This window comes from uncultured Devosia sp., from assembly GCF_964244875.1.
Lineage (GTDB): Bacteria > Pseudomonadota > Alphaproteobacteria > Rhizobiales > Devosiaceae > Devosia.
Window position 1 is genome coordinate 56,393 of the sequence record NZ_CAXTKA010000003.1, and the last position, 57,427, is coordinate 113,819.

A 57,427-nucleotide genomic window follows, 5' to 3' on the forward strand; every position below is an offset into this window, starting at 1 on the left:
GGAATACACCACGGCCGGAAGCGCGCCGGTATTGTCGATGACCCAACGGGCGATATCGGCGGCGGTCTGTGCGCCGCTGGCGACATCGAGCGGCACAATCCTGAGGGCCGGCAAGCCGGCCGCGATGGCAACGTCGACCTGCCCCCGCGTCGCTGTCGAGCACGAACCGGCCAGGATCACGGATCGGCCGGCCGGAGCGGACAAGCGCGCGGGCAAGGGTTCCGTCCCGATCCGGCCCTGGCGCCGGAAGTTGTCGGGCAGGCCCATGCCGATGCCGGAGCCACCGGTGATCAAGGCAGCATCGGCGAGCGCCGCGCCCAGAACCCGCAAGTCCTCGTCGCGTACGGCATCGGCGATCAGCAGCCGGTATCCGGCGGTTTGCGCCGCGTTGATGGCCGCACGGACCGCCTCGGCGCCCTGGCTGACCACGCGCAGCGGCAGCAGCCCGACCTTGCCCTTGCACTGTCGCTGCAGCACGCGCACCAGATTGGCATCGCGCATCGGGGTCAGCGGATGGTCCTTCATCGGGGAGTCCGACAACAGGGCCTCCCCAACGAACAGATGCCCCTGATAGATCGATCGCCCGGCTGCGGGAAAGGCCGGACAGGCAATGGCGATGGGCGCATCCAGCGCCTCGAGCAGCGCCTCGGCGACCGGGCCGATATTGCCTTCATCGGTGGAATCGAAGGTCGAGCAATATTTGAACACGATCTGCTCGGCGCCACCGCTGCGCAGCGCCGCGGCGGTCGCGGTGGACATGGCCACGGCCTCGACAGCCGGTATGGTCCGCGATTTCAGCGCCACCACCACCGCCTCGGCACCGGCGAAGTCCGTGCCGGCGGGCGGCACGCCGATATATTGCACGGTCCGCATGCCGTTGCGGGCGAGCATCAGCGACAAATCGGTTGCGCCGGTCAGGTCGTCGGCAATGGCTCCAAGCAGCATCGGGCATTTCCTCGTGTTCAGGCGGTGGCGCCGGCCAGGATTTCATAGCCGGTATCGACGATTTCCTGCGTGTCCGGCCGTTCCCGCTGCGACAGCAGCCGCTCGATGGCGGTCTTGCCGACCAAAAAGCGGTTGGAGCGCATGGTGGACAATGGCATGGGCAAAGCCTGTCCGATATCAAGTCCATTGAAGCCGAACAGGGCCAGATCGGCCTTGGGTTGAATACCGGCGCCCAGGCAATGAAACACGCCGCCGGTCGCCATGTCGTCATTGGAAAAGACGACCACGTCCAGGTCCCGCCGACTGGACAGGAGCGCCGCCAGCAGATCGCGGCCGGCCAGCGTGGAACTCGGCCCTTCGACGCGGCGGGTTTCGAGCAGGTCGAGGCCTGCCTCGCGCAACGCCGCAACGAGGCCATCATGGCGGAGCCGAGCGCGGCGGTCCGACACCCAATCGTGGCCGACATAGCCGAAGCGGCGGTAACCGCGCTCCAGCAGATAGCGCCCAGTATCGAAGCCGGCCTGCCGGTGGGACAAGCCGACCGCCACATCGATCGGTTGGTTGTCGATTTCCATGATCTCGGCGATGCGGACGCCGCTGCTCTCGAGCATGGCGCGCGCCGCTTCGGTATGGTCGAAGCCGGCAATCACCAGTGCCTCCGGCCGCCAGGCCAGGAGGGAAGCGACCAGGTCCTGCTCGACATCGAGATCGTAATCGGTGACGCCGATAACGGCCTGGAAACCGGTTCCCTCCAGGGCCGAACGGATGCCGCCGAGGACTTCGGGAAAGACGACGTTGGTCAGTGACGGCACGATGACGCCGACGAGCTTGGAGCCGGACGAAGCGAGGCCGCCGGCCAGGCGGTTGGGCACATAGCCGAGTTGGCGCACCGCCGCCATGACCCGCTGGCGCGTTGCATCGGCGGCCGGGCCATGGTTGCGCACGATGCGCGATACCGTGATTTCGCTGACCTTGGCCAATTGAGCCACGTCGGTCAGCGTCACCCCCTGCCGGCGTCCCGCGTATCGCTTGCTGCCCATCGCTGAAGCGTCTGCCCCGCTGATCTGGTTGACTCGGCAGTCGGGAATGGTCATCATCGCCCGACTATGACAGCGCTAACATAAGCGGCAAATTGTGCGGGCGCAATCGCTCGTCGAGGACAAACAATGGCAGGCAGCACCAGCAAAATCGCCGTGATCGGGCTTGGATCGATGGGCCTGGGCATGGCCAGATCGCTGCTGCGTGCCGGCCACGAGGTCAGCGGCTACGATGTTACGGCGGTCGCGATCGCGGCACTTGCCGAGGCGGGCGGCCGTGCCGGCACGAGCCCCGCCGATGCCGCCGCCGACGCGCAGATTGTCGCCGTGGTCGTGGTCAATGCAGCGCAGACCGAAGCAGTGTTGTTTGCCGCGGACGGCATCGTGCCGGCGATGGCGCCCGGCGGGGTAGTCATTTCCTGCGCCACCATGGCGCCAGCCGCAGCCAAGGCGCTCGGAGCGCGTTGCGCCGAGCAGGGCGTGCTCTACCTCGATGCGCCCATGAGCGGCGGCGCAGTGCGGGCGGGCTCGGGCGAGCTGACCTTCATGGCCTCGGGCACAGACGAAGCCTTCGCCGCAGCCCGGCCCGCGCTCGATGCCATGGCGGGCAAGGTCTACGAACTTGGCGACGAAGCCGGCATCGGCGCGTCGTTCAAGATCGTCAACCAGCTCCTGGCCGGCGTCCACATCGCGGCGGCCTGCGAGGCCATAACTTTTGCCAGCAAACTGGGGCTGGACATTGCCAAGGTTTATGAGGTGATCACCGCCTCGGCGGGCAATTCCTGGATGTTCGAGAACCGGGTGCCTCATATCCTGGATGGCGATTATGCGCCCAAAAGCGCGGTCAATATCTTCACCAAGGATCTCGGCATCGTCAGCGACATCGGCCGGGCCGAAACCTTTCCCCTGCCCATAGCCGCCTCTGCCTTGCAGATGTTCCTGATGACGGCGGCGGCGGGTATGGGGCGCGACGACGATTCATCGCCGGCCCGGCTGATCGCCCAGATCACCGGCATTGACCTGCCGCCGGCAAAGACGGCGTGAAACGCAAGCACGACCATTTTCGGAGATTCCATGAGCAAGCGCATTGTATTCACCGGCGGCAGCGGCAAGGCCGGCCGGCATGTCGTGCCCTATCTGCTGGATCGCGGCCACGAGGTGCTCAATCTGGACCTGGTGCCGCTCAACCATCCGGGCGTCAACACGGTGGTGACCGACCTGACCGACAGCGGCCAGGCTTTCAACGCGCTGTCGATGCACTTCGATTTCGACGGCTTCACCAGTGGCACCGGCCCTGCCCCGGTCGATGCCGTGGTGCATTTCGCGGCGGTGCCCCGCGTGCTGCTGCGACCGGACAACACGACCTTCACCGCCAATGTCAACTCGACCTACAATGTCATCGAGGCAGCGGTGAAGCTGGGAATCAAGAAGGTCATCATTGCCTCGAGCGAAACCACTTACGGCGTGTGCTTTGCCGAGGGCGACAAGGACTTCCACAGCTTTCCGCTGGAGGAGGATTATGACAGCGACCCGATGGACAGCTATGGGCTGAGCAAGGTGGTCAACGAAAAGACCGCCCGCGCCTTTGCCATGCGCAGCGGTATCGACATCTATGCACTGCGCATCGGCAATGTAATCGAGCCGCACGAATACACCATGTTCCCCGGGTTCCTGGCCGATCCGGCCTCGCGCAAGCGCAATGCCTGGAGCTATATCGATGCGCGCGATCTCGGCCAGATCGTCGATCTGTGTATCGGCAAGGACGGGTTGGGCTACCAGGTGTTCAACGCCGTCAACGACGAAATCACAGCCAATGCCCCGACGACCGAGTTCCTGGCGCAATGGGCGCCACACTCGCCAATCACGCGCGCCATGGGCGCTTCCGAGGCGCCGATCTCCAACCGGAAGATCCGCGAGGTGCTGGGCTTCAAGGAACAGCACAATTGGCGGCAATATGTCTGACCCCGCGCGGCGCCGTTAAACCGCCGAAGCGCTTTTACCGCCGCAGGTCATCGCCTTTGCGGCGCGATACCGGCTCGTGGCCGCACACAAAGCGGCGCGAGGCAATCCAGGCCAGGTCGCGACCGCAGCGAATGGTGCGCAGGTCATCGCCGGCGAGCCGTATACCGATACCGATATCGCCGGGCAGCAGGCTGGCCGCGCCATAAAGGCCAGGAACTGTCGCCAGCGCGGCCGATAGATCAAGGGCCAGCTGCGCCAGCTTTTCGGCCGGTGCGGGCGCGACCATCACCAGCGTGCCGAACGCGGTATAGCGCGCGAAACGGCCGCGTCCAAGATGGGCGATGTCGAACCGATCGATCAGCGCCGGTTCACCACCATCGAAACGCAAGGTCAGGGTGGAGGCCAGTTGACGAAAACCGGCGCCGGTCTGGCCGGGATCGTGGACGGTGAACGCATCGGACACGAGCATCGTGGCATCGGGCGCGCAATCGATGTCGATAGTCTGCTCCAGCGCCGCGCCGGGAAAGAGGATGCGCGGCTCGGGCAGGTATTCGAGGAACGCGCCGGGCTCCAGGGTGATATCCACGGCCTCGCGCGCGATCATGCCGGGATGGGCGCGGTGGATGGGCGAGGCGCCTTGGGTCGTCACATGGGCGGCAGCGCCCTGCCCCAGATGCAGCCGCTGCAGCAACCGGTCCTCCCCATGCACGGCGCTGCTGCTGGTCTGCACGATCACCGTCAGCATATGGGCCGGAACGGCATCGAGCAGGAACGTGCGGGTCAAAACGAACGGCCAGGCGAACAGCCGCCGATCCAGCACGGTGCGATCGCCCCGGCGGGCAAAGCTCATGTCGAGGGCGGCGGGCCGAAGTGGCAGTGGCGCGTTCACCCCCGGAACAACACTTCGCGCTCGATGATATCGACCACCGCGTCGATGCCTTCGCCGCGCCGGCAATTGGTCATCAGGACGGGCCGGTTGTCACGCACGGCGAGCGCCTCGCGGTGCATGCGCTCGAGATCGACCCCGACATAGGGCGCAAGGTCGGTCTTGTTGATGACCAGCACGTCCGAGCGGATGACGCCCGGGCCGCGCTTGCGGGGAATATCGTCGCCGCCGCCGACATCGATGACGAACATCCAGAAGTCGGTCAGATCGCGCGAAAAGGTGGACGCCAGATTGTCACCGCCGCTTTCGAGCAGGATCAGCTCGACGCCGGGAAAACGCCGCTCGAGTTCGTCGGCGGCTTCGATGTTGAGCGTGGGATCTTCGCGGATCACCGTATGGGGACAAGCACCGGCTTCCACCGCCGAGACACGGGCGGGATCGATCAGGCCGGAGCGGCGGATGCGTTCGGCATCCTCGGCGGTCACCAGATCGTTGGTGATCACGGCGATATCGATGCCGCGCGCCATAAGCGCCGGGATCAACCGTTCGACGAGCGCCGTCTTGCCAGACCCGACCGGGCCGCCGATGCCAACGCGGGCCGCGGCAATTCGGGTAGAAGCGCCGTTTGCAAGCATCTGGTTCATCGCAGCATGTACCGCCGCGCCAGAGGGACCTTGGTCGCGGGCGGACACATCAGCAGCTCCCCATCGGCGCGCACCTCGAAGGTTTGCGGATCGACGTCCACATGGGGCATCGCCGCATTGCGCACCATGTCGGTCTTGCGCAGGCCGCGCACGTTCCTGATCTGCACCATCTGCTTGCCCAGGCCCAGCCGCTGGCCGACCCCGGCGTCGATGGCGAGCTTGGACACGAAATTGACGCCCAGATGCTTGGGCGCATCGCCCAGTGCGCCCCACATGCGCTTCTGGATCATCGGCTCGGCAAGCCCCAGGCTGCCATTGCCGTCGCCCATGGCGGCCCAGACGATAAAACCGGCCTTGATCACCATATAGGGCTTGATGCCGAACGAGGCGCGCGGCCACAGCACCAGGTCGGCCAGCTTGCCCACCTCGACTGAGCCGACATGGGCATCGATCCCTACCGCGATGGCGGGATTGAGGGTGAGCTTGGCGATATAGCGCTTGATGCGCTCGTTATCGGCCATGGCCGTGCTTTCGTCCGGCAGGCGGCCGATGCGTTCTTTCATCACGCTCGCCAGTTGCCAGCAATTGGCGACGTTTTCGGCCAGCCGCCCCATGCCCTGGGTGTCGGTGCCAAAGATCGAGATGGCGCCCATATCGTGCAGGAAATCCTCCGCGGCCATGGACTGGGCGCGGACACGGGCCTCGCCGAACGCGACGTCCTCGGGCGTATTGTAGTTGAGCTGATGGGCGATCATGGTCATCGGCACACCCTCCTCCATCCCGTAGCTGGTGTAGGGATTGGTGGGGTTGGTCGAGGATGGAATGACGTTGTCGTAGGAGACGACCTTGAGCAGGTCCGGCGCGTGGCCGCCCCCTGCCCCCTCGACATGGTACATGTGGATGGTGCGGCCCTCGCAGGCATTCATGGTGTCTTCGCAAAAGCCGAACTCGTTGATCGAATCGGTGTGCAGGTGCACCGCGAAATCGTTGCGGTCGGCGGCGACCAGGCTCTGGTCGATGACAGAAGGCGCGGCACCGAAATCTTCGTGGATCTTGACGGCCATGCCGCCGGCAGCGACTGACTCCTCGACAGCTTCGGCATTGGAGGCGCCGCGCCCGAACAGGGCGAAATTGAGCGGGGAGAATTCGCAGGCCTGCAGGAACCGGCCAAAGGTCGTGGTGCTGCCGCTGCCGACATCAAACAGCGGGCCGGGGCCGTTGCCGATCATGGTGGTGGTGCCGCCGGCGAGCGCATGGTCGGATTGCTCGGGCGAGCCCAGATGGGCATGGGACTCCACCGCGCCGGCGGTGACGATGAAATTGGCGCCCGAGACCGGCGAGGTGGTCTGGCCGACGATCATGTCGGGATGCACATCGGGCATGATGTCAGGATTGCCGGCCTTGCCGATGCCGACGATACGGCCGTCGCGGATGCCGATATCGGCCTTGATGATGCCGGCGACGGCATCGATGATGGTGGCGTTCTTGATGACGATATCGAGGATTTTGTCGGACGACTTCAGGTGACCATTGATGCCTTCGCCATCGCGCAGGTTCTTGCCGGCGCCGATCAGCAATTCATGGCCGTAGGTGGTGAAATCGTGCTCGATCTCGGCAAAGAGTTCGGTATCGCCCAGGCGAATGACGTCACCCTTGGTGGGCCCGTAAAGATCGGCATAGGCGCGGCGGCTGATCGTGGCCATGGTACTCCTACGCTCCGAGATAGGAACGGGCGCGGGCGCGTTCGAGGGCTTGTTCGCGCATGCCGGGCGCGTCGAGCGAGCCCATGACCAGGCCCGCGGCGCCGCGGATAACCCGGTGGCCGTCGATGGGCACAAGCCGCACGGACTTGACCACGCCGGGCTCGAAGCGAATGCCGGTGCCGGACGGCCGGTCGATTTTCATGCCATAGGCAGCCGAGCGATCGAAGCGCAAGGCGCGGTTGGTTTCAAAGAAATGGGTGTGGCTGCGCACCTGGATGTCGCGGTCGCCGGTATTGATCACGTCAAGCGTCACCACCGGCAAGTCGGCGAACATCTCGATATCATCCGGCGGCGAGATGATTTCGCCGGGCACCACGGCATCGAGCAAGGGCTCTAGGCCACGCTGGATCGGCTCGAACAGCGCCATGACCTTGGTGCCTTCGGCAAAGAGGCATTCGATGTAGAGCATGGTGATCATCTCGGCGACGCCGGGCTCGACATCGTCGGTGCTCAACAGCCGGCTCGCCATGTCGCGGATCTGCGCATAAGGCATGTCGCGGCGGGCAGCGACCAGCACCTCGTCGGTCAGGAAGGCAACGGCTTCGGGATGGCTGAGGCGGATGCCCAGGCGGCGATTGCGCCGTGCCAGTTCGGCCGCGGTAAAGATCACCAGGCGATCCATTTCGGTCGGCGACAGATTCATCATAGCGGGCGCCTCGCGGTCAGGTGGAAAACATGCGGACGTGGCGCGAAGGACCGCGCGACACGGCGATATCGATGAGCGGCGTGAAGCTGGACGGCTGGGCGTGCGCCGTTGGCGTTTCGGCGAGCAGCGTTTCCAGCACGCGGCGCGCCGTGGCCAGGCTTTGCTGGGCCTGGATGTGCCCGATCGTGCCGAGGCGAACAGCGGCGCTGACCAGGCCCGTGACGAGCGTCCAGCCCGACAGCAATTGCGCCGCATCGAGCCCGATGCCTGCATCGCGATAGACGATGGCCTGCACGATCGGCAAATGGCCGAGCCGCGCGTCGGCCGTCAGCATGGCGCGATAGGCAGTGGACAGGGAGCCGCCGAGGCGGACGGACACGCCAAGCAAGGCGCGGCCGGCACGATGCGAGCCATCGCGCATCTGCGCGGACGGGGTCGCAGCCTCGGCGGTGCGATCGGCAGCAGCGATCGCATCCAGGTCTGCAGCAACGAAAGCGCGTCGCAGCAGGATACGGTCCATGGTGTTCCAGCGAAACGCCACATGCTCGAACACCAGATCGTCGAGATCGGCCGACTCGCTCAACAGGCCATCGGCCGCCAGGCCTTCCACGCCCCAGGAGAACGCGAAGCCGCCGGCCGGATAGGCGCTATCGCCATATTGCAACAAGGCCAGGGCGGCGGCAGTGTCAAACATCCTCGAGCTCCACCACGTCGCCCTCATCGAGCAGCGGCAGGATGCGGGCGCGATAGGTATGCAGCGGGCCATCGAGCAGGATGGCGAGGCAATCGGCTTCGAAGCGAACGCGCCAATGCAGATTGCCGGCATTCCAGCCGAGCTTGAGGGCCGCCGCCTGGTCGCGCGGTCGCAGGCGCCAGACCGCCTGCTCGCCGAAGCGCGCGATGATGGCGCGTTGCGGATCGATATAGAGCAGCGCGCCATCGGTCAGCGTCTCGTCGCGGTCGATGCTGACGGCGCAGTCGGTGCCCCGGTCGGTGAGCAGGCGAAAGCGCTTGCGACCGGCGTCTGCGGGCGGCACGAACAACAGCTCGACACCGCCCACATGATCGAGCGCGTGTAGCATGTCCCGGTGCGTTGGGTCCCCCTCGGTGCCGATGATGCCGTGCAGCCTGAGCAAACCGCTTCTCCTAGTGCGTGTTGAAAACCTGCTGGTAGGGCACCATCGCCGCGCGCAGGGCGTCGATTTCCGCCGGCGTCGGCTTGCTTGGATCGGCTGCGAGCGGCAGCGCACCAAACTTCATCAGGCACGCCATCAACAGCAGGCGCGCCTTGGTCGAGGTCAGGTTCATGCCCGAAATCGTCCAGGGCTCGGGGTCCGAAAAGCCTTCGGGATAGCCGCGTCCGGTACGGGCCACGGGAATGCCGGAAAGGCTGGCCACCCGCAGCATCTGGCCGCGCAGTTCGGAGGTGATATTGCCGTAGGGCACGAGGCCTTCGATGACGAAACCGCCAAGGCGGCCGCTCGAGAGCTTGTGCTTGATCTGAAAATCCAGATCGGCTTCCGGCGCCGGATCGTCGCCGAAGGCATCGGCGAAGTAGCCACCCTCCTTGATGATCGATACCGATGGGATGGCATCGGGGAGGAGCTTGCCTTGGGCATCCTTGATCTGGATTTCGGCCACTTCCAGCCCGTTCGGCCCCAGCCGGGAGGTGGCGACCGCAGACGGCAGCTTGTTGATGTTCACCTCGGATGTAGCCGTGTGTTTGTAGGCCGGCACGTACATCATGTAGGGCGCGCCCATATGGGTGACCTGGCCCAGAATGCCGCCATGTCCGCCGGTGGCGACGTAGCCCCCGGGGCGCGCATCGACCTTGGCGACTTCGCGGGCGGCAAAGAATTGCTGCTCCTGGATCACCACGGTGCCGGCGCGATTGCCGCCATGCCCGTCCTTCCAGATGCCCGATTCGATATAGGTGACAGAGTCCACGATATTGGCCGGGCCATCATTGCTGATCTGGCCCTGTGGCCGCTGCGCGGCATTGCAGGCGATCGGCAGGTTGGTGTCGATCAGGAGGTTGAACCAATAGGCAGTTTCCTCGATCTGCGGCGAGCCTTGCGTCCAGATGGCGCCATCATATTTGCCGGACGACATGATGGACTGCACGTCGTTGGTGATCTTGGCGAGTGTCGGCCGTGGCGGAGACTTGGCGAGGTGCCAAGGCTTGTAGCCGAAGAAATCAAAGCCCATGCTTTCGGTGGCGGTGTCTCCGTCGCCTTCGTCGGCGCGCAGGGCATTGGGCAGGCCCTTGGTAAAACCGCCCGGCGGGGCGACACGGTAGAAATCCACGTCCGCCCTGCCCCCGATCAGGTTGACCTTGCCGTTGGCGTCGATCGACAACCGGTCGATTTCCTCGAAGCTGCGCGAGCCATCGGGAAAGAACCCCTGGCGCGAAAGCGGGCTGCCGGGATAGGTCGCTTCCTCCTCCCAAGGCTGGCCATCCTGCTGCAAGGCCATGTAGGGCAGCGGATAGAGCCCGTCGTCGGGGGTCAGTTCGATCTCATAGACAGGTTTGTCGGCGTCGCTTTTACGGTCGGGCGAAAAACTGCCGTCGGCACCGAGATAGCCATCGGGCGGACCATACAACTCGGCGGTATCGGCTTCCAGCGGATGGGCGGAAAATTGCTCGACATAGACCTTGACCGGCGCGGCTAGCTTTTGCGCTCGCAACGCGTCGAAGGCCGCGGCGTTGCCATTGCCGGCAGTGAGCGGCGGCAGGCCCTTGCGCAGGCGCGCCTTGTTGGAGGTGACCAGCGGCGGCGTATTCTGGATGGTGGCGGTGGGACCCGCCATGTGGGCGATGCGAATTTTGCTCATAGTGCTTCTCAAGCCGCCTGGAAGTTCTTTTTGTCCATCATCATGTGGACGCCCTTGGACCCGTTGACCGTCTGGGTGATGTGCAAATCCCCCGCCAGGCTGCACAGCATATAGGCGTCCTCGCTGGACAGGCCGGTCTTGTCGCCGAGCAGCACGATCATGTCGCGCAGGGCAGTGATGGCGCATTGGTCCAGGTCCGGGTCCATGCCCATGGTGATATGATGGGTGGGCGTTTCGGCGCGTGGATAGGTGAAAGTGAGATCGTCGCGGACGATGAATTCGAACTTGCCACGCAAGGCCGTCTCGATGGCGGTGACGTTGACCTCGCCATCGCCCTGGCACCCATGGCCATCGCCGCAGGAGAACAGGCCGCCCTCCTCGAACACCGGCAGGTAGAGGGTCGAGCCGGCGATCAGCTCCTTGTTATCGAGATTGCCGCCGGTCGCCTGCGGCGCGACTGAGGTCATGCGGCCCCAGCCCCTGGGCGGCGCCAGGCCCATCACGCCGAAGAACGGCGCCAGTTCCAGCTCGAGCCCCCACGGCATGATGGCCTTGTTGCGCTCGATATCGAGGGGGATATTGACCAGCCGCGATTGGCCATAATCATAAGGCAGCGTGCCCAGCAGCGGGATGATGAGGTTGAAGCCCCAATCCTGCAGCAAGGACACCTCGTGGATGCGCACTTCGAGCACATTGCCGGGCTTGGCGCCCTCGACATAAACCGGTCCGGTCAAAATATGCGGGCCGAACGGGGTCAGCCCGTTCAGAATGCCGTCGAGTTCAGGCGGGATGAAAAACCTGGCCGGATCGGGCAGCACGTCCTTGTTGCCGGTCACAGTATCGATCGTGACGATATCGCCGCTCTTGACGCGCAGAGCAGGTGTTTCCGTCGCGTCGAAATAGCCCCAGTGGCAGGTCTCGACGCTGGGTTTGAGATGATGTTCGGCCAATATGATACCCCCTGTTCGTCACCGCGGCGACATGCCGGGCTGGTGCCGGCTATCCCCACGACTATCGCCGTGCTCCACCATATAGTCAATATTTCAATTATTGATTTATCTAGTAAATTGTCGCAAGCCAGCTCGCTGACCCCAGATGCGGACGACCCTGGCCAGCGTCAGGCCGGTTCGAGCACTCCCGGATCGAAGGCCAGCAACCCGTTCGTCGTCCCGACCTTGATGCAGCGGGCCATATGGGCCCGGGCATCGGTGATGGGCACCGGCATGGCGGCGGTGCAGGCCGGCACGGCATAAGGGCAACGTGGGGCAAAGCTGCAACCATCGGGCAAGGCGCGCAGGTCGGGCGGCGTTCCGGCTATGGCTTCGAGCGGGGCCCCGCGCTGCTGGTCCTTGATGGTGGAGGCCAGCATGGCCTTGGTATAGGGATGCTGGGGATTAACCAGCACGTCGCGCGCCTCGCCATATTCGATAATACGGCCGGCATACATGACCGCCACCTTGTCGGCGATCTGGGCGGCAACGCCCAGGTCGTGGGTGACGAAGATCATCGACATGCCCATGTCGCGCTGCAGCTTGCGCAACAGCACCAGCACCTGGATTTGCACCGAGGCGTCGAGCGCGGTGGTCGGCTCGTCGGCCAGCAGCAGGCTGGGGCGGCAGGACAGCGCCACGGCGATCATGGCGCGCTGGCGCAGCCCCCCCGACAGCTCGTGCGGATAGGCCTTGAGGCGGCGCTCCGGCGAAGGCACGCGCACCAGCTCGAGCAATTCCAGCGCCCGCTTCCAGGCGGCATCGCGGTCAAGCTTTTCGTGGCGCATCACGGTTTCGGCGATCTGGTCGCCAATGGTGTAGAGCGGGTCGAGCGCCGTCATCGGCTCCTGGAAGATCATCGAGATGGTCGAGCCGCGCAACTGGCCCATGGTCTTGTCGCTGACTTTGGTGATGTCGTGCTCGCCCACCAGCATGGTGCCGTCGATGACGCTGCGCTTCTTGGGATGCAGGCGCAGCAACGAGCGCATCATCACCGATTTGCCAGAACCGGACTCGCCGATGACGCAGAGCACTTCACCCTTGGCGAGATCGAACGACACGCCGTTTACCGCCTTGACCGTGGCCTCGCGGCTGACGAAGCGTACCTTGAGATCATCGACATGCACGAAGGGATCGGCGGGCTTGGGGTGACGCTGGATCAATGCCAGGTCGGGCGATTTCATCTCGTTCATGGCGAAACTCCAAGATGAGCCCAGCTCATCGCGTTTGCCGGCTTGGGTGCTTTGGTGTGGCCTGAGCCGGCGTGGACCATGTGGCAGGCCGCCAGATGCCGGTCGGGCGTTGCCTTGAGCACATCGCCCAAGGCCGGCGCCTTGGACATGCACACCTCCTCGACATACGGGCAGCGGGTGTGAAAGCGGCATCCGGAGGGCGGATTGACCGGATTGGGCGGGTCGCCCGCCAAGGGCGCGGCCTCGACCCGATCGGCCGGGTCCATGCTCAGGCGGCATTCCAGCAGCGCCTGGGTATAGGGGTGCTTGGGCGCGTCGTAAATCTTGCCGACCGGCCCGATCTCGACCACCTGACCCAGATACATCACCAGCACTCGATCCGAGATGTAGCGGACCACATGCAGGTCATGGGAAATGAAGATATAGGTGAGGTTGAACTGTTCCTTCAGATCGCCGAGCAGGTTGAGCACCTGCGCTTCGACCGATTTGTCGAGCGCAGAAACGGCTTCGTCAAGGATCAACAGCCGCGGGTCCAGCGCCAGGGCGCGGGCGATGTTGACGCGCTGCTTCTGTCCACCCGACAGCTCGTGCGGATAGCGCTGGCCGAACCGGTCCGACTTGAGACCCACCTTGTCCAGCAGCGCTCGGGCCTGCTCCTTGGCCTGCTTGGCCGAGGCGCCCTGCACCTTGGGGCCATAGGCGACAGACTGCTCGATCGGCAGTCGCGGATTGAGCGAGGAATAGCTGTCCTGAAACACCATCTGCAGCGACCGGCGCAGGCCGTCGAGAGCCACGCCGAGCTTTTCGCCCACCGGATCGCCATCGAGGATCAGGTGCCCCGCATCCTTGTCCATCAGGTACATCAACAGGCGCGCCAGGGTCGACTTGCCGCAGCCGCTTTCCCCGACAATGCCGAGGGTTTCACCCTTGAGCACGTAGAACGAGATGTCGTCCACGGCCTTGACCTCGGCCACCTGGCGATTGAGCAGGCCGGCCCGGATCGGGAAATACTTCTTGATATTTTCCACGATCAGCATGGGCTGGGCCGGACCACCGCGGTCGCGGCTGTCGGGAGCGTCGTCGATCGCGTCGATCAGATCGGTCATTGTGAAATCCTTTCGATCAAGCCTTGACGTCCATGGCCTGGCGCAAGCCATCGCTCACCAGGTTGAAGGCAATGGAAGTGATGAGAATGGCGACGCCGGGCACGGCCGTGACCAGCGGCTCGACATAGATCGATTGCCGCAGCGTCGACAGCATCAGGCCCCAATCGGCGGTTGGCGGCGAGACGCCGAGGCCGAGGAAGGACAGCCCGGAGGCCAGGATGATCGACACCGAAACCAGTGTCGAGGCATAGACCAGCACCGGCGACAGCACGTTGATCAGCACATGGGTGAAGATGATCGACGGGGTGGACGCGCCACTGGCCCTGGCAGCGTCGACGAAATCCATGGTCCGCACCTGGCTGGTGGCCGTTTCGGCGACGCGGCACAGCGGCGGGATCAAGACGACCGTCAGAGTCAGCATCTGGTTGGTGATGCCCCCACCCAGGCTGCCGGAAATGGCGACGGCCAGCAGCACCGATGGAAAGGCGAAGAACACGTCCATGGTGCGCATGATGACCATGTTGACCTTGCCGCCATAATAGCCTGCAACGACGCCGAACAGGCCGCCGATCACGGTGGCGAGAAAGACGGGCATGATGCCCATCAGCAGCGATACGCGCCCGCCATAGAGCATGCGGCTGAGCAGGTCGCGGCCCTGCTCGTCGGTGCCCAGGAAATACTTCTCGTGAAATATCGGCCGCAGGCGGTTGGCCATGCTGGACTTGTCGGGGTCCATCGGCGCCAGCCATGGCGCGAATATCGCCGACAGCACGATCAGGATGATCAGCGCCATGCAGAACAGGGTGACATAGTCGTAGCGCAAGCGGTTCCAGACGCTCCCCCAATAGCTGCGAACGCGGTCGGCAGCGACAGGCGGGGCGGTGGGAACCGAAACGAGATGGGCCGGAATATCGGACATGAACTGCTCCCTCAGGCGCGTTTGATGCGAGGATCGATCAGCGACTGGGCCAGATCGACGACGAGGTTGATGAGCACGAACACCGTCGCGAGCACGAGAATGGTGCCCTGCAGCAGCGGGATATCGCGGGTGAGGATGGCTTTGTTGAGCAGGAACCCCGTGCCGGGCCAGGTGAACACCGTTTCCACCAGCACCGAGCCGCCGATCAGATAGCCGAGCTGCAGGCCCAGCATGGCGACGGCCTGGGGCATGATATTGCGCACGGCATGGAACATGACGGCGGTTTCGCTCAGGCCCTTGGCGCGCAGGGTCTGCACGAAATCCTGGTTGAGGATTTCCGCCAGCGAGGCGCGCGTGGTCCGCGTCATGATGCCCAGGGGCGGCAGCGCCAGGGCGATGATCGGCATGATCGCGAACTTGAAGTCGTTCCAGTCGAAATAGTTGAAAGTTTTCGAGCCGCTGGCGCCCATGCCGGTGGCAGGCAGCCAGAACATGTTGACCGCAAAGACGATGACCAGCACCACGCCCAGCCAGAAGGTGGGCACGCTGATGCCGAACACGGCGACGGCGGTGATCGCCTTGTCGATGATGCTGCCCGAGCGGTAGGCGGCGATGACACCCAGAATCATCGACAGCACGAAGGCCAGCACCACCGAGATCAGGGCGATGGTGATGGTATTGCCGAACGCGCGGAACACCTCGGCGGCCACCGGCGCATTGTTGGCGATGGACATGCCCAGATCGCCGGTCAGCACCTTGCCGATCCAGATGACATATTGAATGGGCAAGGGCTGGTCGAGCCCGTAGGCGGCACGCAGGCGATCGGCGTCGGCTTGCGATGCGGTTGGCGACAACAGGTTCTGGATCGGATCACCCGGCGCGATCTGGACCAGGGCGAAGCAGATGACCGTGACGCCGAACAGGATCGGCAGGGTCAGGACGAGGCGCCGGAGCGCATAGAGCCACATCTGATGTCTCCAATATTATTGCTGCAACAATTTCCTAAAGTAGCCGCGGGCACCGGGGCGCCCGCCGCAGGCGTGCCGACCGGTTATGGTGCAACCACGATCGGGGTCAGATCCTGGAACCAGCTTTGAGCCTGGACAAAGCCGGAAAGCTTGGGCGAGAGCGCGCGCGGGTTGAGATCGTGCACGATGTAGAGTTCGGACGCGTCGGCCACGACGGCTTCGTTCATCTTGGTCAGCAGGGCATTGCGCTTGTCGGCATCAAACTCGGCGATGGCCTGGGCGCCCAGGGCATCGACTTCATCGTTTTTATAGACGCCCCAGTTGCAGCAATTGGGCGAAGCACTGGTGCTCATCCACTTCTTGAGCACGCCCTGCACGGCATCGATGGGAGCCATGGAAAAGTTGATGGCGTTGTATTCGGTGCCGTCCGCGCCGGCCAGGAACACGCCGATCAGTGCATTCCAGTCCATCGGGATCAGTTCGACCTGAAATCCGGCGGCGTCGAGCTGCTCCTTGACCAATTCGTTCATCGGCAGCGGCTGCATCTGGCCCGACCCGGAGGTGGAAATGCCCACCTTGATGACGCAGGGCATGCAGCCCGCCTCGGTCAGCAACGCCGTGGCCTTTTCCGGATCGTAGTCATACTTGACCGGATTGCCGTACCAGGGCTGCGACGGGATCAGCGTCTGGTCGGCCGCCGTGGCGACACCTTGCAGCATGTCGACCATGTCCTGCCGGTTCACCGCGTAGTTGGCGGCCTGGCGGACGCGCACGTCATTGAACGGGGGTACGTCCATGCGGAACATGTAGTCCCAATTGTGCGGATAGGGGACAGTGATGATGTTCATCCCGGCGCCCTTGAGGCGCGGAATGGTGTCGGGCGATGGCGCCTCGACGAAATCCACCTGGCCCGAGAGCAGCGCCGCGGCACGGGTCGACGCTTCCGGCATGGGCAGCAGCACCAGGCGGTCGTGCTTGGGAATACGATCCGCGTTCCAGTAATTGGGGTTTTTCACCAGTTCGAGTCGCTCATGCGGCACGACGCTGTCGAACATATAGGGACCGGTGCCGGAGGGATGGGCACCGTATTTGACGTAGTCGTTGCCGGCCGCCTCCACGGCACAGTTCGAGATCATGTAATACATCGCCATTTCGTAGGGAAACAGCGAGCTAGGCGCCTTGGTACTGATCGCGATGGTATAGTCGTCCACTTTTTCGACGCCGGCGATCTGGGCCGTATAGGTCCCCATTTGGCCGACATGACGCGGATTGAACTGCGGCGATGCGGTATCCATGACGCGGGCGAAATTCCACACCGCGGAGTCCGCATTCCAGTCGCAGCCGTCGTGGAACTTGACGCCTTCGCGCAGGTGATAGATCCAGCGCGTGTTGTTGGCCGGGTCGATCTCCCAGCTGGTGGCGAGGCCCGGCAAGATATCGGCCGCCTTGTCGGAACTCGACAGGTCCCACAGGGCCAGGGCGTCGTAAAGGGTGTAGCCGGCGAACCGATAGCCCTCGTAACCCTGATCTGGTGCGCCGGTGAAGTCGGGGATGTCGGCGGCGGTCATGGCGACGCGAAGGACGCTTTCCTGCGCCTGGGCAGTCCCGACAAGGCCAGCGCCGGCAAGCACAGCGAAAGCCGCGACTTTCAACACGCCACGCATTCTCGATGAATTCATAGTGCTTTCTCCTGCAAGCGGATGCGCCGGGGCGAGGCGCTGCAGCGATGATGTTGCAAAGGCCGTGCCAGCTTGTGGAGCGTTCTGATAACGCCACACGCCGAGCCAGCTAAAATGTTCCATCTAAAAGGATTTTTGCGCTGCATTGGAGCTATGCAGAAGCATCGGAAGGCAAAAACATGCTTTTGTTGCAAAGCGATAGGGTGGAACAAGCCACCAAATCGCGCAAAAACTGTGCAACTTGTCTAATAATCTACCATTTGACATTATCGTTTTCAAATATCGAATAATGGATTATAGGGTGATGGTTCCTCCAGAAGGCTTGCCATGACACAGCCAAATTCCACCCCCGACAGCGCCGACATCGAGCAGCGCTTCCGCAATGCCGGCGTCGTGCCGCCGGCCGATCGCGCGGCCGGCACTTATGCCAATGCGCAAAGATTGCTGACGAGCCTGCATTGGCTGCGCCAGCCGCGCACGGTGGCGGCCGAGCCCTCCAACACTTTCAGCCTTGCGACCAAGGATTGACCGATGAGCATGTCCCGCCCCCTCAATGAACTGTCCATCGCCGAAGCCGGCAAGGCCCTGCGCAGCGGCACGGTGACCGCGCGCGCCCTGACCGAAGACGCCTTGACGCGCATCGCCGCAGTCGATCCGGACGTGCATGCCTTCGTGTTGATCACGGCGGATCGCGCGCTGGCCGATGCCGACAAGGCCGATGCAGCCTTCGCCAGCGGCACCGATCTTGGCCCGATGCAGGGCATTCCCTATGCGCTCAAGGATATCTACGGCACTGCCGGCATTCGGACCACGGCGCATTCCAACCTCTTGCGCGACAATGTGCCCAAGACCGACTCCACTGTCGCGGCAAAGCTGGCGGCGGGTGGCGGCGTGCTGCTGGGCAAGGTCGGCACTTTCGAGTTCGCCATCGGCGGGCCCAGCTTTGATCTGCCCTTTCCACCCGCGCGTAATCCCTGGAACCTCGATCATTTCACCGGCGGTTCGTCATCCGGATCAGCCGCCGCCGTCGCAGCCGGGATGATGCGAATGGCCATGGGGTCCGATACCGGCGGCTCGATCCGGGGCCCGGCGGCCTTTTGCGGCACGGTCGGGCTCAAGCCCACCTATGGCCGGGTGTCGCGCTATGGCGTTCTGCCCCTCGCCTATTCGCTCGATCATTGCGGTCCTCTGTCCTGGAGCGTCGAGGATACGGCGCTGACCATGCAGGTGATATCGGGCTATGACCCGCTCGATCCCGCTTCGGCCAATGTCCCAGTGCCCGATTTCAGCGCTGCCATGGGCCAGGACCTGACAGGGCTCAAGATCGGCTACACGCGCAAGTTCTACCTTGAAAATCCCTTTCTGACCGCGGACGCGACCAAGGCGCTCGATGCCACGGCGCAGCAACTGGCCGCGCTTGGCGCCAGCGTGGACGAAGTCGACATGCCCGCCTTCGAGCAGTTCGATGCCTGTTGCCGGGTAATCATGTTCTCGGAGGCCTATGCCATTCATGAGGCCGACATCAAGAACCGGCCGCATGCCTACGGCCGCTATGCCTACCAGCACCTGATTTCGGGTGCGGTTCTATCGGCGGCCGACTACGTGCAGGCGCAGCGCTTGCGGCGCGAATTGACTGCCGCGGTCAATCAGGACCTGCTGGCCACCTTTGACGCCCTGCTAGCGCCCAATGCCTTGGGGACAGCGGCGCCCTTCTCCGACTTCGGCCCCGATGCGGGCCGCTGGGGCGGCATGATGACCGGGCCGTTCAACGTCACTGGCAATCCCGCGCTCGCGCTTCCCATCGGCTTTGGAGCCGATGGACTGCCGCTCAGTGCGCAAATCGTTGGCCGGCCGTTCGACGAGCCAACCGTGCTGCGGATCGGCGCGGCCTATGAGGCCGTTGCGGGCATCACCCAGCAGCGCCCCCAGCGTCCACTCCAGGCCAAGGCTGCGTGATCATGCTGTACAATTTGCCTGACGACGATCTGCACTATGCCTCGCTGCTCGATGTTGCGAGCCTGATTAAGGCCGGCGACCTGTCGCCCGTGACCGTCACCCAAATGATGCTCGAGCGCATCGCGGCGATCGATCCAGCGCTCAATTCCTACCTGTCGGTGACCGGCGAAAGCGCGCTCGCCGAGGCCGAAACCGCCAAGGCCGAGATCGCGTCCGGCCGCTATCGCGGCCCGCTGCATGGCGTGCCGATCGCCATCAAGGACCTGTTCCACACCAAGGGCGTAGCCTCGACCTTCGGCTCGCTGGCCTACAAGGATTTTGTCTCTGACAAGGACGCCACCATCGGGCATCGGCTAAAGATGGCCGGCGCGATCATCCTGGGTCGCCTGCATCTGCATGAGGGTGCATTCGGCGAACACCACCCGGCCCTGGGCCGCTGCATCAACCCCTGGAACAAGGATTATTGGCCCGGCGGCTCGTCATCCGGCTCGGGTGCGGCAACGGCGGCGGGCCTCTGCTTTGGCAGCCTGGGCACCGATACCGGGGGCTCGATCCGCTTCCCATCGGCGGCCAATGGCGTGACCGGGCTCAAGCCGACCTGGGGCCGCGCCAGCCGCTATGGCGTGTTTCCGCTCGCCGACTCGCTGGACACCATCGGGCCGATGACCCGCAACGCCGCCGACGCGGCGGCCATGTTCAGCGCCTTTGCCGGCGCCGACCCCATGGACCCGACCAGCCTGGCGGCGCCAGTGCCCGATTATCTCGCAGCGCTCGACGGGGTCCTCGGTGCTCGCGACATGCGGATCGGCGTGGACACGGCCTATCTCGAGACCGGCGTCGACGACGAAACCATCGCGGCCATTCGCGGCGTGGTGGAGATGTTCAAGGCGCTGGGCGCCACGATCGTCGAAGTCAAAGTGCCCGCGCGGGTGGACGCCACCTTCGCGCAGATGGTCATCACCGATACCGAAAGCGTTTACTTTCACAAAAAGGTCTACGAGGCCGACAAATCCCTGTTCGGGCCGCAGCTGGCGGCCGCCATGGAACGCGGGCTGCATTATGACTCGATGACCCTGGCCAAGGCCTACATCACCCGCGATCGCTTCAAGGGCGAGATCGCGCGGATGTTCGAGGGCATGGATGCGCTGATCTCGCCGGTCTATCCGATGGTGGGCGCGCTCTACGACAAGATGGACGAGCATCTGGCCGACCTGCAGAGTTTTTTGGGCTTCACCTCGCCGTTCAACGTCGCGGGCAGCCCGAGCGTCACCATGCCTTGCGGCATGGCTGCAGTCGGCATGCCGATCGGCGTGCAACTGATCGGTCCGCATCTGAGCGAGGCCGGCCTGCTCAAGGCGGCTCATGCCTATCAACAGGCGACCGACTGGCACCTGCGCCGCCCCCCGATTTCCTGATTTCACCGAACGGAGTAATCGCTCATGGCACTCGACGACATCCATTACCAATCCCTGACCACGGTCGCCAAGCACATCCAGAACCGCGATATTTCTCCGGTCGAAGTGACCGAAGCGATCCTGTCGCGGATCGAAACCTATGATCAGGGGCTCAATTCCTACACCACCATTACTTCGGACCTGGCGATCGCCCAGGCCAGGAAGGCCGAGGCCGAAATCGGCAAGGGCATCTATCGCGGGCCGATGCACGGCATCCCGATCGCGGTCAAGGATCTGTGCTTTACCCAGGGCATCACCACGACCGGGGGCATGACCATCTATGCCGATTTCAAGCCGGACCACGACGCCACCGTCGTCACCAAGCTGGCCGATGCCGGCTCGGTGCTGCTGGGCAAGCTGCACATGACCGAAGGCGCAACGCTGGAGCACCATCCCGACATGCCCGAGCCGGTCAATCCATGGAAATCGGACCTTTGGACCGGGGTGTCCTCGTCAGGCTCGGGCGTGTCGGCGGCGGCCGGCCTGGCCTATGCCACGATCGGGTCCGACACCGGCGGCTCGATCCGCTTTCCCGCGGCCTGCAATGGGCTGACCGGGGTCAAGCCGACCTGGGGCCTGATCAGCCGCTTCGGCATTTTCGACCTGGCGGCCACCTATGACCATCTGGGGCCGATGGCCCGCTCGGCAGCAGACGCGGCGGTCATGCTGCAGACGCTGGCCGGCTGGGACGCCAAGGACACGACGACGCTGACGGCGCCGATCCCGAACTACTACGACGAACTCGACGGCATCTATGGCGCTCGCGGCATCAAGATCGGGCTGGATTGGGACTTCGTCGGCACCGACGCCGACCCGGTGACCATTGGCTTTCTCGAGGACGCCGTTGCGGCCCTGGTCGAGATCGGCGCGACCACCCGGCCGGTCAAATTTCCGTCGATCACGGCGCTGCTCGAGCACAACATGGCCATGACCATGGCGGAAACCGCGGCGCATCATGATAAGACCTATCCCTCGCGCAAGGACATGTATGGTCCGGGGCTGGCCGCCATGATCGACAGCGGCCGCGACGCGACGGCCATCGACATCGGCAAGGGCATCATCGAGCGCTACAAGTTCCGCGGCGCAATGGCGGCGATGTTTACCGATATCGACATCTTCGTCATGCCGGTCTTTCGCCTGGGCACGCCGACCTGGAGCGAAGTGCGCGCCTCCGTGGCGGAAAGTTTCGACACCATCGGCAAGTTCACCTCGCCCATCAACGCCACGGGCAATCCGACCGTTACCCTGCCCTGCGGCTATACCGAAGACGGCCGCCCGGTCGCGTTCCAGCTGGTCGGCAAGCACGGCTCAGAGGCCATGCTGCTCAAGGTCGCCCATGCCTATCAGCAAGCCACCGACTGGCACACGCGCCGCCCGCCGGGGTTATGAACTTGAGCAATTGGGCAATCAAGGGTGTGCTACTCGCGTCCGGCACCACCGCGTCGGACGCAGCGCACTTGAGTCGCCGTGCTCCGTAGTCCACCCACCCACAACGTCATTCCCGCGCAAGCGGGAACCCAGTCCTTGACATGCAAAGCGCCAAACCTCGCATTCCCGTTAGCGCGGGAATGCGGTTGCAACCCGTTAAAATCGTCCGGAAACCCGGCGGCCAACGTGTCCTTACTGGATCAATTCGCGCAGCAGGTTGCGCAGTTCGGCGGCGCCATCGGACTCCAGCAGTTCAACGATACGCTGCTCCTGGGCGCTGGACACGCCGCGCAGGCGTTTGTAGAGCGTCTTGCCGGCCGGCGCCGTGAGGATGAGCACGCGGCGGCGATCATGCGGATCGGGCGCGCGATACACCAGGTTATCAGCGACCATCTTGTCGATGATCTTGGTCAGCGTCGGCGGCTCGATCATCGACTGGCCGGCGATCTCGCCCATGGCGCAGGGTTCGCTGGCATCCAGCACTTCAAGAATGCGAAACTGCTCGATCGGCACCCCGCCCGGCCGCAAGCGCTCTTCCAGCTCGTTTTCGAGCTGACGGTTCACGCTCGCGATCATATAGGCCAGCTGGTCCTTCATGCGCATCGTTGCCATGGCACCCTCCTCCTTCGTATCTCGTTCATTGCAGTTTCCACTAAACGGTTCGCTACCAAATCCGACATCCAAACCAACGTCCTGCCGGCTGTTACCGTTCAGGCGTCGTGTTTACTCCCCGGCGGAATCGGCAAGACGATCCGGTGCACTGGATAGCACCACGATTAGAGACTGACAATATTTCATTTTCAATTAATTTGGTGACGCTCGGCAGCGCTTAGTGCGTCAGCGCCGCCACGACCTGGAGCGTTACCCCCTCCGCCCGGCCCATATAGACCATGGGCCATTTGCCGACAGGTTTGTCACCCAGCATATGACGGGCCTTCGGCCGCGGCATGGGCCGGTGCAGATGATGCGCCAGGGCGCGGCTGTTGCGGGTCTGCAGGTCTCGCGCCAGCCCGGCCAAGACATGCAGCCCCTCATAATACCCGACGCTGCCGGCCGAAACCGGCGGCGCGAGCGCGCCAAACGCGTCGTGATACCGTTCCAGAAAATGATCGTTCGATCGGGAGTGATGATCCGCAAAATAGCTGGCGGCAGTGAAAAGGTTGTTCGATGACTCGGCGCCGATCCCGCAAATCACTGTCTCATCGACGATCAGACCGAAACGCAGCATTTTCGCGTCGAGCCCCGCAGCGGCAAACGCGCGGTTGAATTCGACCGAACTCAGCCCGATCAGCGCCTGGATAACGACCTGCGCGCCGCTTTGGGCAATCTGCTTGAGCAATTCGGCATAACTGGCCATTTTCGTCGGCACGATGGCGTGTCCGACCAGATGCGCCCCCTGCTCCCGCATCAGTCGTTGCGTGGTCGTCAGCGCCATGCGCGGCCAGATATAATCGTTGCCGACAAAGAAGAACCGCTCGGCTTTCTTCTCGCTGCGCAGCCATTGCAGCGCCGGCGCCATCAATTCGTGGTCGGTACTACCAATGGCCACGGTGGATGGACCACAGGCAATCCCCTCATATTGCGGCGTGTAGATATAAGGCACCTTGCCGGCCACGCGGCGGCTGACCGCATCGCGCACATTGCTGGCGTGTCCCCCAACGATCGCATCGACCCCGTCGACTTCGATCAAGGTATCAACCGCATCGATCGCCTCGCGGATGGAAAAGCCGCAGTCACCGACGACAAGTTCGATTTCCTCGCCCAGTATGCCACCGGCGGCATTGATCTCGGCGGCGCCCACCAGGGCCGCAGCATCCATGGAGGGGCCCCACATGCCGCCGACACCGCTTCTGGGATGCAGCAATCCAACTCTCATCGTCCGCCCTTTCGACAGGAGCCCCGCAGTCGCGGGATCCGATGACCCTGCCGCTCGGCAGATCGCGTGTTCCCGAAACACTTGCCCAGGCAATAGTTCGTCACAACGCCGACACACTGCAACGCCGATTCCCCCGTGTCAAACGTTTGATGCAATTTTCACCGATCATCAAAACAGCCCATATTTTGGGCAATCACCATGAAACAATACACTTGCTATTTCGATATTTTGATATTTGATTATCTGTATTGGTTACAATCAGGAGATTATCATGGACGCGAGGGCGCCTGCCGGATTGGGGACTGCAGATGACCTGGCTTACCTCAGCTTGATGGCGGTATCGGATTTGATCCGGTCCGGCGCAGTCAGCCCTGTCGAGGTGACCGAAACCATGCTGGCGCGGATCGAGGCGTTCGATGGCGCGCTGCAAAGTTATACCACCGCGCTGCCCGAACAGGCTCGCGCCGCCGCAAAACTGGCCGAGCAGGAACTGCAGGCCGGCATCTGGCGCGGGCCGCTGCATGGGGTGCCGATCGCGGTCAAGGATCTCTGTGACACCACATTCGCGCCGACCAGCGCCGGCATGTTCATCCACAACGACTACATGGCCAAAACCAACGCGACGGTGATCGACCGACTGCAAGCCGCCGGCGCAGTGATCTTGGGCAAGCTGTCCATGACCGAAGGCGCGATGTCCGGCCACCATCCCGAAATGAAAACTCCGGTCAACCCGTGGCTGCCCGAGGTATGGACCGGCGCCTCGTCGTCGGGCTCGGGCGTCGCGACCGCCGCCGGCCTCTGCTATGGCGCGCTCGGTTCGGACACCGGAGGGTCCATCCGCCTGCCCTGCACCGCCAATGGGCTCGTGGGGTCCAAGGCGACCTGGGGCCGGGTCAGCCGTGCCGGCGTCTGGGCGCTTGCCGATTCGCTGGACCATGTGGGCCCGATGACCCGATCAGTCGCCGATGCCGCCGCCATGCTCGCGGTCATTGCCGGCCACGATCCGCGCGATCCGACCAGCCTCAACGACCCGGTTCCCGACTATCTCGCGGCCTTGGGCGGCTCCATCGCGGGGCTCCGGATCGGCATCGACGAAAGCTATATCTTTGGCGACGTGGATCCCCAGGTCGTCGCCATGATGCAAGACACGATCGCGACCTTTGCCGCGCTCGGGGCCCGCCTCGTGCCAGTGAAGTTCCCCTCGCTTGAAGGGCTCGGCGACTACTGGATGCAGATTTGCGCTGCAGAATGTGCTGTTGCCCATGCCCCCACCTTTCCAAGCCGCGCCGACGAGTACGGTCCCGTGCTGCGGGGGATCATCGAACACGGCCATTCCCTGAGCGGCGTGGCGGTGGCGGCGGCCCTGCAATACCGCCTCAAGCTGAACGGCGCCGTTGCCCGCGCCATGCTCGATTGTGACGTGCTGCTGGTTCCGGGCATTCCCGGCCCGGTCGATGACGCGGCGAACTGGAGCGGCAGCGACAGCGCCAGCAAGGTGGGCGACGTGGTCCGCTTCACCGCCGTCTTCGACATGACCGGCCAGCCGACCCTGTCGCTCAATGGCGGGTTCGACAGGCGCGGCGTGCCGATGGGCTTCCAGCTGATCGGGCACCATCTCGACGAGGCGCTGCTGTTTAAGGCCGGGCATGCCTTTCAGGCGGTCACCAGTTGGCACAGCCACCACCCAAATCTGCACTAACCCATTCAACTCAGGACATTGCCATGCACCAGGTTTCCATACCCCAGCACATCATCGATCGGGTCCGCGCGGTGCGCGGCCGGGACCACATTTTCGACGGCATCGATTTGAGCAAGACCGCCCACGTGATCGTCGACATGCAGGTCGGCTTCGTGGCGCCGGGCGCACCCATCGAAGTGCCGATGACGCGCCAGATCAGCGACACCATCAATACCATCTCCAGCGCCGTTCGCGCGGGCGGCGGCGTCAACGTGTTCACCCGCTATACCTACGATCCGAGCGAAAAGATCAGCTGGGACCTCTGGTTCAAGACGCTGGGCGTCACCCAGCTGGCCGCTCAGGCCAAGATGGGACCGGGTATGCCCGATTGGCAGATCGATCCTTGCATGGAGGTGAAGGATGGTGACATCGTCGTCGACAAGACGCGCTTTTCAGCGCTGATTCCGGGCACTTGCGACATGGATGAACAGCTCAAGGCCCGCGGCGTCGACACCCTGATCATCAGTGGCACGCTGACCAATTGCTGTTGCGAGAGCACGGCGCGCGATGCCCAGCAGATGGGCTATAAGGTCATTTTCATGAGCGATGCCAATGCGACCCTGAGCGACGAGGAGCATCTGGGGACGCTGATCAGCATGTACACCATTTTTGCCGATGTCATGGACACGCCATACCTGCTCGGCCTGATTGACAAATCCGCCCAGGCCAAGGCGGCGTGATCCGCCTCCGGATATTCCCGATGCATCCGTTTCTCCAAGGGTCTTGCACATGAACGCCTTAGTCCAGACGACCGCTGCAGCGGAAATCAATGTTGTCGAACTGACCATCGCCGACGTGCAGCGGGGGTTCGCCGATGGCAGCTTCACCTCGGAAACGCTGACGCTGGCGTTTCTTGCCCGCATCGAGCGCTATGAGCCTTACTACAACGCCTTTACCTTCATGAACCCGGATGCGCTGGTTGATGCCAGGGCGATCGACGCGCGTCGCGCCGCCGGCGAAAAGCTCGGTCCGCTGGCCGGCGTGCCCGTCGTCATCAAGGAGGCGATGGATTTCGTCGGCCTGCCCTCGACAGCCGGCTGGGCGCCATTGGCCAGCGTGGCCGGTGGGTTCGACCTGATGCCGGAATACGATGCGCCGGTGGTGGCTCGGCTCAAGGCCGCTGGTGCGGTCATCCTGGGCAAGACCAATATCCCCGCTTTCAGCCGCGACGGCACCCGCGCCAATACCAGTTGGGACGGCCCAACCTACAATGCCGTCGATCGCGCCATTGCGCCCGGCGCCAGTTCGAGCGGCACGGCCACAGCGATTGCCGCAAGCTTTGCGGTAGTCGGACTGGCCGAGGAGACCGGCGGCTCGATCCAGAACCCGGGCGCCGCGCAAAGCCTGGTCAGCGTCAAGCCGACGTTCGCGCTGATCCCCAATACGGGGGTAGCGCCGCTCGCGGGCTCGACCCGTGACGTGGTGGGTCCACACGCCAGAACCGTCGCCGATGCAGCGCTGCTGCTCGACGTGCTGGCGGGTTATACGAGCGAAGATCCCAAGACCGTCGCCTCGATCGGCATGATCCCCGAAGGCGGTTATGCGAGCAGGCTGAGCCCGACCGCGCTCAACAGCGCCCGCGTCGGCCTTTATGGCGCAGGCTGGCGGACGCAGGCCTTATCCGCCGAAGCACAAACGCTTTACGACGCTGCGATTGCCGAAGTGAAAGCGCGCGGCGCCGTCCTGGTCGATGATCCATTTCTGGGCACCGACTTCGTCAGGCTGGCATCGGGCGAGGAGTTCGATCAGCGCGGCCTTGAATCGATGCCGCATGATTTCGACAATTTCCTGCGCCGCATGGGTCCATCGGCCAAGGCCAACAGCCTGAACGCTCTTGCCGCCCTGCTGGCGGTCAATCCGTTCTCGCCCGAGGGCCCGCTGGGCATGCACCTGGTTCAGCCGATATTGAAAAAGTCGCTGGAGAACCCGGCTTTGCCGCCCGACCTCAGTGAATTTCTCGCGGCACGCACGGCTTACCTCAAGACGTTCAACAGCGTGATGAAGCAGCATGATCTGGATGTGCTGATTTTTCCCCAGATGTCGGCCGAGCTGCCTGGCATTTTCGGCACCGAAAACTATCCATCGACAACGGTGTCGGAAATCAATATTGCCGGATTACCCGGCGTTACGGTCCCGGCCGGCCGCTTCGCCAATGGCTCGCCCTTTGCGCTGATCCTGGTTGGGCCGATGTGGAGCGAGGCGCAATTGCTTGGCTACGCCTATGACTACGAGCAGGCCAGCCGGCACCGGATCGTTCCCGTGCTGGAGGAAACGATGTATACCGGAACATCGCAGCCCAAATGACGGCATTGCCCGGACTTGGGCACTCACCAGACAGAAGAACCGGGGCCGCAGCTCCCGAGAGGACATCATGCGCAGACTGCCGATCACCATCATCGCCTTGCTGTTTCCCACCGCAGCCTTCGCGCATCCCGACATCAGCCATGCGGCGGGATTGCTGCACGGCTTCGAGCACCCGCTGGGCGGCATCGATCATATCCTGGCCATGGTGGCAGTCGGCATATTCGCCTTTGTTTTGGGTGGCCGCGCACTCTATCTGGTACCGCTCAGTTTTGTGGCGATGATGATCGCCGGTTTCCTGCTCGGCGCGAGTGCGATCGACGTGCCCTTCGTGGAGTTGGGCATAGCACTGTCCAGCATCGTCATCGGTGGCGCTGCGGCATTGGGACGGCCCATGCCGGTTGTTGGCGCGATGACGCTCGTTGGCGTTTTCGCGCTCTTTCACGGGCATGCCCATGGCGCGGAAATGCCGGCCGATGGCGGCGGCGTCCTCTATGCGGCAGGCTTTGTCGCGGCGACAGCCGTGCTGCATGTGACGGGTATCGGCGCGGCGCTGCTTGGCACCAAGCTGATCGGTCGCTATGGCCGGCTCGCCGCCCGGATTGCCGGCGGCGTCTTCGCGATCGGCGGCATTGGCGTGCTGTCGGGTTGGGTCTGACCTACCAGACGATCGGGTGCGTCTGCCCGGTCGCGACATTGACAAAACCCTCCGGCGCCAGCGGCGATGGCGCCACCAGCACCCAGCGCCAGGGCGCGCAGGTCAGCGTGGCGAACGCCAGGCGCTCGGGAAAGCCGGGCCACCAGCGCGGCGAATAGGTCGGCTCGAACATCCAGTCGATCTTGGCGCCTTCGGCATAAAGCTGCTGCATCTCGGCATCGAGCGCGGCGGCCGGTCGACAACTCATGAGCCCGCCCACTTCATAGCGCACCGTCGACACCAGCCGCCCGTCGCGCACCAGCGCCCAGCCGCCCTGCATCTCGCGCAAGGCGTTGACCGCCTGCGCCATGGCCGCATCGGATGACCCGACGGTCCAGATATTGTGCTTGTCATGGCCGAGCGAGCACGCCAGCGCCGTATCGGGCGTCCGTGGTCCGGTACCGAGCCAGAACATCCTGGCGGTTTTGCCCTGCCCCGAGAACCGGTCGACGATGGCGAATTTGGTGACGTTGCGCGTCTCGTCGCGCTGCACCACGCCGTCACGCACCGGCAATTGCATGGTGATGAAATCGTCGGCCCAATGGAATGGCCGCAATACCGCCGCCTGCATCGTTTCGCGACCCGGATCGGCAGCGATGGCAAAGTCGTCCGCCGTTATCCGGCGCTCGATATGAATGGTCCGCATCGCCCAGTCCGGCCAGTCGATTTTCGGCACCGGCGGCAGAAAGCTCTTGCCGTGCGAAACCTGCCGACCATCGGCCCAGACCTCGGCGATGGACAATGTTTGCACATCGTTGAGCAACACCATATCGGCAAAACGGCCCGGCGCGATCGAGCCGACCCACGGCGTCAGCCGCATATGGCGGGCGGGATTGATGGTCACCAGCTGGATGGCAATTTCGGGCGCGAGACCAGCCTCGATCGCCAGCCGCACATTGTGGTCGGTCGCGCCGAGCGTGAGCGTATCCGAGCAGGACCGATCATCGGTGCAAAGCGCAAATTGCGACCACTCCTCTTGCCCGTCCGCCAGCAGCGCCGTCACGATGTCTTTGAGCGAATGCGGCCGGATCTCCATGAACAAGCCGCGCCGCAATTTGTCGCGCACCTCGTCCGGCGTCCAGGCCTCATGATCCGACGCCATGCCCGCTGCGGCAAAGGCGTTGATATCGTCGATCGCGCGCATGCCGGCGGCATGCCCCTCGATGACGCCGCGCTGCTCGAACGTTGCGCGAATCATCCCCCACAGCCGGTCGTATGACGGATTGTCGGGGTTCCACACCGCCGGCCAGTCCATCACCTCGTCGAGCCCGGCGACCATGAGCTGCTGCTTGAGGAAACCTTGTTGCTGGTCATAGCCGAAGTGGCCGCCACCCCATTCATAGGCGGTGGGCGGCACCGCCGAGCCGGGCAGCGGAAAGATCTTTATCGGCGACCCGGCAAGACGCGCCGTCAGCCAGAAATCGAGATTGTGCGGACCATCGACATTTGAAAACTCGTGGCTGGCCTCGCAGGTCCAGGTGTTGCCGTGCGGCATGACCAGCGCGGCTTCCCATTCGGGGGTCAGATGGCTGGATTCGATATGCTTGTGCACTTCGCCAAAACCCGGGACCGCCGCCAACGACAGCTCCTCGAATCGGTCGTCCACCGTGCCGGGATAGGCCCCCGCCGGCCCGACCCAGGCAATGCGGCGGCCGGCGATCACGATCTCCTGGTCCTCGTGCCAGCGCCGTCCATGCACATCCAGCAGTCTCCCGACCCGCAGGGCGCGATCAGCCCGGCGCTTGCCCAACGCCACCAGTGCCAGATGTTGGCGAATGGCGATCTCGCTCGCCGCTTCGATCAGCAGGTCATCAGGCATGGCATCACTCATGGCAGGCTTTCGGCCGGGTGGATCGGCACAGCGGTAGTTCGACGCACCGGTGCTGTCGAGCGGTTAGATGGACCCTAGCTCAATTATTGGGCTTGAATGGCAGCCGCCACAAAAATAGGCTGGGTTTAGGCATAGACATCAACCTGTTCCGCCTGGCGTTGACCGGGCTGCAAAGGAATTCAGAATGCAGAAAACTCTGGTCAATGGCCTGGCGCTCGTGCTGGCCGCGACTGCCTTGCTGGCGACGCCCGCCATAGCCCAAACCAAGACCCTGACCATTTCATGGTGGGGCTTCAATGGCGACAAGCTGGATGCGTTGCTGATCCAGCCGTTCAAGGCACAATGCGGTTGCGAAGTGATGTTTGAAACCGGAAATGCCGGCGAGCGCCTGAACAAGCTGCAGATACGCAATGGCGAGGGTGTCGACGTCATTTACCTGTCGGACAGCTTCAGCCAGACCGGCATCGAGGCTGGCCTGTTCCAGAAGATCGATCCAACGAAAATCCCGAACCTGGCTGGTCTTTACGATATCGCCAAGGACCCGCAGGGTGGCTATGGCCCGGCCTATACCCTCGGCCGGGTCGGCATTGTCTACGACAGCGCCAAGGTGACGACGCCGATCACCTCCTGGAACGATCTGTGGCGCGAAGACCTCGCCGCTTCGCTCTCCCTGCCCGGCATCACCACGACCGCCGGGCCGATGGTGGTGATCAAGGCCGGCGATCATGCCAACGTCGATGCCTATGCCGACACCGAGGGCGCCTTCGCGGCGCTCGAAACGCTCAAGCCCAACGTGGTCAAGAACTACAATACCGGCTCCGAGATGATCAATCTGTTCTCGACCGGCGAGATTACCACGGCCATCGCCCAGGATTTCACCCTGGCGCAGATCCAGGCCGCCGTGCCAACCGCCAAATGGGCAGACCTTTCCGAAGGCGCGATCGCCACGGTCAACACGGTCAATATTCCAGTCGGCGCGCAGGAGCCGGAACTGGCCTACCAGTTCATCAATTTCCTGCTCACCCCGGCCATCCAGCAGGTTCTGGCCGAGCAGGGCGTCGACGCCCCGGCAGTAGAGTCCGTCACGCTGACCCCCGAACAGGCTGCGATCTGGACCTATGGCGCCGACGTCATTGCCGGCCTGCAGCGCGTCGACTACGTCCAGATGAATGCCGCCAAAGCTGGCTGGATCGAAAAGTGGAACGAGTTGTTCGGGGGCTGAATGGCCAATAAGCATCGTTCCCTAAAAGCGCACCGGCCTCCCCTTCTCCCCTTGTGGGAGAAGGTGGTCCGCAGGACCGGATGAGGGGTTCGTGCAGCTTGCGCTGAGTGCGTGCGAGCCCCCTCACCCGCCCTTCGGGCACCCTCTCCCACAAGGGGAGAGGGGGACGCCACGCCTTGGACAAGTGACAGACCCGCCAGCACGCGCCGCTAAACGACAAAGGCCTCACCTATGAAACGCTTCGCCGGCTGGACCTTGAGCACTCCCGCGACCCTGCTCGTCGTCGTGTTCCTCGTCCTGCCCGTCCTCGCCACGATCGTCACCACCCTGTCGACGCCGGCCGGGCCGCTGGCGCCCTATCTGGGCTTTTTCAGCAGCGGCTTTCGCCGCACCGTATTGTGGCGGACCATCCAGGTGTCTCTGGCAACCACGGCCATTGCCGTAGTGATCGGGTTTCTGACCGCCTATGTCGTGTCGCGCTCGCCTGGATGGCTGAAATCCATCCTCATCATCGCTGCCGTCTTTCCGCTTCTGACCGGGGTCGTGGTGCGCTCCTTCGCCTGGCTGATCATCCTGGGCAAGAACGGCATCATCAATTCCGCCCTCCTCTCCACCGGCTTGATCGCTGAACCGCTGAGCATGCTCTACACCCAGGGCGCGGTCATCACGGCCATGGTGTACCTGTTCGTGCCGCTGATGGTGCTGACGCTGGTTGGCGTGCTCGAAGGCATTCCCGACGATCTGATCCAGGCGGCATCCTCGCTGGGGGCCAAGCCATCGAGCACTTTCACGCAGGTGATTCTGCCGCTGGCGGTTCCCGGCCTGATCGTGGGCGCGGTCCTCGTCTTCACCGGCAGCTTCACAGCCTATGCCACCCCGCAATTGCTCGGCGGCGAAGCGCAGATGGTCATGGGCACGCTGATGTATCAGCAAGCCATGGTCACCTTCGACTGGGTCAGCGCCTCCACCATCGCCGCGATCATGGTGGTCATCACCATCGCCATCGTCCTGGCGATGACGCGCATTGCCCGCCGCCTCAATCCGATGGCCGTCTGATGACCCGTTCCATTCATCCCGTATTGATCGGGCTGACCGTCCTGGTCTTCATCTTCCTTGTCGGCCCGCTGGTCATCGTGCTCGGCGCGGCGCTCAGTGACACCAGCTATTTGACCTTCCCGCCGCAGGGCCTGTCGATGCGCTGGTTCACCAACATCTTCCAGATCGAGGCCTTCCGCCGCACCATCGTGACCAGTCTTGAAATCGCGATTCTCTCTACCGGCATCGCTCTGCTGGTCGGCGTACCTGCCGCCTATGCCCTCAATCGCTATCGCATCCAGTTGCCGGGGTGGCTATCGACCCTGTTCGTCTTGCCGGTCCTGGTACCCGAACTGGTGCTGGGGTTTTCCCTGCTCAAGAATGTCGCGACGCAATTTCATGCGCCCATCTTCGTGTCGCTGACCTTGGGCCATGCCCTTCTGGTGCTGCCTTATGTTGTGAGGGTCATCAGTGCCGCGCTCGCTTCGTTCGATTTTTCCATCGAAGAGGCCGCCATCAGCCTGGGCTCGCGACGGCTCAAGACCTTCTTCACCATCGTGCTGCCCAATGTACGCTCCGGCGTGATCGCGGCGTTCATCCTGGCCTTCATCACGTCCATCAACGACGTATCGATTTCAATCTTCCTGACCGGGCCGGGCATGTCGACGCTGCCGATCCAGATCCTGGCCCATATGGAGCAGTTTTTCGACCCCACCGTCGCCTCGGTATCGGTGCTGCTGATGCTGTTGACCGTTGCCGTGATGGCGGTGGTCGAGCGGACGCTGGGCCTGACCTTTTTTGCCAAGTAGAGTGTGCCGGTGACCCAAGCTTTATCCATCCAGTTGATCACCGCCCATTACGGCACCACCAAGGTGCTGGAAGATTTGTCGCTCGACGTTGCCGAGGGCGAGCTGGTCTCTCTCCTCGGCGCCAGCGGCTGCGGCAAGACCACCACCTTGCGCCTCGTCGCCGGCTTTCTCGAACCCACCTCCGGCACTATCCAGCTTGACGGCAAGGACCTGACCCGCCTGCCCGCACACCAGCGCAATATCGGCCTGGTGTTCCAGAACTATGCTCTGTTTCCCCATCTGTCGGTCGCCGACAATGTCGGCTTCGGCCTCAAGCAGCGCGGGATTGCCGGTGAGGCCAAGGCAAAGCGCGTCACGGCCATGCTGGAGCGCGTCGGCCTCGCCCCGCTCGCCGACCGCCTGCCGGCAGCCTTGTCGGGCGGCCAGAAGCAACGCGTCGCCCTGGCGCGCGCCCTGGTCATCGAGCCGCCACTGCTGATGTTCGACGAGCCCTTGTCCAATCTCGACGCCAAGCTGCGGGTGGACATGCGCGTGGAAATCCGTCAGTTGCAGCGCGCCAACGGCACCACCTCGGTCTATGTGACGCACGACCAGGAAGAAGCCTTCTCGATTTCCGACCGGGTCGCCATCATGCATGCCGGCCGCATCATGCAACTCGATACGCCCGAAACCCTGTACCAGCGACCCGCCAACGCGTTCGTCGCCCGCTTCGTGGGGTTTGAAAACCTGATCGACATGCGCGTCGTGGCGCGCGACGGCGCTCGGATCACCGCCGAGGCCGGCGGCAGTGTACACTTGGAGCTGTCGCAGGACGACTTCGGCACCATCCCGGACAGCTTCATTCTAGCCTGCCGTGCCGACGGCCTTGCCGTCAGCGACGCAGCCAGCCAAACAGGAATACCGGCGACACTGGGCCTGCGCACTTATCTCGGCCGTGCCTACCAATATCAGTGCGAGACCCCTTCTGGTCCGCTCACCGCCAATGGCCCCTTGACCCGGCCGCTGGAAATTGGAGCCGGTGCTCGCCTCGTCCCGGTGCCGGAGCAGTGCACGATATTGGCGCCGGAGGCGGCGGTTTGATGGCTCGGTATCAAGTGAATCACCCCCTCCCTGCCTCCCCCATCAAAGGGGAGGTGTCTGCCGGTGGGTTGAATTGGACCGAGTCTCAATTGAATTCGATTCAGTCCCACGAGTGGAGAGACACCTCCCCCTTGATGGGGGAAGAGGGAGGGGGTGACTGCTCGATGCCAGCCGAAACTTACCCATGACCATCCTCCTCACCAATGCCTGGCTCCTCACTATCGACCCAGCCATGACCACCCACAATCCGGGCTGGCTGCAGATCGAGGGCACCACCATCACCGCCCTCGGCTCCGGCACCCCGCCGACAATCGAAAACGCCGAAATCATCGATTGCGGCGGCGACATCGTCATGCCCGGCATGGTCAACACCCATTGCCACATGGCCATGTCGCTGTTTCGTGGCCTGGCCGAAGATGTCGACGATCGCCTCTACCGCTACATCCTGCCGCTCGAACGCCAGTTCGTGACCGCCGAAATGGTCCGCGCCGGCTCGGCGCTCTCGGCCCTCGAGATGATCCAGGGCGGCGTGACCTGCGTCGCCGACATGTACTACCACGAGACCGAAGTGGGCCGGGTCGCCGCCGGGGCCGGACTGCGCGCCGTGGTCGGGCAGACCCTGGCCGATTTCAACGCCCCCGACCACCAGACCTTCGATGAGGGCTTCGCGCTGGCCGAGCAACTGGCCGACGAGTTCGCCGGCCATAGCCTCGTGACCGCGTCGATCGCGCCCCACGCGCCCTACTCCACCGGTCTGCAAATGATGAGCCGGATCGCGCGCTGGTCTGATGATCATCCCGGCGTGATCGTGCAGATCCACCTCGCCGAGAGCGATGTGGAAGTGCACTGGGCCCGCGATACCCATGGTCAATCCAGCGTCGAGGTGGTGCACCGGTCCGGACTCCTGAAGCCGGACCTGATCGGCGCGCATTGCCTGCATCTGAGCGATAGCGACATCGCGCTGATGGCCGCGGCCCAGGTTGGCGTATCGACCAATCCCCGCTCCAACGGCAAGGCCGGTCGTGGCATTGCCCGTGTCGAAGCGCTCCGCCAGGCGGGCATTCCGGTCGGCATCGGCACTGACGGGCCGATGAGCGGCAATACGCTGGACCTGTTCGCCCAATTGGCACCCCTGTCGATGTTCGCCAAGCTGCGCGGCAAATCCCGCGCGCCGCTGGCAGCGGCCACCGTGGTCCGCATGGCAACCATCGAGGGCGCTAAAGTGCTCGGCCTGGCGCAATCCATCGGCTCGCTGGAGGTCGGCAAGCAGGCCGACCTGATCCGGGTCAGCCTTGCCGCGCCCCGGCTGCACCCGATCTACGATCCTTATTCTGCCCTGGTCTTCGCGGCCCTGCCGAGCGATGTCACCGATACCATGGTGGCCGGCGCCTGGCTGATGCGCGACCGGCAGATGCAAACGATCGATCCGCAAAAAGCCCTGCGTGACGCCTTGCAGATCGCGGCGCAGTTCAACGCCGAAATCATCCGCATCGACGGGACAGCCCCATGACCGACCTGACAGACGTCCTCGATTTTGTCGATGCCAATCTCGAGCGCAGCCTGGAACGGCTGTTCGAACTGATCCGCATTCCCTCGATCTCCACCGAAGCGCAGTACGGGGCTGATTGCCGCCGCGCCGCCCAATGGCTGGCTGATGAACTGGGCGCGCTTGATTTTGCGTCCTTCGTCCGCGACACGGCAGGCCATCCCATGGTGGTGGCGCACGGTCCGCAGGCCTCCGGCCCGCATGTGCTGTTCTACGGCCACTACGACGTGCAGCCGGTCGATCCACTGTCGCTCTGGACCACGCCACCCTTCGAGCCATCGCTGGCCCCGCAACCCGACGGCGAAACTTTCATCCTGGGTCGCGGCGCTTCGGACGACAAGGGCCAGTTGCTGACCTTCATCGAGGCCTGCCGCGCCTTCAAGGCCGTTACCGGATCGCTGCCGATCCGCATCTCGATGCTCTTCGAGGGCGAAGAAGAGGCCGGCAGCCCCTCGCTCAGCCCGTTCCTTGAGGCCAATGCCGATGATCTGCGGGCCGACGTGATCCTGGTTTGCGACACCGACATGTGGGACCGCCATACGCCCGCGATCACCACCATGTGGCGCGGTTTCGTGTCCGAGGAATTCACCATCACCGCCGCCAATCGCGACCTGCATTCGGGCATGTTCGGCAGCGCCGCGCGCAATGCAGTCCAACTCATGGGCACCGTCATCGGCAAGCTGCGCTACGATGACGGCAGCGTCGCCATTCCCGGCTTCTACGATAACGTGTCCGAACTGCCGGCATCCATCAAGGCGCAATGGGACGCCTTGCCCTTCGATGCCGAAAGGTTTCTCGCCGATGTGGGATTGTTTGTTCCAGCGGGTGAGAGTGGCCGCTCGGTGCTCGAACAAATCTGGGCGCGACCCACCTGCGAGATCAACGGCGTCTGGGGCGGCTATACCGGTGATGGCTTCAAGACCGTGATCCCCGCCGAGGCCCACGCCAAGCTGTCGTTCCGCCTGGTCGCCGGGCAGGACCCCGACCACATCCGCACCAGCTTTCGTGCCTTCGTGCAGAGCCTGTTGCCCGCCGATTGCACGGCAACGTTCCGCGCCTATGCGAGCGCCCCGGCCCAAACGATGCCCCTCGATGGCGCCTTGCTGGGCAAGGCCCGCGCCGCATTGACCGAGGAGTGGGGCGTCGAAGCGGCGCTCGCCGGCACCGGCGGCTCCATCCCCATCCTGGGCGAGTTCAAGAAGCGCCTCGGCATGGACTCACTGCTGGTCGGCTTCGCTCACTTCGACAACCGCGTCCACAGCCCCAACGAAAAATACGACCTGTCCAGCTTCCACAAAGGCATCCGCTCGTGGGTGCGTATCTTGGCGGCGTTTGCCGAATGACGCTGCCTCATCACCAAGTCAACCCCACCCACGATGTCACCCCGGCGCAGGCCGGGGCCCATCCCGAGATCGCCGTCTTTGGCCACATCTCAGGATGGGTAACTGCCTGCGCCGGTATGACACCGCGTGAAAACAACAACCGGAGACAACTCTGATGGCCCTCACCCGTTTTTCCGTCGCCCCGCTCTGGCAGCAGACCCGGCTGCTGGCCGATGTCGCATCGGGCCGTGCCCCGGCCGATCTCGTCATTACCGGCGCCCGCGTGCTCTCGACCTATTCTGAGCGCACCAGCAGCGACAAGGAACTCTGGCTCGCCGGCGGTCGCATTGCGGCCATCCACCCAGCCGGGACTTACAAGAAGGCTCCGGCCCCCAAGGCGATCTACGACGCTCAGGGCGGCATCATCGCGCCGGGCCTGGTCGATCCGCATATCCACATCGAAAGCTCGATGGTCACCGCTTGCGCCTATGCCGAGGCGGCACTGCTCAATGGCACGACGACGATCTTTTGCGACAGCCATGAGATCGGCAATGTCATGGATGTCGCCGGTGTCGAGGCCATGCTCGAAGACGCGCGCCTGGCGCCCCTGTCGATCTTCCTCACCGTCCCGTCCACCGTTCCAGCCACCTCGCCCGAGCTCGAAACTGCCGGCGGCGACCTGACCCCCGACAAGATCGGCGCGCTGTTCGACGCCTGGCCCGAAGCCGTGGCGCTCGGCGAGAAAATGGATTTCGTGCCCGTCGCCATGGCCGATCCCCGCTCCCATGCCATCATCGCCGAAGCGCTGAAGCGCGGCCGCCCCGTCTCGGGGCACATCTATGGCCGCGAGTTCGTCGCCCCCTATGCCGCCTCGGGCGTCACCGACACCCATGAGGCCATCGACATCGAGATCTCCGGCGATTTCGTCGATGCCGGCATCTGGGTGTTCCTGCGCGGCGGCAATCCGGCGACGCCGTGGAATTCCATTGTCGAGGCCATCAAGCCGATCACCGAACTGGGCGCCAGCCACAAGCGCTTCTGTGTCTGCACCGATGATCGCGATGCCGACGACTTGCTGAATTTTGGTCTCGACTGGGTGGTACGCGAAGCCATCCGCCTCGGCATGACGCCAGAGCAGGCCTGGTCGATGGGCTCGCTGCATGGCGCCACGCGGTTCGGCGTCGGCGACGAGATCGGCGGTCTCGGCGGCGGTCGCCGCGCCGACCTGGTCCTGCTCGATGATGCCATGCTCCCGCAAAGCACCTGGTATGGCGGCGCGCTGGTGATCGACCGCCGCCAGGTCACCCCTATCCTCGAGGACACGCTCAACCAGCGCTACCGCTACCCGGAAGCAGCCTACAACACCGTCCACACACCAGAGAACCTCAAGCTGACCCCCGACCTGCCGACCGCGCCGGTTGTCGCCAACGCCATCGGCATCGAACTGCCCGGCATCGTGCTGCCGCATCGTAAAGTCGCGCTCGAGCCTGCCAACGACTGGTCGAGCCTCCTTGAAAAACACTCGCTGAGCTTCGTCACCATCATCGAGCGCCACGGCAAGTCCCAAGGCGGCGTCGCGCATGGCCTGCTGCAGGATTTCGGCATCCGGAACGGCGCGGTCGGCTCCAGCGTCGGCCACGACAGCCACAACATCATCCTGGCAGGCACCAACCAAGCCGACATGGCGCTGGCCCTCGAAACCATCCAGCAGGCCAAGGGCGGCATCGTCGTGGTGCAGGACGGCCGGGTCACTGCGTTTGTCGGCCTGCCGATCGCGGGCCTCCTGTCGGACAAGCGGGTCCATGACGTGGCGACCGAAAACGTCGCGCTCAAGCGCGCCTGGGAAGCGGCCGGCTGCACCATTCCCTATATGGGCTTCAACCTGATCCCGCTGTCGGTTATCCCCGAACTGCGCATCACCGACATGGGACTGGTCAAGGTGCCCGAAATGACCCTGCTGCCGCTCTATGACCAGCCGTAGCGTCATCATCGATACCGATCCCGGGCTGGACGATGCGGTCGCGATCCTGTTCGCGCTCAATAGCGGCCACTTCGACGTAATCGGGCTGACCACGGTCGCCGGCAATCTGGGCATCGATGTCACCACGCGCAATGCCGGCCGCCTCCTGGCGCTGCTCGGCCGCCCCGACATTCCCGTCATTTCCGGTGCTGCCGACCCGCTGGCCCGCCCCAGCATCGACGAAGCCGCCATCCATGGTAATGACGGTCTAGGCGGCGTGGCCTTACCCGAACCCCTGGCCATTCCGCATGGTTACGCACCGTTCTGGATGGCCGACCAGTTGCGCACCGCCCGTGCCCGAAGCGTGGATGTCCTGGCCCTCGGCCCGCTCACCAACATTGCCCTCCTGCTGCGCGATCACGCCGACGCCGCCCGCCGCATCGGCCGCCTGATCGTCATGGGCGGCGTCGTGACCGACAAAGGCAATGTCGGCCCCCGCTCCGAATTCAATTTCGCCGCCGATCCCGAGGCGGCCGATGCCGTGCTGCGCGCCGACCTCGATGTCACCCTCATCCCGCTCGACGTCACCCGCAAGGTCCGCGCCGGCCTCGATTATGTGCAATCCCTCCGCGGCACCATCGCCGGCACCGCCGCTGCCGACCTGATCTCCGCCTATTTCCAGGACGGCCGCGAAAGCCGCCCCCTGCACGACCCCTGCGTCATGCTGCTGGCCCTCGCGCCGGAGCTGTTCGAGGTCGAAACGCGGCATGTATCGGTCGATCTGCGCGACGATCCAGGCGCCTTGTTGGAAGGCCCTCTACCGGTCAAGATTGCCATGGGCATCGATGTGGCCGCCGCGCTGAAGCTACTCGCCAATGGCCTGGCTTGACGCCATCCCCCTCATCCGGCGCTACGCGCCACCTTCTCCCACGAGGGGAGAAGGGGCCGACTGATAATTTTCGGCTCCATCCCCTTCGCCCCTTGTGGGAGAAGGTGCCCGAAGGGCGGATGAGGGGGCCTACCGCAGCTCCTGCTCCACCAGCGTCGTCCAGAACCGCGCCCCCGTGACGATCGCGTCGTCGTTGAAGTCATACCGCGAATTATGATGCAACGCGCCGTCCACCGCCGGGCCATTTCCTAGCCACACATAGGCACCCGGCACCGCCGCACCTAAAAACGCGAAATCGTCGCCAGCCGTCGATGGCGGGAAATCGGTGATGACCGCCTGCCCCGTTGCAGCCTGTGCCGCCGCGAGCGCCCGCCGCGCGGCATCGGCGTCATTAACCACGGGCGGGATGCGCCGCAAAAATTCATAGTCCGCCGCAATGCCGAACGTCTGCGCCACGCCCTGCGCCAATAGCCCGATCTCGGCCTCGAGCTGGTTGCGCACGCTGGCCGTATAAGCCCGTGCCGTGCCCCCGATGCGCGCCGTATCGGGAATGACGTTGAGCGCGCGGAAATCGCCGCCGGTCATGGCACAGGCGCTGACCACCGCGGGCTGCAGCGGATCGATCCGCCGCGCCACGATGGTGTGGATCATGCCCAGGAAGTGGCCGGCGGCGGTCATGGCGTCGCGGCCCAGATGCGGCTTGGCGCCGTGGGTACCGATGCCTCGGAACGTGACCTCCCAGCTATCGGAGGATGCCAGTTGCGGTCCGGCGACGACTGCCATCTGGTCGGTCGCGAGCCCCGGCATGTTGTGCAGCCCGTAAACGGCATCGACGGGAAACAGCTCGAGCAATCCGTCCTCGATCATCGCCCTGGCGCCGCCGCGTCCCTCCTCGGCGGGCTGGAAGATGAAATGCACAATGCCCGAAAACGCCCGCGTCCGCGCCAGATGCCGTGCGGCCGCCAGCAGCATGACCGTGTGCCCGTCATGGCCGCAGGCATGCATGGTGTTGGGCGTGGCCGATGCATAGGGCAGGTCCGACAGTTCGGGCATGGCCAGGGCGTCCATGTCCGCCCGCAGCGCAATGGCACGGGTGCCCTGCCCCACGCGCAAGCTGCCCACCACGCCGGTTCGGCCCAGCCCGCGATGCACCGCGATCCCTGCCGCTTCGAGCTGCGCCGCGACGATCGCGCTGGTGCGCACTTCCTCAAAGCCCAGCTCGGGATGGGCATGCAGGTCGCGGCGCAGGGCGATCATGGCCTCGATCTCGAAAGGGTCGTTGTCCGGGACGGTCATGGCTTGCTAAGCTCTTGGAAACACAGTGGCCCCAACATCCCTCATTCGGTCGCCGCCAGCAAGGAACCTTCCCATTTCCACGCTTGAACCACATCACTTCTGGCAGGCCATCGACCCCCCGGGCACCCATCAGGCGGCGCCGTCCGAGGGGTTCGTGGACAGCTATCCCGCAGCCTTCGGCGATGGCCGCCAACTCCTCCTGCCGCTGCGCGTCCTGCCCGGCGATGGCAAGACGGCCGTCGCCTCGCTCATCGTCAACCAGGCCAGCTTCGCGGTCGAGGACGCGCTGGCCTCCGCGATGAGCGCCCTTGCCGCGCCACTGGCGCCGGACGTGGTCATCGGCGTGCCGACCTTGGGCCTGCCGCTGGCCAACTCGGTCGCACGCCGCCTGGGCCATGCGCGCATGGTCGCTTTGGGAACATCGCGAAAATTCTGGTACCAGGACGCGCTTTCCGCGCCCATGTCCTCGATCACCAGCCCGACCCACCAGAAGACCATCTTCCTCGATCCACGCAGCCTGCCGCTCCTCCTCGGCAAGCGCGTGCTGGTGGTGGATGACGTCGTCAGTTCGGGCGCCTCGATGGTGGCGGTGCTCCGCTTGCTCGCGCTGGCGGGCATCGAGCCGGTCGGCATCGTGTTCGCCATGTTGCAGGGCACAAACTGGCAAGCGCCGCTCGAGGCCCATCGCGACACGATTATGGCGCCGCTCGCCTCGCCCCGCTTCAGCCGCACCGATACCGGCCATTGGCTGCCGATCCAGAACGTCAGCCCAGCTCCAGGCTGGTGATGCCGAAAACACGCGTCATGTCGATGGCGGGCGCCGCGCCGCGATACATGCGGGCCGTGGCGAAGCCGGGTGCGAAGCCTGACGCGCCCAGCGTTGCGAGGAACGCCGATCGCGACCGCGGCACGTCGATCTGCACCATTCCCGTGGCAAAGTGCATCGCACCTGCAAGCAGCACCTTGGCGTCGGCGTCGTCGGCGGCAAAGAGCGGGCCGATCTTGTGCCCCTCCACGCAGGGCCGAATGACCACGCAGCCCGCCACCGCGCCGTCGCGCATCAGCGCCAGGCCGCGATTGGGCGGCTCCAGCCAATGCCCAACAAAGCGGCCCCGCTCTGCCGGAAAGCATTGCCGGTCGAGCGCCTGCAAGACGCGCGCCGATTGCACCGGGACCAGATCGCCGGCCATCGCACCGGCAGGGGCAAGCGCCGTCATCCGCATGGTCTGATAGGCAATCGCAAAGCCCATGCGCGCATAATTGGCCTGCTGCTCGGGCACGCCATCGAGGCCGATAGTGCGCTGGCCCAGATGCGCTATCCCCGCGTCCCACACGGCCCGGCCATGCCCCTGCCCCCGATAAGCCGGATGACAGATGTAGAGCCCGATGAAGCCAAACTTCGCGTCATAGGCGACTGCCGCGATAGCCGCGACCATTTGGCCGCCGACAAAGGCCCCGATCAATCCGTCCGGGTCGACACTGGCGAACGCAGTCGCGTCGGTGCGGCCGGGGTTCCAGCCTTCGTCGCATGCCCAGCCCAGCAGCGTGCCGATTTCCGGCAAGACCAGCCTGCGGATGGTGCGCGTCATGCCGGCGCGAACTCGGCAAGTGCTCCGGCATACGCCTTGGGTACCGGAGTGGCATAGGCGCCGCGCTTGCTCGTGGTCAGGCCCAGCGATACCAGCGCTTCGGCCTGCTTGACGGCGGCGCCGACCCCGTCGATCACCGGCATGGCGAATTCGCGCTGCAGCGTCTGCGCCAGATCCGCCATCCCGGCACAACCCAGCACGATCGCCTCGGCCTTGTCCTCGGCGATGGCCAAGGCGATTTCGCTGCGCAGGCGATCGCGAGCGCCCGAATTGGCATCCTCCAGCGACAGCACGGGAATGTCGGCGGCGCGGATGCGGGCCCGGCCCGCCATGCCGTAGCGCCATGCCAGTTCCTCGATCGGCACGCGCGAGCGCTCCATAGTGGTCACCACGGTGAAGCGCTTGGCGATGAAGCTCGCGGTGGACAGGGCCGCCTCGCAGATGCCGAGGATCGGAATTGTGGCCATGGCCCGCGCCGCATCGAGCCCGGTATCGTCGAAGCAGGCGATCACCGCCGCATCGGCCCCGGCCCGCTCCGCCTTGCTGATTTCCAGCAGCAAGCCGGGCAGCGCGAAAGCCTCGTCGTAATAACCCTCGATGGAGGCCGGCCCCATGCCTGATGTGGCGGCGACGATCTCGGTGCCCGCCCCTGCAATCGCCTGCGCGGCCTTGGCGATCATCGCGGTCATGCTGGCTGTGGTGTTGGGATTGACGACGAGAATACGCATGGCGGTCAGATGATCCGGGCCCGGCGCCGGCCGATCAGGATGATGGACAGCAGCGTGATGAGTATGACGGCAAACGAGAACAGTGTCGTCACCGTGCCCAGCGCGTAGAGCACCGGGGTCGTGACATTGGTGGTCATGCCGTAGATTTCGAGCGGCAGGGTGTTGGAACTGCCCGAGGTCAGCAGCGTGCGCGCAAATTCGTCATAGGACAGGCTGAAGCCGAACAACCCCACCCCGATCAGGCTGGGCGCGATCATCGGCAAGACGACGTAGCGAAAGGTCTGCCAAGCGCTGGCGCCGAGGTCGCGCGCCGCTTCCTCATAGGCTGGCGAAAAGCGGTTGAACACGGCGAACATGATCAGCACGCCGAACGGCAGCGTCCAGGTCAGGTGTGCGCCGAAGGCGGAGCTGAACCAGGCCGGGCGGATGCCGATCTGCTGGTAGAGCACGCCGATGCCCAAGCTGACGATGATCGAGGGCACGACGAGACTGGCGATGGTCAGGTAGAACAGCGGCGTGCCACCAAGGAACTTGCGCCGGAACGCCAGGCCCGCCAGCAGCGCCACGACGACCGTCGAGACCATCACCAACAGCCCAAGCATGAACGAACGCCCGAAACTGGCGCCGAAATCGCCGACCGCCTGCTTTTCGAACAGGTTCGTGAACCAGTGCAACGAAACCCCGTTCAGCGGGAAGGTCAGCCCGCCCCGGGGCCCCTGGAACGACAGGATGAACACCGCCGACAGCGGACCATAAAGGAACAGCACGAAGAGCGTGAAGAACCCGGCGAGGACATAAAAACCGGCGCTGCGTTTCTCGCGGTTCATCTCAAAGCTCCTTGCGGATATCGACGATACGCAGAATGCCCGCGACCATCAGCAGCACCAGCGCCAGCAGCACGATGGCGTTGGCCGCTGCCGCCGGATATTGCAGCAGCGACATCTGGTTCTTCATCATCAGCGCCACCGAGGCGCTCTGGCCGCCGCTCATCACCTGCACGGTGGAAAAATCGGCCATGACCAGCGTCACGACGAAAATCGTGCCGATGGCGATGCCGGGCTTGGCCAGCGGCAGGATGACATTCCAGATGATCTGCCAGCCGCTGGCGCCGCCGTCGCGCGCCGCCTCCACCAGCGATTTGTCGATCCGCATCATGGTGTTGAAGATCGGAGTGACCATGAACAGGGTGTAAAGATGCACCATGGCCAGGATCACGGCAAAATCGGAATACAGCAGCCACTCGATCGGCTCGGCAATGATGCCGGCCGAAACCAGGCTCGAATTGATCAGCCCATTGCGCCCGAGCACCGGAATCCAGGAGATCATGCGGATGATGTTGGAGGTCAGGAACGGCACGGTGCAGACCAGGAACAGCACCATCTGCATTGCCGCCGTCCGCACATGGAAGGCCAGGAAATAGGCGACCCAGAAGCCCAGCACGCTGGTGATAGCCCACACGATGGCAGCGAATTTGAGCGTGTTCAGATACGTCTTCCAGGTCACCCACGAGCCGAGCGTTTCGGCATAATTCATGGTCAGGAAATCGGGATACATGCCGGCGAAGTCGTAGTCCCAGAACGACACGACCAGCAGCAGCAGGATCGGGATCAATAGGAAGAAGCCGAGGATCAGCAGCAGCGGGGCTGCCTGCAGATAGGGCGTCGCGCGGGCGAGCAGGGTGTTCATAGGTTTTTCTCATGTCTCCAGCAGCACCGCTCACCGCGCCCCTCTCCCCTTGCGGGAGAGGGTGCAATTCTGCGTTCAGCAGAATTGCGGGTGAGGGGTTCTCTCCGCGTGCTCAGTGCCCGTGTAAACACCCCCTCATCCGCCCTTCGGACACCTTCTCCCTCAAGGGGAGAAGGTGATCATCCGACAATCAAAGTCAGGATTCATCAAGCCGCGATGAACTCGTTCCAGCGCTTGACCATGTAGCGGTCCTCGTCCATCACCGAGTTCCAGCAGGCGACCTTGCCCATGCGCTCCTCGAAAGAGCCGCCGTCGCGCACCGCGCCGGCCTTTTCCATGACCTTGCCCTCGGGCGACATGATGTCGCCCATGGCGGGCTTGCCTTCGATCCAGTAGCCCCACTCGTCGTCCGTCATGAACTTTTTGGCGGTGTCCATTGCGGCCGAGTAGTAGCCCTGGCGGTTGAGGTAGCCGCCGACCCAGCCCGACGTGTACCAGTTGATGTACTCGTAGGCCGCATCGAGTTGCGCTCCTTCGAGATGGGCGGCGAGGCCGAGGCCGCCGCCCCACGAGCGATAGCCTTCCTGCAGCGGCTGGTACTTGCAGGCGATGCCCTTCGAGCGGACGGCGGCGACGGCCGGGGACCACATCGACTGGATGATCACCTCGCCCGAAGCCATCAGGTTGACGCTCTCGTCGAACGACTTCCAGAAGGCGCGGAACTGGCCGTCCTGCTTGGCCTTGATCAGGAAGTCGATCGTCTTGTCGATCTCCTCCCTGGTCATGTTGCCCTTGTCGGCATATTTGATGTTGCCCATCGATTCCATGATCATGGCGGCGTCCATGATGCCGATCGACGGGATGTTGAGGATGGCCGCCTTGCCCTTGAAGGCCGGATCCATGATGTCGGCCCATTTGGTGATGTCGCGGCCGACGAGATCGGGACGGATGCCGAGCGTGTCGGCGTTGTAGATGGTCGGCACCATGGTGAAGAGGCCGGTTTCGCTCTTGGCGAAGGTCTTGTCGCCGGCGGCCTCGACGTAGCCGACCGTGTGCGGCGCGGTGCCCTGCGCGATCACGCTGTCGGGCGTGAGCTTGCCGGTTTTGAACAGCGGCACGATCTGGTCGTAATATTTCAGCTTCTTGATATCCATCGGCTGGATCACCCCGGTCGGATAAACCTTCTTGAGGATCCAGTATTCGATGTCGGCGATGTCGTAGGAATCGGGCTGGGTGACGGCGCGCTGGGCGGCCGCGTCCGAATCCGTCGCGGTCATCTCGAGCGTGATGCCGAGGTCTTCCTTGCACTTGTCGGCGATGGCGTTGATGTTGGAGACGCCGGTGCCGAACTGGCGCAGCGTGATCGGGTTCTGCGCCCAGATGGTCGGGAAGCCGGTGATCGCGCCCGAACCCACGGCAAGGCCCGCCGCGGCAGCGCCGCCCTTGAGCAGATTGCGGCGCGAGATGCCGCTGGTCTTGGTCTTTTCAGTCATTGCTAACCCCTGTTGCTGGTTGAAAGTGGCGTTATCGATCGAGTTGGCCGAGCACGATGGCGTCCTCGGCGTCCCAATGCAGCGGCACCGCGTCGCCGACCGACACGGGCGTTTTGAAAAAGCTTTTGTCGTCGACAATGGCGGTGAAATCCTCGATCCCGACACCGTCGATGGAGAGCTTCACCGAGGCACCGCGATATTCCACATTGGTCACGAGCCCGGTAAAGCCGAGGCCCTTGGCCGGACTTTCGCCCAGCCGCACATGGTCGGTCCGAATGCCGATATCCACCACTGCGCCGGCCGCGCGCGGCTCGCCCGAGGCCGACAAGCTGCCGCCGCCGACAATTTCGAAGGTCACCAGGCCAACGGCCGCGCCGGTCGCCTTGCCCGAAACGACATTGTGATCGCCCATGAAGCGCGCCACGAAGGCGGTCGCGGGGCGTTCAAAGACCTCACGTGGCGTTGCCGCCTGCTCGATCCGCCCGGCATTCATGACGACGATCAAATCGGCCAGCGCCATCGCCTCTTCCTGGCTGTGGGTCACGTGCACGAAGGTGATGCCGAGGCTCTTCTGCAGCTTCTTGAGCTCGGCCCGCATGCGGATCTTGAGAAACGGGTCGAGCGCCGACAGCGGCTCGTCCAACAGCAATGCTTCCGGATCGGTGATCAGCGCGCGAGCCAACGCCACGCGCTGTTGCTGGCCACCCGAAAGCTGCGCCGGCCGGCGCGTGGCATAGGCGTCCATCTGCATCAGCTTGAGCATGTCGAGCGCGCGGGCGCGCCGCTGCTCGGCAGGGACGCCAGCCATCTTGAGGCTGAAAGCAACATTGTCGACCAGGTCGAGATGGGGAAACAGCGCATAGGACTGGAACATCATGGAGGTGTCGCGCTGCGCCGGCGGCAAATTGGTCACCACGGATTGCCCCAGGCGGATATCGCCGATGGATACGCTTTCGTGCCCGGCAATCATGCGCAGGGTCGACGTCTTGCCGCAGCCGGATGGTCCAAGCAGGCAGCAATAACTGCCGGCCGGGATCTTGAGGCTGATGGCATCGACCGCCGTGGTGGCACCATAAATCTTGGAGACCGAGGCAAGATCGATTTCGGCGGCTTTCGACATCCGGCATTGCCCTCTTTTTGCCAAGGGATATGCAGGCGCCGTGCCAAGCCCGCCGCCATACGTTAACCTTTTGTTTTCATTTGTGAGTTTCATCCATCGTCATTGCACGATTGATATGCAAGGCCCAAATCTGCTCACAAAACAGGCTGATGTTTGCAATGGAAGCCAAAATCGTATGCAATCTTTCTTCGCTCTGTATCCAGTCTGGGCGTTCCCTCCGTGCAAATTCACGCTATGAAAGGGTATGGCTAGCGAACTGATGAAAGTTGCCGAACTCGATCTCTCGCCATCCGGCGCTTCCGAGGATCGTGCCATGTTGATCCGCGACCAGTTGCGCGACGCCATCGTCGATCGCCGGCTGGCGCCCGGCACCAAGCTCAGCGAAGCCGAAGTGGGTACGCTGTTCGAGGTCAGCCGTACGGTAGCGCGCTCGGCCTTGCAGATGCTCTCGTTCGAGGGGCTGGTGCGCACCGAACGCAATCGCGGTGCCTTTGTCGCCAATCCCACGCCCGGTGAAGCGCGGCAGGTCTTCGACTCGCGCCGGCTGATCGAGCCGGGCATCGCCAAAGCCGCGGCCGAGCGCATCACCTCTGCGGATATTGCGGCATTCCGCCTGCGGCTTTCGGACGAAACGCGGCTGATCACCGAGCGGGGTCCCAGCGCCCGCCGGGCCGAAATCCACGCATCGGGCGATTTTCACCTGCTGCTGGCGGGGGTTGCAGGCAATGCCATCCTGCTTCGCTTCATGGAAGAGCTGGTGGCGCGCTCATCGCTGGTGATCGCGCTTTATGGCCGGTCCGGCGCTTCGAGCTGCGGCCACAGCGATCACGGTCACATTCTTTTGGCGCTGGAACAGCGCGATGGCGATCTGGCCAGCCGATTGCTGCTGGCCCATATCGACCATATTGAATCGGACCTGGATTTACGGGTCACCACTGGCCTGCCCTTGCGCGAGGCGCTGGCCCGTTAAAGTCGGGCTGCCTTGCCGCGGCCCTGTCCTGATAGCCACCAGCGAGAGCCGAACAGCGACCGGCAATCGCGTCGGCGCAAGCCGCCATCGCTATCGTAGCCGAACACCAGGCCACGCCGGGCAAACACATGCGCTACCCAAAAGGTGAACGCCACTCCCAGCCCCCAGCCCATGACCGTATCGCTGCTCCAATGGGCGCCGACCAGTTGCCGCGACACGCAGATCAGCACGCCCGCCGGCATTATGATCGGGCGAAGCCGGGGAAATACCAAGGCAAGCGAAACCGCCATGGCACCCGCCGTCGCCGAATGTCCGGATGGAAAGGCGGAAAAATCCGAATCCATGGAAAATGGCCGAAACTGCAAATATCCCTCGGCGCCCAGAGCCTCCGGTCGCGCGCGCCCGATGGCATATTTCAGCAGCAGCGCTGTGGTTCCACCCCCGGCAACGGACAGGAAGACGAATGCGGCTGCGGCGGTTACGGCATTTATCCCCACGACGGCCCTGCGGCGAAGGCGCGCCACGGGAACGAATATGCTGACAATCAGGATAACGCCGGACAACACCAGAACCTGCACGCCCTCGCCAAGATCGGTAATGGTGCGAGACAGCCCGAGCAAATGCGATGGAAAGGACTGCATCCACAGGCCAAGCCAATAGTCTGCCCCTGCCATCAAAAAGGTGGCCAGCACTAAAAAGGCAGCGAGGATAACCTCCGGGCGCTCCAGCGGCGCGCTGCCGCCTTGGCGAGACGCCGGACAGGCAAACAGGCGCCGGACACCCGCGCGCAATCGCCCGGCACAGGCCGACGACTTGGCCGCGCCACCGACCTGGAGCATCGAACCGATCAACTGCTTGCTGTCGTTCATCGCCGCGCTGCGTCCTGGATTGCCGTTCAAGCTGCTTGGATTGCGCTGATAATGCGCCATGACGACATTGTCATGGCAGCCGCCTTCGGCTTCACCACAGATTGCGCTTGGATAGACCCGTCCCGCAAGGGCCGAATATTGGTAGCGTTGAACGACTGTACCAGGTGCTGAAGCCGGCGCCAACTACGCCGTGCGGGCGGTCCAGACCAGGATCTGGCTCATGACATCCTGCAGCGCCAGATCGAGCGCATTGATCGCCGCGCCGGTCGGATCGACCGCGGCTGGCCGGGTGGCGGTAAAGCTGTCGCTGGCAAAGATGGCGCCGCGCCGTTCGTCGACCAGCTTGGCGTTGATGGTTACGGTCGCCAGATTGCCGGCGCCCACATCGACCTCGAAGGCCCGCAGTTCGGTGGCGAGGGTAACATCGACGGAGAGCTGGTCGTCCGGTCGCCCGATATTGGGGAAATTGCTGGCCTCGAAAGTCTGCAACAACCGGGTCTGCACCAGCCGCGGCAGGGTGTCCGACCATTGCGCGTCGGGCAGATAGCTCAGCACATTGCCCGCTTCGCGCACGACGACGCGCTGCGAATCATAGGTCTGCACCGCCTTGGGCAGGGTGATCACGACCACGCGCGAGGATCGGCGGCGCAACCCGGCCTGGGCGACGCTGCCGAGATCGAAGGTCAGCGGCGCGCGCGCGCCAAAGCATCCCGCAAGGCCGAGCGTCAGGACGGACGCACCGCCAAGCATGAAGAAGCGACGTGTGGTGTTCATAAGGCAGCTCTACTGCTTGTTGTAGTCACGGACAGTTTCACCGCCAAAGATCAGACCCTGCGGGTTATTCTCGAGATTGCGTACCACACGGTCAAGCCGTTGTAACGTAGAGCGTGCATCCACCGCCAGGGCCGAATATTCCGACAGCCCGCCGGAGGTGAAGTCGCTCAATCCCACCGCGATTCTGGCGGTGCTGGCATTGAGCTGGTCGGCCAACTGCCGAACCGATGTTGCGGCTGCGCCGATTTCGGCGAACAGCCCCTGCCCGTCGGCGCCGGATACCGAGCCATCGACCTGCTCGAGAATGGCGTTGATCCGATCCACCGAAGCGATCAGGTTTTCCGACACCGTGCTGACATTGGCGACGATGGTGTCGACATTGCCGGCATTGCTGCCCAGCGAGGCGGAAAAGTCGTCGATATTGCCGATGACGCGCCCCACCGCTTCCGGATCGATCTGGGCGGTGACCTTGTCGATCACCGCCACGCTGTCGGTCAGCCCGGCGATCAGGGCATTGAGGTTTTCCGATAGGCCCGAAGTGCCGGCAAAGAACGCATCGATCTGGCCCGAATTGCGCGACAGCGTATCGGTGAGCGTGGCGACGTTGGTCAGCGTGCGCGACACCTCCTCGGGCGGCACCGCCGCCACCAGGCCACGCAGGTCGGTGGAGAGCGCGTTGATGTCGGTGGAAAAAGTATCGACATTGGCCAGTACGCGGGCGATCAGCTTGGGATCGACCTCAGCAGTGACCTGGTTGATCACCGCGACACTGCCGCTGAGGCCATCGGTCAGCGTGTTCAGATTGTCGGCGGCGGCCGAGGCGTCGGCCAACAATTCGTCGACCTTGCCGGAATTGCGCGACAGCGTATCGGTGAAACTGGCGACATTGGTCATGGTTCGCGCCAGGTCCTCAGCCGGAACGGCCGCCACGAGGCCCTGCAGATCGGTGGTCAAGGAATTGAGGCGCGTCGAGAACGTATCGACATTGGTCAGCACCCGACCCACCACTTCCGGATCGATCTGTGCCGCCACCCGGTCGATAACCTCAACACTGGCGCTCAAGCCGTCGGTCAAGCCGGTCAAGTTATCCGCCAGTTTGGACGTGGTCGCAAAGAGTTTGTCGATCTCGCCGGAATTGCGGGCAAGGCTCTGCGTGAACGTCGAAACGTCCGTGACCGCCTGGGCCACCGTATCGGGGGGAACCGCATCGATCAGCCCGCGCAGATCGCTCGACAGGGTGGTGATTTCCTCTGCCAGCGGTGCGATCGCTTCGCCTGCTTCCGATACCGTCGCGAGAAAACTTTCGACGCCCTCGGAATTGGCCGCCAGCGCATTGGTGAAGGTTTCGACATTCGCCATGGCAGTATTGAGCCGGGTGTCATTGGTGTCCAGGATGGAGTTGATGCGGTCCACGGCGGTGGCCGCGCCATTGACGGTGGTGGACAGCCCATCCAGGATGGACTGGAAGTTGGACGCCTCGGCATAGAGGACCGGCACGGCGCTGTCGGGTGCGGCGACCGGCTCGCCGGCCTGCTCGGTCCCGCCCGAAAACTGCAGCGAACCGACCCCCGTCAGGCCCTGAAAGCCCATCAGCACCCGGCTGTCGGCCTTGACCGGCGCGGTGGCGTCCACCTCGACACGCGCCACTACGCGATTGGTATCATTGGGGTCAAGCGCGACGGTATTGACCTGCCCCACCTTGATGCCGTTGAACAGCACGTCCGTGCCCCGCCCGATCCCCGATACCGGCCCGGTAAACACCACGTCATAGGCTTTGGTCGAGGTATTGCTCGCCGGCCCGGCAAACCAGTAGACGAAGGCGAATAGCGCCACCAGGACCGCCGTCCCCAATGCGCCCACGATCGCGTAATTGGCATTGTTTTCCATGGGCTAGCCTTCGAGGTTGTGGGCGCGGGGGCCGTGGAAATAGTCCTGCAGCCAGGGATGGGGACTGGCCCGCATTTGCGCCAGGGTCCCCGCCATCAACAGCTTGCCGTCCGCCAGGGCAACGATGCGGTCGCAGGCGGTCGCGAGGCTATCGAGATCATGGGTCACCATCAGCACGGTCAGATCCAGCGTATCGCGCAGCGTGACGATCAACTCGTCGAACTTGCCGGCGCCGATCGGATCGAGACCGGCTGTCGGCTCATCGAGAAACAGGATTTGCGGATCCAGCGCCAGCGCCCGCGCCAAAGCGGCCCGCTTGATCATGCCGCCCGAGAGTTCGGACGGATAGAGCAGTGCGGCAGACGCCGGCAGGCCCACCAGATCGAGCTTGACCCGGGCAATGGACCGCCGCAACGGCCCCGACAGATGCAGGTGCTCGCGCATCGGGAACTCGATATTTTCCTGCACCGTCAGCGAGGAAAACAGCGCGCCCTGCTGAAACAGGATGCCCCAGTTGCGCTGGGTCTCGGTCTGCTCGCGCCGGTTGAGCGCAGCATAATCGCGCCCCAGCATGCCCACGCTGCCCCCGCTATGCGGTAACAGCCCGATAATGGCGCGCAGGGTGACCGATTTGCCCGCCCCGGACGGCCCGATCAATCCCAGAATTTCGCCGCGCCGCATCTCGAAGGTCAAGCCGTTGATGACCGAACGGCCGCCAACCGCGACGACGAGGTCGCGGACCGTGACGACCGGCGCTGGTGCTGCGCTGTCCAGCATGGCTAAAATCCGATCGCGGCAAAGAACACGGCAAACAACCCGTCGGCGACGATGACCACAAAGATCGATTTGACCACCGAAGAGGTGGTGCGCCGTCCCAGCGCTTCGGACGAGCCTTCCACCTTCATGCCCTCGATGGAGGCGATGAGGCCAATCAGAAACGCCATGAACGGCGCCTTGATCATGCCCACCAACAGGCTGGTCGGCGTCATCACGTCGCGCAACCGGTCGATGAAGATATTGAACGGAACGTCACCATAATACCGGGCGACCAGCGCTGCACCCAACAGCCCCGCCATTGAGCCGACGAACGCCAATAGCGGCAGGCCGACCACCAGGGCCACGACGCGCGGCAGCAGCAGCGCCTGATACGGATCGACCCCCATGACGCGCAAGGCGTCGAATTCCTCGCGGATGCGCATCGCCCCGACTTCGGCGGTGATCGCGGAACCCGAGCGCCCGGCCACCATGATGGCCGCCAGCAGCACCCCGATTTCGCGGAACATCAGGATGGCCGCGAGGTCGACGACGAAGATCACCGCGCCAAAGGCCCGCAATTGCAGAATTGTCTGCTGGGTGATGATGGCGCCGACCACCACCGAGATCAGCGCCACGATGGGAATGGCGCGCAGCACGATCTGCTCGAACTGGTTGATGAAACTGGCAAAGCGCAGCGGCGCCTGCAGGCTCGCCGTGCGGCCCAGTGCGGCAAGGAGCCGGCCCTGCACCGCATTGGCGGCAAAGGCATCCTGGCCGCTGCCAATAATGATGCGGCCAAGCTGCTCGAACGGCACCAGAAGGATATTGCCGCGCGGACGCCGCGGCGATTCGCTCAGGTCGGACTGCCCGATTCGCTCCAGCAATCGCCGGTGCTGGTCCGAACCGCCGACCAGTTGCGCGCCGCCACCAGCGAGGCCGCGCTGGAAATTGCTCAACAGCCAGGCCCCGATCGTATCCAGCCTGCCGATATCGCCGATATCCAGGCGCACCGAACGCCCGGAATTCGGGGGTAATTGAAACCTGGTGAGTTCGGCTTCCAGGGACCCTGCGGTCGCCGACGTCCAGTCACCCGAACAGCGGATGATCTGTTCCGGTCCCGGTCTGTCGGCCAAACTTATCTGACGATCCATCGCAACTCTGGCTTCCGGCGGGCCGGATCGAACGCGCAAATCATCCCGCGCCAGCAAAAGGACATTTTGCGCTCCGGTTGGCAATCGTGGCCGTACGCTGGATGACCGATTTTGCGATTATGCGGTGCGATGGACACAATCGGAACCTTGCCGCCCTGCCCCGTGCCGAATCCTGCTAAGCAGGATCATGCCGGCCCAACGGCCTGCAGTTTCGCCAGGACATTTGCATGCCCGCCACGCCGCCTCATCCCAATCAATCATGACGGAACCGATCGATCCCGCGCTGGGGCGCCTGGGCTGGTCCGCCTTTTTCGCCGACCAGATCGGGCCGAAGGACATGGCGCTGGTCCCCCACCGCGTCGCCAATGTCCATCGGGCCCGGATGACAGGGCTGTCACCTACCGGCACGATGGCGCTGGTCCTGCCCGCGCATGCCAATACCGGTGACTATGCCGTGGGCGATTGGGTGCTGGTGCATCCGCACAGCGATCTGCTGGCGCGGCGGCTGGAGCGCCGCACGGTGCTGCAACGGCGCGGCGAAGGCGCCAGGAGCCCGCAACTGGCCGGCGCCAATATCGATACCTTGTTCATCGTCACCTCCTGCAACGCCGATTTCAACCCGGCCCGGCTGGAGCGCTATCTGGCGCTGGCCAACCAGGCAGGCACCGATCCGGTGATCGTCCTGACCAAGGCGGATACCGTGGACGATCCCCGCCCCTATGCGGAACAGGCCGCAGCGCTGCAGCGCGATCTTGCCGTCGTCACGCTCAACCCCCGCCTGCCGGATGCTGCAGCGGCGCTGGCGCCGTGGTCCGGACCAGGCCAGACCGTCGCCGTCATCGGCTCGTCGGGCGTCGGCAAATCGACGCTGGTCAACACCTTGGCGGGCCCCGACCAGGCGCTGCCCCAGCAAACCGGCGGCATCCGCGAACAGGACGCCAAGGGTCGCCACACCACCACCTCCCGTTCGCTGCATGCCATGGCCGGCGGTGGCTGGATCATCGATACGCCCGGCATCCGCACGCTGCATGTCAGCGATCTGGCTGAGGGCATCGACACGCTGTTCGCCGAAATCACCGACCTGGCGCCGCTGTGCCGGTTTCGCGATTGCACCCATGCGCACGAACCCGGCTGCGCCGTGCAGGCCGCCATAGCGGCCGGTTCGCTGGATCCCGAACGGTTGGCGCGCTGGCGCAAGCTCTCGGAGGAAAACCAGAGCAATACGCCGGCCCCAACCCGTCGCGGCAAGAAGCGCTGAGCCGCACTCAACCGTTGATGTCGATCGTCCACAGCACCGTCCAGGGACCAAGCCCCGTTTCATCGATGAACCCTTCCAGCCACACGCGGCGACCAAGAACGGGTGGCACGTTCTTTTGCGCCCGGCTGCTCAGGTTGAGGTAGAGCCGCAGCACCGAGCCGTCGCCCAATCTCCAGCCCACCAGCACGGAATTGTCACCCAGCACGTCGTAGTGGCTCGAAAAGCCGCCAATGCCCGGCAGCCGGGGCACGATTTCCCGGTTCCGCAAATCGATCAGCGTACGGTAATAAGCGAGCCAGTCGCTATGCTCCTCCTTGCCGAGCGCCGTCCAATCCAGCTTGGCCGATAGGAATGTCGCGATGCTGGTAGGATCAACCGCTTCGCTTACATCCGGTTTGTCAGGGTCTTCATGCTCGGGAGTGCCCTTGAGTTCCTCCTGGCGGCCCTCGCGGGCGATCTCGTGCAGGTCCAGCGGCAGGTCGGAAAAGAACGGAAAAGGCTCCCGAGCCGCCCATTCCTCGCCCATGAACAGCATGGGAATGTGCGGACCCAGCAGATAGATCGAGACCATTGCCTTGATCGCTTCGGGGCTTGCCAGTTCGGTGATCCGGTTGCCCTTGATGCGGTTGCCCACCTGATCATGGTTTTGCATGAAGTTCACGAATGCCGTGGCCGGTAGGCCGCCGCTCGGCTCGCCGCGTGGCTTGCCTTCGCGTTCCTTGAACTCCCCTTGATAAACGAAGCCTTCCGACAGGGCGCGCCCAAGCTTGTCCGCCCCAAATCCCAGATTATGGAAATCGGAATAATAGCCGGTGATCTCGCCGGTGGCGGCCGAATGCAGCAGATGGTGCAGGTCGTCGTTCCACTGCGCGTTGAAATGCACCGGCTCAAGGCCATTGTTGCGCTTGAGCCAGCGCGCCTGGTTCTCCGAATTCTCGACGATCAGATGGATATGGCGGTGCGGCCGGGCCGCGCGGGCGCGTGCCGCGACGATTTCCAGAATGTGCGTCGTGCTGTCGTCGATCATGGCGTGGACGGCGTCGAACCGCAGGCCATCCATATTGAACTCGGTGAGCCAGTAGATCGCGTTCTCGATGACCAGTTCACGCACTTCGGCGGCGCTCTCGCCATCGA

Annotated in this window: 52 protein-coding genes (2 of these 52 cut by a window edge); 21 read left to right on the forward strand and 31 right to left on the reverse strand. The window is 64.0% G+C overall.

The genetic code is table 11. The features are described 5' to 3' along the window. Both otnK and ACFE8X_RS04995 read right to left on the reverse strand, forming a co-directional pair. Positions 1–945, reverse strand: partial view of a 3-oxo-tetronate kinase gene (gene otnK, locus ACFE8X_RS04990; protein WP_375450350.1) — the 5' portion only. 324 nt of this gene lie to the left of the window's left edge; 945 of the gene's 1,269 nt are visible here — the first part of the coding sequence; its start codon is at positions 943–945; its stop codon lies off the left edge, out of view. Positions 946–962: 17 nt separating this feature from the next. After that, positions 963–1,985, reverse strand: coding sequence for a LacI family DNA-binding transcriptional regulator (locus ACFE8X_RS04995; RefSeq protein WP_375450351.1), 1,023 nt, complete (start codon positions 1,983–1,985; stop codon positions 963–965). Between the two features lie 126 nt (positions 1,986–2,111). Between ACFE8X_RS04995 and ltnD the strand changes: the two genes are divergently transcribed. Then, positions 2,112–3,026: an L-threonate dehydrogenase gene (gene ltnD, locus ACFE8X_RS05000; protein WP_375450352.1), complete on the forward strand. Its 915-nt coding sequence runs from the start codon at positions 2,112–2,114 to the stop codon at positions 3,024–3,026. 30 nt (positions 3,027–3,056) lie between these two features. Continuing rightward, positions 3,057–3,944 (forward strand): NAD-dependent epimerase/dehydratase family protein, encoded by an 888-nt coding sequence (locus ACFE8X_RS05005; protein WP_375450353.1) that lies wholly within the window; start codon positions 3,057–3,059, stop codon positions 3,942–3,944. Positions 3,945–3,978: 34 nt separating this feature from the next. Here the strand turns inward: ACFE8X_RS05005 and ACFE8X_RS05010 are convergent, their stop codons facing one another. From ACFE8X_RS05010 to ACFE8X_RS05070, 13 genes are all read right to left on the reverse strand, one after another. Then, on the reverse strand, positions 3,979–4,794 hold the full coding sequence (locus tag ACFE8X_RS05010; protein WP_375450354.1) for an urease accessory protein UreD: 816 nt from the start codon (positions 4,792–4,794) through the stop codon (positions 3,979–3,981). Positions 4,795–4,829: 35 nt separating this feature from the next. After that, positions 4,830–5,474 (reverse strand): urease accessory protein UreG, encoded by a 645-nt coding sequence (gene ureG / locus ACFE8X_RS05015; protein WP_375450355.1) that lies wholly within the window; start codon positions 5,472–5,474, stop codon positions 4,830–4,832. Next, a complete protein-coding gene (gene ureC / locus ACFE8X_RS05020) occupies positions 5,471–7,177 on the reverse strand; it encodes an urease subunit alpha (RefSeq protein ID WP_375450356.1) in 1,707 nt (568 codons plus the stop codon). Before ureC ends, ureG begins: the two co-directional genes overlap by 4 nt. Before the next feature lie 7 nt (positions 7,178–7,184). Then, positions 7,185–7,883, reverse strand: coding sequence for an urease subunit beta (gene ureB / locus ACFE8X_RS05025; protein ID WP_375450357.1), 699 nt, complete (start codon positions 7,881–7,883; stop codon positions 7,185–7,187). A 16-nt stretch (positions 7,884–7,899) separates the two neighbouring features. Further along, the gene (locus ACFE8X_RS05030; protein WP_375450358.1) at positions 7,900–8,577 is read right to left on the reverse strand and encodes an urease accessory protein UreF; all 678 of its coding nucleotides are present in this window, start codon (positions 8,575–8,577) and stop codon (positions 7,900–7,902) included. Beyond that, a complete protein-coding gene (gene ureE, locus ACFE8X_RS05035) occupies positions 8,570–9,019 on the reverse strand; it encodes an urease accessory protein UreE (protein ID WP_375450359.1) in 450 nt (149 codons plus the stop codon). The genes ACFE8X_RS05030 and ureE overlap by 8 nt, the downstream gene beginning before the upstream one ends. Before the next feature lie 10 nt (positions 9,020–9,029). Then, on the reverse strand, positions 9,030–10,718 hold the full coding sequence (locus ACFE8X_RS05040) for an asparaginase domain-containing protein (RefSeq protein WP_375450360.1): 1,689 nt from the start codon (positions 10,716–10,718) through the stop codon (positions 9,030–9,032). Positions 10,719–10,726: 8 nt separating this feature from the next. Beyond that, complete coding sequence (locus ACFE8X_RS05045; protein WP_375450361.1) at positions 10,727–11,668, reverse strand: acetamidase/formamidase family protein; 942 nt, start codon at positions 11,666–11,668, stop codon at positions 10,727–10,729. A 167-nt stretch (positions 11,669–11,835) separates the two neighbouring features. After that, positions 11,836–12,891, reverse strand: a complete 1,056-nt coding sequence (locus ACFE8X_RS05050) for an ABC transporter ATP-binding protein (RefSeq protein WP_375450578.1) — start codon at positions 12,889–12,891, stop codon at positions 11,836–11,838. 5 nt (positions 12,892–12,896) lie between these two features. Further along, a complete protein-coding gene (locus ACFE8X_RS05055) occupies positions 12,897–14,006 on the reverse strand; it encodes an ABC transporter ATP-binding protein (protein WP_375450362.1) in 1,110 nt (369 codons plus the stop codon). 16 nt (positions 14,007–14,022) lie between these two features. Continuing rightward, positions 14,023–14,925 carry an ABC transporter permease gene (locus ACFE8X_RS05060; RefSeq protein ID WP_375450363.1) on the reverse strand — a complete coding sequence of 301 codons (903 nt, stop codon included), beginning with the start codon at positions 14,923–14,925 and terminating at the stop codon, positions 14,023–14,025. 11 nt (positions 14,926–14,936) lie between these two features. Then, positions 14,937–15,893 (reverse strand): ABC transporter permease, encoded by a 957-nt coding sequence (locus ACFE8X_RS05065; protein WP_375450364.1) that lies wholly within the window; start codon positions 15,891–15,893, stop codon positions 14,937–14,939. A gap of 83 nt (positions 15,894–15,976) precedes the next feature. Beyond that, positions 15,977–17,572, reverse strand: a complete 1,596-nt coding sequence (locus ACFE8X_RS05070; protein WP_375450365.1) for an ABC transporter substrate-binding protein — start codon at positions 17,570–17,572, stop codon at positions 15,977–15,979. A gap of 327 nt (positions 17,573–17,899) precedes the next feature. Here ACFE8X_RS05070 and ACFE8X_RS05075 point away from each other — a divergent pair, with 327 nt between their 5' ends. From ACFE8X_RS05075 to ACFE8X_RS05090, 4 genes are read left to right on the forward strand one after another with little or no spacing between them, the layout of a single operon-like run. Beyond that, positions 17,900–18,100, forward strand: coding sequence for a hypothetical protein (locus ACFE8X_RS05075; protein WP_375450366.1), 201 nt, complete (start codon positions 17,900–17,902; stop codon positions 18,098–18,100). A gap of 3 nt (positions 18,101–18,103) precedes the next feature. Next, the gene (locus ACFE8X_RS05080; RefSeq protein ID WP_375450367.1) at positions 18,104–19,528 is read left to right on the forward strand and encodes an amidase; all 1,425 of its coding nucleotides are present in this window, start codon (positions 18,104–18,106) and stop codon (positions 19,526–19,528) included. A gap of 2 nt (positions 19,529–19,530) precedes the next feature. After that, positions 19,531–20,943, forward strand: a complete 1,413-nt coding sequence (locus ACFE8X_RS05085; RefSeq protein WP_375450368.1) for an amidase — start codon at positions 19,531–19,533, stop codon at positions 20,941–20,943. A 24-nt stretch (positions 20,944–20,967) separates the two neighbouring features. Beyond that, positions 20,968–22,371, forward strand: a complete 1,404-nt coding sequence (locus ACFE8X_RS05090; protein WP_375450369.1) for an amidase — start codon at positions 20,968–20,970, stop codon at positions 22,369–22,371. A gap of 231 nt (positions 22,372–22,602) precedes the next feature. On the opposite strand, the gene ACFE8X_RS05095 is transcribed toward ACFE8X_RS05090, so the two are convergent. Further along, the gene (locus ACFE8X_RS05095; RefSeq protein WP_375450370.1) at positions 22,603–23,022 is read right to left on the reverse strand and encodes a MarR family winged helix-turn-helix transcriptional regulator; all 420 of its coding nucleotides are present in this window, start codon (positions 23,020–23,022) and stop codon (positions 22,603–22,605) included. 217 nt (positions 23,023–23,239) lie between these two features. After that, a complete protein-coding gene (locus ACFE8X_RS05100; protein ID WP_375450371.1) occupies positions 23,240–24,286 on the reverse strand; it encodes a substrate-binding domain-containing protein in 1,047 nt (348 codons plus the stop codon). A gap of 271 nt (positions 24,287–24,557) precedes the next feature. Between ACFE8X_RS05100 and ACFE8X_RS05105 the strand changes: the two genes are divergently transcribed. From ACFE8X_RS05105 to ACFE8X_RS05120, 4 genes are all read left to right on the forward strand, one after another. Beyond that, the gene (locus tag ACFE8X_RS05105; RefSeq protein WP_375450372.1) at positions 24,558–25,985 is read left to right on the forward strand and encodes an amidase; all 1,428 of its coding nucleotides are present in this window, start codon (positions 24,558–24,560) and stop codon (positions 25,983–25,985) included. Positions 25,986–26,008: 23 nt separating this feature from the next. Beyond that, positions 26,009–26,704 (forward strand): cysteine hydrolase, encoded by a 696-nt coding sequence (locus tag ACFE8X_RS05110; RefSeq protein WP_375450373.1) that lies wholly within the window; start codon positions 26,009–26,011, stop codon positions 26,702–26,704. A gap of 49 nt (positions 26,705–26,753) precedes the next feature. Then, positions 26,754–28,328 (forward strand): amidase, encoded by a 1,575-nt coding sequence (locus ACFE8X_RS05115; protein ID WP_375450374.1) that lies wholly within the window; start codon positions 26,754–26,756, stop codon positions 28,326–28,328. A gap of 67 nt (positions 28,329–28,395) precedes the next feature. Continuing rightward, on the forward strand, positions 28,396–28,983 hold the full coding sequence (locus ACFE8X_RS05120) for a HupE/UreJ family protein (protein WP_375450375.1): 588 nt from the start codon (positions 28,396–28,398) through the stop codon (positions 28,981–28,983). Between the two features lies 1 nt (position 28,984). Here ACFE8X_RS05120 and ACFE8X_RS05125 read toward each other — a convergent pair whose 3' ends face one another. Then, complete coding sequence (locus ACFE8X_RS05125) at positions 28,985–30,841, reverse strand: adenine deaminase (RefSeq protein ID WP_375450376.1); 1,857 nt, start codon at positions 30,839–30,841, stop codon at positions 28,985–28,987. A gap of 196 nt (positions 30,842–31,037) precedes the next feature. On the opposite strand from ACFE8X_RS05125, the gene ACFE8X_RS05130 reads away from it, so the two are divergent. The 8 genes from ACFE8X_RS05130 (at position 31,038) to ACFE8X_RS05165 (ending at position 40,716) form a co-directional block, all read left to right on the forward strand. Then, positions 31,038–32,075: a PotD/PotF family extracellular solute-binding protein gene (locus tag ACFE8X_RS05130; protein ID WP_375450377.1), complete on the forward strand. Its 1,038-nt coding sequence runs from the start codon at positions 31,038–31,040 to the stop codon at positions 32,073–32,075. A gap of 231 nt (positions 32,076–32,306) precedes the next feature. Beyond that, the gene (locus ACFE8X_RS05135; protein WP_375450378.1) at positions 32,307–33,131 is read left to right on the forward strand and encodes an ABC transporter permease; all 825 of its coding nucleotides are present in this window, start codon (positions 32,307–32,309) and stop codon (positions 33,129–33,131) included. Then, on the forward strand, positions 33,128–33,919 hold the full coding sequence (locus tag ACFE8X_RS05140; protein ID WP_375450579.1) for an ABC transporter permease: 792 nt from the start codon (positions 33,128–33,130) through the stop codon (positions 33,917–33,919). The genes ACFE8X_RS05135 and ACFE8X_RS05140 overlap by 4 nt, the downstream gene beginning before the upstream one ends. Positions 33,920–33,928: 9 nt before the next feature. Next, a complete protein-coding gene (locus ACFE8X_RS05145) occupies positions 33,929–34,999 on the forward strand; it encodes an ABC transporter ATP-binding protein (protein ID WP_375450379.1) in 1,071 nt (356 codons plus the stop codon). Positions 35,000–35,183: 184 nt separating this feature from the next. Next, a complete protein-coding gene (locus ACFE8X_RS05150) occupies positions 35,184–36,509 on the forward strand; it encodes an amidohydrolase family protein (protein ID WP_375450380.1) in 1,326 nt (441 codons plus the stop codon). Next, positions 36,506–37,888 (forward strand): M20/M25/M40 family metallo-hydrolase, encoded by a 1,383-nt coding sequence (locus ACFE8X_RS05155; RefSeq protein ID WP_375450381.1) that lies wholly within the window; start codon positions 36,506–36,508, stop codon positions 37,886–37,888. Before ACFE8X_RS05150 ends, ACFE8X_RS05155 begins: the two co-directional genes overlap by 4 nt. A 151-nt stretch (positions 37,889–38,039) precedes the next feature. Continuing rightward, a complete protein-coding gene (locus tag ACFE8X_RS05160) occupies positions 38,040–39,848 on the forward strand; it encodes an adenine deaminase C-terminal domain-containing protein (RefSeq protein WP_375450580.1) in 1,809 nt (602 codons plus the stop codon). Further along, positions 39,835–40,716, forward strand: coding sequence for a nucleoside hydrolase (locus tag ACFE8X_RS05165; protein ID WP_375450382.1), 882 nt, complete (start codon positions 39,835–39,837; stop codon positions 40,714–40,716). Before ACFE8X_RS05160 ends, ACFE8X_RS05165 begins: the two co-directional genes overlap by 14 nt. Before the next feature lie 129 nt (positions 40,717–40,845). Here the strand turns inward: ACFE8X_RS05165 and ACFE8X_RS05170 are convergent, their stop codons facing one another. Further along, positions 40,846–42,012, reverse strand: coding sequence for a M20 aminoacylase family protein (locus ACFE8X_RS05170; protein ID WP_375450383.1), 1,167 nt, complete (start codon positions 42,010–42,012; stop codon positions 40,846–40,848). Between the two features lie 73 nt (positions 42,013–42,085). Between ACFE8X_RS05170 and ACFE8X_RS05175 the strand changes: the two genes are divergently transcribed. Beyond that, entirely contained in the window at positions 42,086–42,799 is a 714-nt protein-coding gene (locus ACFE8X_RS05175; protein WP_375450581.1) for a phosphoribosyltransferase, read from the forward strand. Here ACFE8X_RS05175 and ACFE8X_RS05180 read toward each other — a convergent pair. The 6 genes from ACFE8X_RS05180 to ACFE8X_RS05205 all read right to left on the reverse strand — a co-directional run bounded on the left by ACFE8X_RS05180 (position 42,777) and on the right by ACFE8X_RS05205 (position 48,628). Next, on the reverse strand, positions 42,777–43,601 hold the full coding sequence (locus ACFE8X_RS05180) for a GNAT family N-acetyltransferase (RefSeq protein ID WP_375450384.1): 825 nt from the start codon (positions 43,599–43,601) through the stop codon (positions 42,777–42,779). The genes ACFE8X_RS05175 and ACFE8X_RS05180 overlap by 23 nt on opposite strands. After that, positions 43,598–44,329: an aspartate/glutamate racemase family protein gene (locus tag ACFE8X_RS05185; protein WP_375450385.1), complete on the reverse strand. Its 732-nt coding sequence runs from the start codon at positions 44,327–44,329 to the stop codon at positions 43,598–43,600. The genes ACFE8X_RS05180 and ACFE8X_RS05185 overlap by 4 nt, the downstream gene beginning before the upstream one ends. A gap of 5 nt (positions 44,330–44,334) precedes the next feature. Next, on the reverse strand, positions 44,335–45,156 hold the full coding sequence (locus tag ACFE8X_RS05190; RefSeq protein WP_375450386.1) for an ABC transporter permease: 822 nt from the start codon (positions 45,154–45,156) through the stop codon (positions 44,335–44,337). 1 nt (position 45,157) lies between these two features. Beyond that, a complete protein-coding gene (locus ACFE8X_RS05195; protein WP_375450387.1) occupies positions 45,158–46,015 on the reverse strand; it encodes an ABC transporter permease in 858 nt (285 codons plus the stop codon). A 206-nt stretch (positions 46,016–46,221) separates the two neighbouring features. Beyond that, on the reverse strand, positions 46,222–47,508 hold the full coding sequence (locus tag ACFE8X_RS05200; protein ID WP_375450388.1) for a PotD/PotF family extracellular solute-binding protein: 1,287 nt from the start codon (positions 47,506–47,508) through the stop codon (positions 46,222–46,224). Positions 47,509–47,539: 31 nt separating this feature from the next. Then, positions 47,540–48,628: an ABC transporter ATP-binding protein gene (locus tag ACFE8X_RS05205; RefSeq protein WP_375450389.1), complete on the reverse strand. Its 1,089-nt coding sequence runs from the start codon at positions 48,626–48,628 to the stop codon at positions 47,540–47,542. Positions 48,629–48,872: 244 nt separating this feature from the next. On the opposite strand from ACFE8X_RS05205, the gene ACFE8X_RS05210 reads away from it, so the two are divergent. Continuing rightward, a complete protein-coding gene (locus ACFE8X_RS05210; RefSeq protein WP_375450390.1) occupies positions 48,873–49,598 on the forward strand; it encodes a GntR family transcriptional regulator in 726 nt (241 codons plus the stop codon). On the opposite strand, the gene ACFE8X_RS05215 is transcribed toward ACFE8X_RS05210, so the two are convergent. The 5 genes from ACFE8X_RS05215 to ACFE8X_RS05235 form a co-directional block, all read right to left on the reverse strand. Then, on the reverse strand, positions 49,595–50,467 hold the full coding sequence (locus ACFE8X_RS05215) for a phosphatase PAP2 family protein (protein WP_375450391.1): 873 nt from the start codon (positions 50,465–50,467) through the stop codon (positions 49,595–49,597). The two genes, ACFE8X_RS05210 and ACFE8X_RS05215, sit on opposite strands and share 4 nt — an antisense overlap. 183 nt (positions 50,468–50,650) lie before the next feature. Beyond that, entirely contained in the window at positions 50,651–51,241 is a 591-nt protein-coding gene (locus ACFE8X_RS05220; protein WP_375450392.1) for an ABC-type transport auxiliary lipoprotein family protein, read from the reverse strand. A 9-nt stretch (positions 51,242–51,250) separates the two neighbouring features. After that, positions 51,251–53,128 (reverse strand): MlaD family protein, encoded by a 1,878-nt coding sequence (locus tag ACFE8X_RS05225; protein ID WP_375450393.1) that lies wholly within the window; start codon positions 53,126–53,128, stop codon positions 51,251–51,253. Positions 53,129–53,131: 3 nt separating this feature from the next. Continuing rightward, entirely contained in the window at positions 53,132–53,905 is a 774-nt protein-coding gene (locus ACFE8X_RS05230; protein ID WP_375450394.1) for an ABC transporter ATP-binding protein, read from the reverse strand. 2 nt (positions 53,906–53,907) lie between these two features. Next, positions 53,908–54,894 (reverse strand): MlaE family ABC transporter permease, encoded by a 987-nt coding sequence (locus ACFE8X_RS05235; RefSeq protein WP_375450395.1) that lies wholly within the window; start codon positions 54,892–54,894, stop codon positions 53,908–53,910. 400 nt (positions 54,895–55,294) lie between these two features. Between ACFE8X_RS05235 and rsgA the strand changes: the two genes are divergently transcribed. Continuing rightward, entirely contained in the window at positions 55,295–56,293 is a 999-nt protein-coding gene (rsgA, locus tag ACFE8X_RS05240) for a ribosome small subunit-dependent GTPase A (protein ID WP_375450396.1), read from the forward strand. A 7-nt stretch (positions 56,294–56,300) separates the two neighbouring features. Here rsgA and treZ read toward each other — a convergent pair whose 3' ends face one another. Next, positions 56,301–57,427: the 3' portion of a malto-oligosyltrehalose trehalohydrolase gene (treZ, locus tag ACFE8X_RS05245; RefSeq protein ID WP_375450397.1), read on the reverse strand. The gene runs 724 nt beyond the window's last position; only the last 1,127 of its 1,851 coding nucleotides appear in the window; the start codon falls outside the window, past its right edge; its stop codon occupies positions 56,301–56,303.

Bases quoted from the DNA above. Each gene is read 5' to 3' on its own strand.
- rsgA (WP_375450396.1), top strand. From the start codon at position 55,295: ATGACGGAACCGATCGATCCCGCGCTGGGGCGCCTGGGCTGGTCCGCC.
- ltnD (WP_375450352.1), top strand. From the start codon at position 2,112: ATGGCAGGCAGCACCAGCAAAATCGCCGTGATCGGGCTTGGATCGATG.
- ACFE8X_RS05150 (WP_375450380.1), top strand. From the start codon at position 35,184: ATGACCATCCTCCTCACCAATGCCTGGCTCCTCACTATCGACCCAGCC.
- ACFE8X_RS05135 (WP_375450378.1), top strand. From the start codon at position 32,307: ATGAAACGCTTCGCCGGCTGGACCTTGAGCACTCCCGCGACCCTGCTC.
- ACFE8X_RS05075 (WP_375450366.1), top strand. From the start codon at position 17,900: ATGACACAGCCAAATTCCACCCCCGACAGCGCCGACATCGAGCAGCGC.
- ACFE8X_RS05050 (WP_375450578.1), bottom strand. From the start codon at position 12,891: ATGAAATCGCCCGACCTGGCATTGATCCAGCGTCACCCCAAGCCCGCC.
- ACFE8X_RS05220 (WP_375450392.1), bottom strand. From the start codon at position 51,241: ATGAACACCACACGTCGCTTCTTCATGCTTGGCGGTGCGTCCGTCCTG.
- ACFE8X_RS05170 (WP_375450383.1), bottom strand. From the start codon at position 42,012: ATGACCGTCCCGGACAACGACCCTTTCGAGATCGAGGCCATGATCGCC.
- ACFE8X_RS05185 (WP_375450385.1), bottom strand. From the start codon at position 44,329: ATGCGTATTCTCGTCGTCAATCCCAACACCACAGCCAGCATGACCGCG.
- ACFE8X_RS05125 (WP_375450376.1), bottom strand. From the start codon at position 30,841: ATGCCTGATGACCTGCTGATCGAAGCGGCGAGCGAGATCGCCATTCGC.
- ureG (WP_375450355.1), bottom strand. From the start codon at position 5,474: ATGAACCAGATGCTTGCAAACGGCGCTTCTACCCGAATTGCCGCGGCC.
- ureC (WP_375450356.1), bottom strand. From the start codon at position 7,177: ATGGCCACGATCAGCCGCCGCGCCTATGCCGATCTTTACGGGCCCACC.
- ACFE8X_RS05165 (WP_375450382.1), top strand. From the start codon at position 39,835: ATGACCAGCCGTAGCGTCATCATCGATACCGATCCCGGGCTGGACGAT.
- ACFE8X_RS05195 (WP_375450387.1), bottom strand. From the start codon at position 46,015: ATGAACACCCTGCTCGCCCGCGCGACGCCCTATCTGCAGGCAGCCCCG.
- ACFE8X_RS05085 (WP_375450368.1), top strand. From the start codon at position 19,531: ATGCTGTACAATTTGCCTGACGACGATCTGCACTATGCCTCGCTGCTC.
- ACFE8X_RS05055 (WP_375450362.1), bottom strand. From the start codon at position 14,006: ATGACCGATCTGATCGACGCGATCGACGACGCTCCCGACAGCCGCGAC.
- ACFE8X_RS05115 (WP_375450374.1), top strand. From the start codon at position 26,754: ATGAACGCCTTAGTCCAGACGACCGCTGCAGCGGAAATCAATGTTGTC.
- ACFE8X_RS05155 (WP_375450381.1), top strand. From the start codon at position 36,506: ATGACCGACCTGACAGACGTCCTCGATTTTGTCGATGCCAATCTCGAG.
- ACFE8X_RS05180 (WP_375450384.1), bottom strand. From the start codon at position 43,601: ATGACGCGCACCATCCGCAGGCTGGTCTTGCCGGAAATCGGCACGCTG.
- ACFE8X_RS05030 (WP_375450358.1), bottom strand. From the start codon at position 8,577: ATGTTTGACACTGCCGCCGCCCTGGCCTTGTTGCAATATGGCGATAGC.
- ACFE8X_RS05210 (WP_375450390.1), top strand. From the start codon at position 48,873: ATGGCTAGCGAACTGATGAAAGTTGCCGAACTCGATCTCTCGCCATCC.
- ACFE8X_RS05225 (WP_375450393.1), bottom strand. From the start codon at position 53,128: ATGGAAAACAATGCCAATTACGCGATCGTGGGCGCATTGGGGACGGCG.
- ACFE8X_RS05215 (WP_375450391.1), bottom strand. From the start codon at position 50,467: ATGAACGACAGCAAGCAGTTGATCGGTTCGATGCTCCAGGTCGGTGGC.
- ACFE8X_RS05120 (WP_375450375.1), top strand. From the start codon at position 28,396: ATGCGCAGACTGCCGATCACCATCATCGCCTTGCTGTTTCCCACCGCA.
- ACFE8X_RS05095 (WP_375450370.1), bottom strand. From the start codon at position 23,022: ATGGCAACGATGCGCATGAAGGACCAGCTGGCCTATATGATCGCGAGC.
- ACFE8X_RS05060 (WP_375450363.1), bottom strand. From the start codon at position 14,925: ATGTCCGATATTCCGGCCCATCTCGTTTCGGTTCCCACCGCCCCGCCT.
- ACFE8X_RS05190 (WP_375450386.1), bottom strand. From the start codon at position 45,156: ATGAACCGCGAGAAACGCAGCGCCGGTTTTTATGTCCTCGCCGGGTTC.
- ACFE8X_RS05010 (WP_375450354.1), bottom strand. From the start codon at position 4,794: ATGAGCTTTGCCCGCCGGGGCGATCGCACCGTGCTGGATCGGCGGCTG.
- ACFE8X_RS05130 (WP_375450377.1), top strand. From the start codon at position 31,038: ATGCAGAAAACTCTGGTCAATGGCCTGGCGCTCGTGCTGGCCGCGACT.
- ACFE8X_RS04995 (WP_375450351.1), bottom strand. From the start codon at position 1,985: ATGGGCAGCAAGCGATACGCGGGACGCCGGCAGGGGGTGACGCTGACC.
- ureB (WP_375450357.1), bottom strand. From the start codon at position 7,883: ATGATGAATCTGTCGCCGACCGAAATGGATCGCCTGGTGATCTTTACC.
- ACFE8X_RS05230 (WP_375450394.1), bottom strand. From the start codon at position 53,905: ATGCTGGACAGCGCAGCACCAGCGCCGGTCGTCACGGTCCGCGACCTC.
- ACFE8X_RS05080 (WP_375450367.1), top strand. From the start codon at position 18,104: ATGAGCATGTCCCGCCCCCTCAATGAACTGTCCATCGCCGAAGCCGGC.
- ACFE8X_RS05205 (WP_375450389.1), bottom strand. From the start codon at position 48,628: ATGTCGAAAGCCGCCGAAATCGATCTTGCCTCGGTCTCCAAGATTTAT.
- ACFE8X_RS05100 (WP_375450371.1), bottom strand. From the start codon at position 24,286: ATGAGAGTTGGATTGCTGCATCCCAGAAGCGGTGTCGGCGGCATGTGG.
- ACFE8X_RS05090 (WP_375450369.1), top strand. From the start codon at position 20,968: ATGGCACTCGACGACATCCATTACCAATCCCTGACCACGGTCGCCAAG.
- ACFE8X_RS05110 (WP_375450373.1), top strand. From the start codon at position 26,009: ATGCACCAGGTTTCCATACCCCAGCACATCATCGATCGGGTCCGCGCG.
- ACFE8X_RS05070 (WP_375450365.1), bottom strand. From the start codon at position 17,572: ATGAATTCATCGAGAATGCGTGGCGTGTTGAAAGTCGCGGCTTTCGCT.
- ACFE8X_RS05200 (WP_375450388.1), bottom strand. From the start codon at position 47,508: ATGACTGAAAAGACCAAGACCAGCGGCATCTCGCGCCGCAATCTGCTC.
- ACFE8X_RS05040 (WP_375450360.1), bottom strand. From the start codon at position 10,718: ATGAGCAAAATTCGCATCGCCCACATGGCGGGTCCCACCGCCACCATC.
- ACFE8X_RS05005 (WP_375450353.1), top strand. From the start codon at position 3,057: ATGAGCAAGCGCATTGTATTCACCGGCGGCAGCGGCAAGGCCGGCCGG.
- ACFE8X_RS05105 (WP_375450372.1), top strand. From the start codon at position 24,558: ATGGACGCGAGGGCGCCTGCCGGATTGGGGACTGCAGATGACCTGGCT.
- ACFE8X_RS05065 (WP_375450364.1), bottom strand. From the start codon at position 15,893: ATGTGGCTCTATGCGCTCCGGCGCCTCGTCCTGACCCTGCCGATCCTG.